Origin of the sequence: Streptomyces verrucosisporus (genome assembly GCF_017114865.1) — a bacterium.
Classification (GTDB): Bacteria; Actinomycetota; Actinomycetes; order Streptomycetales; family Streptomycetaceae; genus Streptomyces; species Streptomyces fenghuangensis.
The window spans coordinates 115,344-171,724 of record NZ_JADEYH010000008.1; the positions used below are offsets into that span (position 1 = coordinate 115,344).

A 56,381-nucleotide genomic window follows, 5' to 3' on the forward strand; every position below is an offset into this window, starting at 1 on the left:
ACGGGGACGACGTTCTCCACACCCAGCCGATTGAAGATGACCTTCGCGATCTCCGGCGCCTCACCGGTCAACTCGCCCTGGTCGTTGATGTACCCGTAGGGGACCTCGCCGGCGATGCCCACCCGTACGGTGTTCTGCGCCCTTATGCGCTCCAGCAGGTTGCCCTCGCCGGCCTTCCCGGCGTCGGGCACCCGGCTGCATCCGGCCACGCCGATCGTGCCCGCCGCGCCCAGCGCGCCCAGGCCCGCCAGCATCGCGCGGCGGCTTATCCCCCGGACGGGTCTCGTCCGGTTACCGAGGCTGTCGCCTGTGCCTGATTTTCCTGTCTCGTTCCCTTGTGGTGGAGCCATGGGCGCGCCACTACCCCGATCAACGAAAAATATGCCCGCCGTTTCCAGCCCTTGATGCGGCCGTTGCGGTGTTGACGGCCGGGACCGGTCGCTGCGTCAGTATTGGGAGGGAAATCGACGGACAGGAGCCGAAATGGCAGACCGTTTCATCGAAGTATCACTCGACAAGCGGGGGGTGAGCTGCACGGCGAAACTGCTCGACGACCGCGCGCCCATCACCTGCGAGGCGGTGTGGAACGCCCTTCCGCTGGGCGGCGACGTCTACCACGCCAAGTACGCGCGCAACGAGATCTACACCCTCCTGCCCACGTTCGCCCCGGCCGAGCCGCCGCTGGAGAACCCCACCATCACGCCCATCCCCGGCGACCTGTGCTACTTCACCTTCACCGACGTCCAGCTCGGCACCTCCTCCTACGGCTACGAGACGGAGGCGGGGCACCGGGGCAGGCCGACCGTGGTGGACCTGGCCCTGTTCTACGAGCGCAACAACCTGCTGATCAACGGTGACGCCGGCTGGGTCCCCGGGATCGTGTGGGGGGCGGTGGTGGACGGACTGGACCGGATGGCCGACGCCTGCCAGGACCTGTGGCGGGCCGGTGCCCTGGGTGAGAGCCTCAGCTTCCGGCGGGCCTAGGCGCCGGGCCGGAAGCGAGCGACGGGGGTGGCGGAACGTCGGCGGCCCCCGCCTCGTACAGCGCGTGCGCGGCGCGCAGCACCAGCGCGTCCGCGTGCCGCGCGCCCACCAACTGCACCCCGATCGGCAGTCCGCCGCCGTCCACCCCGCAGGGCAGGGACGCCGCGGGCTGCTGGGTCATGTTGAACGGGTAGGTGAACGGCGTCCAGCCCGTCCAGCGGGTGTGCGGCGAGCCCGGCGGCACCTCGCCGCCCAGCTCGAAGGCGGTGACCGGCAGCGTCGGGGTGACCAGCAGGTCGTACTCCGTGTGGAAGGCGCCCATCAGCCGGCCCATCGACATCCGCACGTCCACCGCCGCCAGGTACTCCAGCGCACTGCGGGCCGCGCCCTGCTCGCACACCTCCCGCAGGCCCGGGTCCAGCAGCGCGCGCCGCTCGGGGTCCAGATGCTGGGTCACCCGGGCGGCGCCGCTGAACCACAGGGTGTGGAAGGCCTCCAGGCAGTCGGGCAGGCCCGGGTCGCGCTCCTCCACCCGCGCGCCCAGCCCCTCCAGCGCCTCCACCGCCCGCCGCACCGCCGCCGCGACCTCGCGGCCCACCTCCACCCGGCCGCCGAGGCCGGGGGAGTACGCCACCCGCAGGCCGGCGACCCCGCCGTCCAGAGCGTCGCGGAAACTGCCCGGCACCGGCCCGAGCTGCGACCAGTCGCGGGCGTCCGGGCCGGTGATCACGTCCATCAGCAGCGCCGCGTCCCGCGCGTCGCGGGTCATCGGGCCGACGTGCGCGAGCGTCCCGTAGGCGCTGGCCGGGTACAGCGGCACCCGCCCGTACGTCGGCTTCAGCGCGAAGATCCCGCAGAAGGACGCCGGGATGCGCACCGAGCCGCCGCCGTCGGTGCCCAGGCTCAGCGGCCCGGCCCCCAGTGCCACCGCGGCCGCGCTGCCGCCGCTGGAACCGCCCGCGGTGCGCCCCGGGGCGTACGGGTTTCCCGTCGCGCCGTGCCGCGGGCTGTCGGTGACGCCCTTCCAGCCGAACTCCGGTGTCGTCGTCTTGCCCGTGAACACCGCCCCGTGCTCGCGCAACCGCGCCACCGAGGGGGCGTCCTCCTCCCAGGGACCGTCGGCGGAGACCGTCCACGAGCCGCGCAGCGTCGGGCCGCCGCGCAGCAGCAGGATGTCCTTCACCGACACCGGCACCCCGTCCAGCAGACCGGCAGGCTCCCCGCGCCGCCACCGGCCGGCGGACCGCCGCGCCTGCTCCATCGCCGCCTCGGCGTCGATCCGGACGAACGCGTTCACCGCCGGCTGGATGCGTTCGGACCGCTCCAGTACGGCGCGGGCCACCTCCACGGGGGTGAACTCCCCGCGGGCGTAACCCTCCACCAGCCGGGCGGCGGTCAGGTCCGTGAGACCGCTCGGGTCCGTGAGACCGCTCGGGTCCGTGGGGCCGCCCGGGTCCGCGGAGCCGTTCGGGCGGGTCAGGCCGGTGGGGCCGTTCGGGCGGACCGGGCCGGTGTGGCCGGCGGGGCCGGCCGGGTCGGTGGTGCTGGTCATGGCGCGCTCCTGTCCGGGACGTAGCCGAGCTTCTTGTCCACGACGTTGAACAGGGGCTCGCCCGCCGTCCAACGGTCGAAGTTGTCGCAGAACTGCCGGGCGAGGTCGTCGCGCCAGCCGACGGTGTCGCCGCTCATGTGCGGCGAGACCAGCAGGCCGGGGATGCCCCACAGCGGGCTGTCGGAGGGCAGCGGCTCGTCGGCGAAGACGTCCAGCGCCGCCGCCGCGATCCGGTGCGAGAGCAGCGCCTCGACCAGGTCCTCCTGCACCACGTGGGCGCCGCGTCCGATGTTGACGAAACGGGCCGTCGGCTTCATCCGGGCGAAGGCGGCGGCGTCGAACATCTCGGTGGTCGACTCGGTCAGGGGCGCCGCGCACACGACCCAGTCGGCCGAGGGGAGGAGGGCGTCGAGCGTTCCACTGGCGTGAATTCGACCGAATTCCGGATCCGCGGACCGTTCCCTGCGCCCCACGAGTTCCACCTCGACACCCAGTGCCATAAGTGTGCGGCCGATTGCCCGGCCGATTGGGCCCGAACCTACGACAATCGCGTGAGTTCCGGCCAGCCGCATTGTCTCCCGGTGCCGCCAGCGCCGCTGCCGCTGCAATTCCCAACTGCCGTGGAAATCCTTGGCCAAAGCCAGGACGAGGCCTGCCACGTATTCGGCGATGGGCTGGTCGAAGACCCCCCGCGCATTGGTGATCACCGTTTCGGAGCCGACCAGTTCCGGACAGCCCAGCAGCCGGTCGACCCCGGCGCTCGCGGTGTGCACCCAGCCCGGCCGCGGGCCCGGACCGGGCCAGGCACGGCGTACGGCGTCGGAGGTGAAATCCCAGACCAGCAGTGCGTCCACGGTCGGCAGCAGGGCGGCCAGGGAAGCCTCGTCGGCGTACTCCACCCGGGCGCGCCCCGAGATGCGCTCCAGGTTCGGCCGATCGCCGTCGGGGACGCCAAGGACGCCGAGAGTGGGGACGCCGGCCGGAACAGTCGTTTCTGACATGGGCGGAAAACCGTTTCGCAACGAGGGGGCAACGGGGGAGGAGAAGTATTGGGTCCGGCGCGAAGAGATCCGGAGCACCGTACGGACGCACGGATGGACGGAAGGATTGACCACGGTAGGGACCTGTAACTACCTTCGTCAACGAAGGCATCTGTCCCGGCGTCCCGGCTCTCTCGCGCCGGTTTTTCCTCCGTCAACGGCCCTTGGCCGCCCCTACCCTCTTCAAGGGGTGCTCATGGATGTCTCGTTCCTCGGCGGTCCGCATCCGCAGCGCGGAGTCGGTGTCGTCGCCCCCTTCGACTTCGCACTCGACCGCGAACTGTGGCGGTGGATCCCCGACGACGTCTCGCTCCATCTGACCCGCACTCCGTTCGTCCCCGTCGAGGTGAGCCTGGACCTGGCCAGGCTCGTCAGCGAGCACGAGACGCTGCGGGAGGCCGTCCAGGCGCTGTGCGCGGTGGCGCCGGAAGTGGTGGCGTACGCCTGCACCTCCGGCTCCTTCGTGGGCGGCGCGGTCGGGGAGCGGGCCATGTGCGCGGCCATGGAACTCTCCGGAGAGGTCCCCTCCCTGACCACCTCGGGCGCCCTGCTGGAGGCGCTGGAGGAACTCGGCGTGCGGCGGGTCGCCGTCGTCACCCCGTACACCAGGTCGGTGACCGACTCCCTGGAGGCCTTTCTGGGCGAGGCCGGGATCGAGGTCACCGGCCGCAGCTACCTGGGGCTGACGCGGGAGATCTGGCGGGTGCCGTACCGGGACGTGGTGGACATGGCCCGCGAGGCCGTGCTGGACGCGCCCGACGCGCTGTTCATCAGCTGCACCAACCTGCCGACCTACGACGTGATCCCGCAGCTGGAGGCGGAGCTGCGGATGCCGGTGCTCTCCGCCAACCAGGTCACCGTCTGGTCGGCGCTGCGCCGCATCGGCAAGGACGCGGTCGGCCCCTACCAGGCGCTGCTCGACCCCGTGGCCCGGCGCGGCCCGGCGTCCATGTCGTTCCTGCCGCCGGGGACGCCCGTGCACCCGGACGGCGCAACGGAGTTGGGGAGTCCCGCGGGAGTGCCCGGACCGTCGGCCGAGCGTGAGCCGGAGCCCGCGGTGGCCGGGGCCGAGCCGGAGGCGGCCGAAGGCGTGGAGCCGCCGCCCTTTCCGGACGACCCGGGCGGACCGCCGCCCCTGTGACACCGCGCCGCCCCGCCGTCGCCGCGGGGACGGCACCACCGCCGGCGAAGAGGCCGGGCGGGAGACCGAACAGCGGACCGAACAGCGGACCGAGGAAGAGGAGGACCGGATGGACCGGACGGAAGAGACGGCTCGGGCGGAGCGGACGGCTGATGTCGTCGGCTTCCTCTACCCAGGCCACTCCGCCGAGGACGAGTACCCCCGGCTGGAGGCGATCCTCGGCGAGACCGCGGGCTCCGTCCGGCTGCCGCTCGTCCACACCGACATCGGCGAGGACGCGCACCGCGTGGACGCACTGCTGGAGATGGGCTCCACCGCCCGTCTGTCGGCCGAGGTCGGCCGGCTGTGCGAGCACGGCGCGCAGGCGGTGGTGTGGGCGTGCACCAGCGCCAGCTTCGTCTTCGGCTGGGGCGGGGCGCACGAGCAGGTGCGCGAGCTGTCCTCGGCCGCGGCCCTCCCCGCCTCCAGCACCTCCTTCGCCTTCGCCCACGCCGTGCGGGCACTGGGGGCCGAGCGGGTCGCCGTCGCCGCCACCTATCCCAAGGACGTGGCCGAACACTTCAGGGCCTTCCTCAAGGCGGCGGGCGCCGAGGTGGTGTCGGTGAGCGGCGCCGGGATCATCACCGCCGCCGAGGTCGGCACCTGGGGCCGCGAGGAGGTGCTGGCGCTGGCCCGCGCGGGCGACCACCCGGACGCCCAGGCCGTCCTGCTGCCCGACACCGCCCTGCACACCGCCGCCTGGCTCCCCGAACTGGAGGCAGAGCTGGGCAAGCCGGTGCTCACCGCCAACCAGGTCACCGTCTGGGAGGGGCTGCGCCTGCTGGACCGCACGGTCTCCTGCCCGGCGCTGGGGGCGCTGTTCGACGGCCGGGCGCTCGCGGAACCGCTGCTGCTGCGGGAATAACGGGCGGTCCGTACGGGCTGTGCTCCTGCGGCGCGGACGTCCCGCGCCGCACGCACCACGAGGAGGCAGCCCGCGATGGACCCGGTGAAGGACGCGGAGGCGAGGAACGGCGGACAGCCGGGCGGACGGAGCGGCGACCCGGTCAGGGGCGCGGCGCAGGGCACCGCCCCCGTACCGCTGTCCGTGCTCGACCTGGCCACCGTCGGTGCCGGCCGCACCGCCACCGACGCCCTGCGCATCTCCGTGGAGATCGCCAGGCTCGCCGAGAGCCGGGGCTACCACCGGCTGTGGGTCGCCGAGCACCACTCCATGCCCGGGGTGGCCAGCTCCTCGCCCGCCGTCATCCTGGCCCACCTGGCGGCCCACACCGCCTCCATCCGCCTGGGCTCGGGCGGGGTGATGCTGCCCAACCACGCGCCCCTGGTGATCGCCGAGCAGTTCGGCACCCTGGAGGCACTCGCCCCCGGCCGCGTCGACCTGGGCCTGGGCCGCGCCCCCGGCACCGACGGGGCGACGGCCGCCGCGCTGCGCCGCACCGACCGGCCGCACGAGGCGGCCGACGACTTCCCGCGGCAGCTCGCCGAGTTGATCCGCTTCCTCGACGACGACTTCCCCGACGGCCACCCCTACGCCCGCGTCCACGCCGTCCCCGGCCCCGTCCAGGGCCGTGTGCCCGGCGGGGTGCAGGCGGCGAACCGGCCGCCGGTGTGGCTGCTGGGCTCCTCCGGCTTCAGCGCGCAGCTCGCCGGGAGCCTGGGCCTGCCCTTCGCCTTCGCCCACCACTTCTCGGCGGCGAACACCCTTCCCGCCCTGGAGCTGTACCGCTCCTCCTTCCGGCCCTCGGACGTGCTGGACGAGCCGTACGCGCTGATCGGCGTCTCGGCCCTGGCCGCCGACGAGGAGAGGGAGGCGCACCGCCAGGTGATGACCGGCGCGCTGTCGATGCTGCGGCTGCGCACCGGGCGTCCCGGCCTGGTGCCCACGCCCGAGGAGGCCGGGGAGTACGAGCGGGGCATGGGCGAGCTGGAGCGCGACTTCGTGCGCGGCTGGCTGGCCAACGTGGTGTACGGCACGCCGGGGCAGGTGCGCGACGGCCTCGACGCGCTGGCCGAGCGGACCGGGGCCGACGAGTTGATGATCACCTCGCAGTCGCACGGGGCGCGGGCGCGGCTGCGCAGCTACGGGCTGATCGCCGACGCCTACGGGCTGCCGTCCGCCACCAGCAGCTGACTGATGCGGTCGGCCGGCACCGGCTTGGAGTAGTGCCACCCCTGGCCGGTGTCGCAGCCGATCCGCCGCAGCCGGTCGGCCTGGGCCGGGCCCTCGACGCACTCGGCGGTGACCGTCAGGCCGAGGTTGTGGGCGAGCTGCACCAGCGAGGTGACGATCGTCTCGTCGGCCGGGTTGAGGCAGCGGGCGGTGCGGAAGCCGCGGACGAACGTTCCGTCCAGCTTCAGCCCGCGCACCGGGAGCCTGCTGAGGTAGGCGAGGTTGGAGTAGCCGGTGCCGAAGTCGTCGATCGCGATGCGCACACCCATGTCGGACAGCGCCTGTAGTGCCTTGATCGGCCGCCCCGCAGAACCCATCACCGCCGACTCGGTCAGCTCCAGCTGGAGCAGCCCCGGCGGCAGCCCCGTCTCCTCCAGGATCGCCGCGACGTCGGCCACCAGATCCGAGTCCCACACCTGCCGCACGGCGACGTTGACGCTGACGTACAGCGGCCGGCCGGGCTGCTCCAGCTGCCAGCGGCGGGCCTGGCGGCACGACTCGGCCAGGATCCAGCGGCCCAGGGGCACGATGGCGCCGTTCTCCTCGGCCAGCCCGATGAACCGGTTGGGGGCGAGGGTGCCGAGCCGGGGGTGCCGCCAGCGCACCAGCGCCTCCACCCCGGTGAGCGTCTCGTCGTGCAGGGAGACGATCGGCTGGTATTCCAGCGCGAACTCGCCGCGCTCCAGTGCCGGACGCAGTGTGCTGGACAGCGCCTGACGGGTCATGCGGTTGGCGTTGCGCTCGGGGTCGAAGAGCGTCCAGCGGGCCTTGCCGTCGGCCTTCGCCCAGTAGAGCGTGGTGTCCGCGGCCTGCATCAGCTCCGTGGCCGTGGTCCCGGCGGCGGGCCGCTCCACCACCCCGATGCTGGCGGAGACCGCCAGCCGCTGGCCGGCCAGGTCGAACGGCTGCTGGAGGGCGGCGAGCAGCTGCTCGGCCAGCTCGGTCAGCGGCTGGGTGCCGGTGGAGGCCTCGGCGAGCAGGGCGAACTCGTCGCCGCCCAGCCGCGCCACCAGATGCCCGTCCGGCTCCGCGCACCGGCGCAGCCGGTCGGCGACCGCGTTCAGCAGCCGGTCGCCGACCCGGTGGCCGAGGGTGTCATTGACGGCTTTGAAGCCGTCCAGGTCCAGGTAGCACAGCCCGATGCGGCCGGTGGTGGACTCGGCGAGCGCGGTGGACAGCCGGTCGAAGAACAGGGACCGGTTGGGCAGCCCGGTGACCGGGTCGTGCATCTGCAGATGGCGCAGCCGCTCCTGGAGGTCGCACCGCTCGCTGATGTCGGCGACCGACAGCAGGGCGGCACCGCGCCGCCGCCCGGGCCGTGCGGCCGGTCCGCCGGTGGGGACCACGGTGACCCTGGCCCACACCGAGCGGCCGTCGCCGTGCTTGAGGCGGCGGGTGCAGCTCATGAAGTCGCTGCGTCCCTCCAGCACGGCCTGGCACTCGTCGCGGGTCCGGTCGTCGATGCCGAGTCCGGTCAGGGAGGCGACGGGGGTGCCGGACAGTTCGGCGGCGGGAGAGCCCAGCAGCTGCCCGAGCGCGTGGTTGGCGGCCAGGACGCGGCCCTCGCCGTCGATCACCGCCATCGCCAGGCCGGCGGCCTCGAAGGCGGTGCGGTAGTCCGCCGGGTGGAGGGGAGGGCCGGGGGGTGCGGCCGCCCGGGGGCTCGCGGGATCGTCACTCTCGGTCACCGCGGGCGTCGTCGTGCCCGGACCGTCACCCGGTTTCCTGCCCGGTCCGTCGAGTGGTCCATTCACCGATCGCTCCCGCGGGGGACTCGTCTCGTGTAGGTGGTCAGGGCGGCGGGCCGGTGGTCGTCGTGGGGGTGTCCGCCCTGGAAATGTGCCGATCATAGAGGCTTATCGGGCGGCCGAGCCAGTGTCGCGGGGAGTGTTCCGGATCCGTGCGGCGGACTCCTGGGACGCATTTTCGAGCGGCTGATCGTTCCTGCACGGCAACTTCCAGCAGGCGACCGATGATGACCGATTGTTACGCACGGTGATCCTGTGGGGTCTCACCCGTGCGGCGTAGCGGAACGGGGCACGCGGGCACAGGAAGGCACACAGTGGGTGCCGTGCCCCTCCCCGGGGGCACCGTGCCCCGACACCACCGCGGGAGGACGATGTGCGGTTTACGCGCAGGGCCGAGTGGACCGGAGGGGGACGGAGCGAGCCCGTGCCCCGGCCGGGCGGCCCCTGGCCGGGGCCCCGCTCCCGCAGGACCGGGGCGGTGCTCACCGCGTTCTCCGCGCTGGTGGGCACGAGCCTGGTCACCGGGCCGGTCGCCGTCGCGGCGGGCGCCGACTCCTGCGCCCTGGAACGCACCGCACTCCACCACTCCGAGGGCCTGGACACCTGGCACCCGGCCTACCCCCGGCCCCTGGGAGAGCTCGACGCGCTGATGGTCTTCCTGTCCTTCCCCGAGGCCCGGCCCGCCGCCTCCCCCCGCGGGCTCGCCGCCGACTACTTCCCGGAGACCTCGGACTTCTTCGAGCGGGCCTCCTACGGGAAGTTCAGGCTGCGCCCGCACACGACGCCCCGCTGGCTGGAGATGGCCGCCGACTCGCGGGCCTACGGGATACAGCGCGACTGGGAGCCGGACCTGCGCGGCGCCTACCTCCGCGACGCCGTCGCCGCGGCCGACCCGCACGTGGACTTCGGCGACTACGACATCGTCTACCTCGTCGCCGACCCCGACGCGCCGGGCGTGAACTCCGACGCCACCAAGGTCGTCAACCTCGACGAGCCGATCACCGTGGACGGCACCGAGCTGCACCGGGTCGTGACGGTCTTCGAGAAGCAGCCGCCGGACCGCAACGTCCTCGCCCACGAGACCCTGCACATCTTCGACCTGCCCGACCTCTACCACCAGCCCGAGGACGACGACGGCGACTGGGACACCCACGTCGGCGACTGGGACATCATGGGCAGCCAGTTCGGGCTCTCCCCGGATCCCTTCGGCTGGCACAAGTGGAAGCTGGGCTGGCTGGACGGCGGCCGGGTCGACTGCCGGGCCGAGTCCGGCACCAGCCGGCACACCCTGCGGGCGGTCGCCTCCCCGGACGGCGACGGGCCGGCCGGCGGGTCCGACACCCGGCTGATCGCGGTCCGCACGGGCCGCGGCGAGGTGCTGGCGATCGAGGCGAGGGAGCCCGGCGGCAACGACGTCACCTCCTGCACCAGCGGCGTACTGGTCTACCGGGTGCGCAACGACGTCCCCTCGGCGCAGGGCCCCGTCAAGGTGGTCGACGGCCACCCCGGCACCGGGGCGTGCCACCGCCTCTCGGTGTACCCGCCGCTGGCCGACGCGCCGCTGGGCCCGGGAGAGGCCGTGGACGTGGACGTGGACACGGGCACCGTGCGGGTGGAGGTCGTGGACCGCACCGAGCGGGGCTGGCGGGTGGAGGTCACCGTCAGCGGAATGCCGGGCCCGGGCCCGGGGACGGTGTGAGCGGGGCGGCCCCGCCCCGGGCCCGTCCGGCCCGCATACGGGGAAAGCCGGAAGGCCTCCGCTTCCGCGGAGGCCTTCCGGCTGTCTGTACGCCGCCAGGGACTCGAACCCCGGACCCGCTGATTAAGAGTCAGCTGCTCTAACCAACTGAGCTAGCGGCGCCTGTTGACGTGGTAAACCTTAGCACCCTGATCCGAGGGAGCGGAAATCGGTTGATCACGGCCGCCGGCGAGCCCCCGGCCGCCCTCACGGACGGCCCGTACACAGGCCCACAGCAGCGCCTCCGCGCCCGGCAGCCAGGGCTTGCGGACATCCGGGGCGACCAGCCACCGGGTGGTGGGCGGGCAGCCCTCGCCGGGCACCGGCGGAGGGACGGTCACGGCGTCGCCGAGGCCGTAGCACAGAAGCGGAGGGATCGTTTCCGCAGCGCCGGTCGTGCCGGTCGTGCCGCCCGCACCCGCCGGGGCGGACGAGCCCCGCCACTCCCGCCAGCGCAGCAGGGCCGGCAGCCGCTGGGCGGTGCCGGGCTCGGCGAACAGCAGCATCCTGCCCGCGTGGAGCGCCACCGGGCCGGTGCCCGGCCCCGCGGTCCACAGCCGGTCCAGCATCCGGCGGCCGAACAGCGTGCCGGCGCTGACCACGTCGAAGGCGGTGCCGCAGGGCAGGGTGCTCGGGGCACCCGGGCGTCCCGCCCACAGGGCGTGGACGCTGCGCGGGAAGGCGCTCGAGGAGGCGAGCCACTCGGCTCCGGCAGGGGTCACATAGGCGGCGGGATCGCTCATGACCACAACATCTACCGGCAGCCTGTGTACCGTCCCTGGAAATCCGCGAAAACGGGACGCGGCGCGGCGGAGTCCGGTATCTTCCGCACCGCATATGCCGCGGGCGTAGCCGTGACCGCCGCCCCGTGCCGCTGCCCCGGCCGCCGTCACCTCCGCGCCGTCACTCCGGAGTGCGGTCCCGCATCAGCTCGCGGCCGAACTCGATCATCTTGCGGGCGTAGTCGGCCGTCCACTCGGCCCGCTCCGCGATCGCCTCGTCCGGCAGCCGGTCGAAACGCCCGGGGTCGGCGAGCTGCGCCGCCGCCATGGCCTGGAACTCCATGGCCCGGTCCGCCGCCGCGCGGAAGGCCAGGGCCAGCTCGGTGGCGCGGCCCAGCAGCTCACGCGGATCCTCGATGGACTCCAGGTCGAAGAAGTGCTCGGGGTCCGAGGCGGCGTCCGGCGGCTCGAAGAGCAGCGGCGCCGGGCGCCTGTGGCGCGGCTCACCGCCGCGCCGTTCCGGAGCCGGGTTCGGCTCGGGCATGGAGATACCTCCGTCGGTCGTGGGCAGCGTTCCATTGTCCACCCTCGTGCCCGCCCGGCGCGGGGCCGAGCCGGCGGCCCCATCCCGGCCGGCCCCTCCCGGCCGCCCCGTGCGGGGCGCTCACCAGGCCACGGTGTGCTCCGCCAGATGGGCCAGGACCGCGTGATTGGCCTCCCAGCCGTCCGGGAACTTGACCGTGACCCCGAGCTGGACCGGCTCGGCCGAGGGATACTCGTCCAGCAGCTCGGGAACGCCCGCCCGGCACACCACCACACAGGCGTGCCGGTGGCGCGAGGCCAGCACGCACAGCCGCCCCGTCTCCAGGTGGAAGGCCGTGGCGTCCGGGCGGCCCGACAGCGGGTGGAGCACCACCGTCACGTCGAACTCGCGGCCCTGGAGCCGGTTGGCGGTGTCCACCACGACGTCCGTCACGCCCAGGGAGGCCAGCGCCGCGCGGACGGCCGCCGCCTGGTCGCGGTGGGCGGTGCCCACCGCGATCCGCTCCGCCGTCACCGGATCAGGCTCCCCGGAGCGCTCGCCGAACGCCGCGCCGCGGCGGTCCAGCAGCCGCCGCACCACCGCCGCCACGGCCGCGACCGCCTCCGGGTCGGTACGCGGGGTGTGGCGGGCGGGCAGCTCCAGCAGCCCCCACCCGGAGCCGGCCGCCTCGTCCAGCACCCGGTCCACACCGGAGCCGTCGGAGGGCAGCGCGAACTCCAGCCGCCGCTCGCCCGGACCGGTGCCGCTGCGGAACGGGGTGTAGGGGTAGAACGCCCTCGACACCAGCGGCGCGGCCGAGGCGGGCAGCCGCCAGGAGACCGGCAGCCGGTGCACGGGCAGGTCCGGGTTGTGCGCCAGCAGCGTGGTCACGGCGCTGGCCGACGGGTCGTACGACAGCCCCGCCCACTGCTCGGCGCCGACCTGGCTGAACGGGTCGAGCTGACCGGGGTCGCCCACGAACAGCGCCCGCTCGAACAGCCCGGCCACCGACAGCAGCGCGTCGGAGCGCATCTGGTACGCCTCGTCCACGATGGCCTGCTCCCATGGACCGGCGCCCTTGACGTGGGCCCACTTGGCGGCCGTGGAGACCACCACGTCCAGCCCGGCCAGATCCGCGGCCTTCGAGGACTTCACCACCGACGGATGGCGGTCCAGCACCGGGGCGTACGGCTGCGCCTCGCTGCTGTGCAGCCGGCCCACCGGCAGCTCCGGCTCGGCGGTCGCCAGCCGGTCCACCAGATCGTCGACCTGGGCGTTGGTCTGGGCGACGATCATCAGAGGGCGGCCCGCGGCGGCCAGCTCCCGGGCGGCGCGCACCACCAGCGTGGTCTTGCCGGCGCCGGGCGGCGAGTCCACGACCACACCGCGGTGGGCACCGGAGAGAACGTCGCGCAGGATCGCACCGGTCGCCTCGGCGGCGGCCGGGCCCGGGTCGGGCACGGCCGCGTTCGCGGAGTCGGCGGGAGGCACGGAGCCGGTTCCGGGGAGGGAAGCGGAGCCGGCGGGAGCGCCGGCCGGGGTGCCGTTCAAAGCAGGTCCTCCGGCGTCACGGGGTCGGGTGCGTCCAGTGCGTCGGGGTCGGGCGGGCCGCCGTGCGTCCACGGCGTCTCCTCAGGGTCCGGCAGGTCCGGTCCGCCGCGCGGAGCGTGCTCGAACAGCGTCCAGCACACCGTCTCGCCCGCCTCCGGCACCGAACCCGCCTCCGGCTCCCTGCCGCGGCCCATGCCGCCGGTCAGCCGTACCGTCAGCAGCCCCGGCGCGGGGGACTCCGTGAACACCCCCGGCTGCGACTTCCCGCTCTCCAGGGCCCGGTGCAGCCGCTCGCCCCCCTCCAGGTGCGGCCGGTCGCCGGTGCGGACGGTGACCAGCGGGCGCGGCATCGGGCGCTTCCCCGACGAGTACACCATCTCCACCTCGACGACCTCGCCCTCGAACGCCTCCCCGGCCATCCGCCGCTGAGCCATCACCAGCGGGTCGTCCAGCGCCTCCTGGGCGGCCAGTTCCGCCTGGGCCGTCTCCCGGGCGGCGAGCTTGCGGGCCGCCGTCACCGCGTCGTCGCGCCTCGGCTGCGGCGGCTCGCCGCCGCGCACCCGGTCGCGGTGGGCGGTGTAGGACCAGCGGTCCCGCTTCCAGCGGTCGGCGACGTGCGCGCCCGGCGGCAGCGCGCGCAGCAGGTCCAGGCCCTGCCACACCGCGTCCCAGGTGGGACGCAACTGGGAGGCGACCAGCTCGCGGATCTCCGCCTCGGCGCCGGGCAGCCCCGCGTCGTACCGTGCGACGGCCGGGGCCAGGCGGCGGTTGTCGAAGGCCGGATCGGTGGCCGGGCCCGCGGGAGGGGTGAGCAGCAGCCCGTCGCGGTCGCGGGCCAGCTCGGCGCGGAGGGCGGCCTCCGCGCCCGATTCGCCCTCCCCGGCGGTGATCCAGGCCAGCAGGGCGCCCAGGTGCTGGTCCTCCAGACGGCTCTGGCCCGTGGCCCAGTGGCGGCCCAGCACCTCGGTGACGGCCAGCAGCAGCGAGGAGCCGGGCACCCGGGCCCGCTCCCCGTAGTGCGTCAGCCACCTTCCCAGCAGCGGCAGCCGGGGCGGGGCGGGGTGGGCGGCCCGCGGATCCTCCTCGGCGGTGCGGCGGAAGCGCATGGACCGGCCCAGCAGCCGTACGTAGGCGACGCCCGCGGCGCTGGGCACGACCAGCTGCGGCGCGTCCGCGCACAGCTCGACCTCGACCTTCGCCTTCCTCCCCGTCTCCGGGTCGGTCTCGGAGCGCTCGACGAGCTCCACCTCGTCCTGCGCGGCCTCCAGATGGGGCAGTACGGCGTCGGCCAGCTCGGCGAGGAAGGCGGAGCGCAGCGTGCGGTCGCGCGGCTGGGGGACGACCAGCAGGCGGGGCGCGTCCCGGTCCGTCCCCACCATCGCGCCCAGCGGGGCGCCGACCTCGCCGGCGGTGGTCAGCGGCACCAGGACCAGGGGCCGCTCGGCCAGGTGCCGGTGACGCGCCGTCGCCACGGGCCGCGCCCGGCCCGTGGCCGCGGCCTCGATCCGGGCCAGGGTGGTCACCAGCGACATCAGGGCCTCCCGGCGGCCGAGAGGGCCTCGGCCCGCAGCCGGGCCGCGCGGCGCAGCGCGGCGGCGGCCGGGTCCCCGGCGGGTTCCTTCGGGAAGTGGTCCGGCGAGCGCTCCGCGGTGTCGCACGCCTCGCCGCGGGCGGCCGCCAGAACCGCCTCGACGGTGGCCAGTCCGCCCAGTTCTCCGCGGACCTCGCGGCCCAGCGCCTCCACCGCGCCCCCGGACCGGGCGCGGCCGCGGCAGTGGAAGGCCAGTTCGCAGGTGGACAGGCACTGCGGCGCGTAGGCGGCCGGCACCGACTCGACGGAACCGGCCAGTTCGGCGGGCGGGCGGGCCGGGTCGAAGGTGGCGCCCTCGGGGAGCGCGGCGGCGATCTCCTCCAGCCGCGTCAGCCGGGCGAGCTGCCGCCGGGTGGTGGCGATCTGTCTGCGCAGGTCGACCGCCTCGGCGGTGGGCAGGTTGGAGAAGTCCTTCGGGCAGACCAGCAGCGCCCGGTCGTCCACCCGGCCGCCGGGCACCCCGAGCGCCTTCAGCGCCAGGGCGTAGACGGCCGCCTGCCGGGCCGCGGCGCCGACCTTGGCCGGATCGGCCGAACCGTCCAGGACGGGGAAGGACTTGATCTCCACCACCGTCCAGCGCCCGTCCGGGTGGACCGCCACCGCGTCGGGCTCCAGGTGGACGAAGGACCCCGCCACCTCCAGCCGCACCATCGGGTGGTCCAGCAGTGTCCAGCCGCCGTCGGCCGTCGCCCGCTCCAGCGCCTGCCGGGTGCGTTCCGCGCGCCCTTCCGGACCGGGCGCCGACAGATCGGGCACGGACACCTCGCCGGACTCGGGGGCCGGGGCGCCGGCCGCGGCGGTGCGCGAGTGGACCAGGCGCATCAGCTCGGCGCCGCCGTCCCCCTTCGCCCGCGCCTCGAAGGCGTGGCCGCGGACGAACGCGAACTGCGACTGACCGAAGGGCGCGGGGGAGCCCAGCGCCTGCGCCAGCGCGCCCTTGTCCACCCCGGCGCCGTCCAGCAGCGCCCGGCGGCGGCAGCCCGGGTTGGCGGCCAGCGCGGCGAGCGCCCGCGCGTCCATCGGCCGGGGCGCGACGTCGGCGCCGCGCAGCTCGGCGAGCCGCCGGCGCAGGGCTGTCGTCGGTTGGCTGTCGGAGTTGTGGCTCACCCGCGGAAGTGTGACATCCGCCTGTGACACCGATGGAGTTGAGGTCGCCCGAAACCGCCGGCGCGGACCGCTGTCCCAAGGCCGCGGCGCCCGCCGGCCCGTTCGCGGCCCGGTCCGCCGACGCGCCCGGTGTGCGGTGGCCGGCGGTGCTCGTCGCCCCCGGTCGTCGGCGGCGGACGGCCGGTGTGCGGGCTCGGCACGACGGCGCACGGGCCCGGCGCGCGATGATGGCCGTGAGCCCGGCGGTGGCGCCGGGAGTCCCTTACGGAAGGCATGCAATGGCAGCGCGCATCCTGGCGGTCCGGCACGGCCAGACCGCATGGTCCCGGTCCGGGCGGCACACCGGTCGCACCGACGTCCCCCTGCTGGAGGAGGGGCGCGGCATGGCTCGCGCCCTGGGGGAGAGGCTCAGAGGCGCGCCCTGGGACGGGCTGCCGGACGCCGAGGTCCGCACCAGCCCGTTGTCGAGGGCCAGGGAGACCTGCGACCTGGCGGGCTTCGGGGAGCGGGCCGCCGACTGGGACGCGCTGCTGGAGTGGGACTACGGCGCGTACGAGGGGCTGACTCCGGACGGCATCAGGGAGCGGGCGGGGCGGGACTGGCTCATCTGGAGCGACGGCGTGGCCGACGGTGAGCGCCTGGCGCAGGTAGCCGCCCGCGCCGACGAGGTGGTCGCCTGGGCGCGGTCGGCGGAGCGGGACGTGCTCGTCTTCGCGCACGGTCATCTGCTCCGGGTGCTGGGCGCGCGCTGGCTGGGCCTGGAACCGTCCTTCGCCGCACGGCTGCGCCTGGACGCGGGAGCGCTGTCGGTGCTGGGCTGGGCCTACGGGGAGCCGGCCGTCGAGAGCTGGAACGACCGGGGCCACCTGGACCGGCCGGGGCGGTGACGGCAGGGGAGCGGGCCGCCGTCAGGCCGGCCGCGCCTCCTCGGCCAGGCGGTCCAGGAAGTCCGCCACGGCCGGGACGCCCCGGTGGTGGCGCAGCCGCCGGGCGGTGCCGTCGAGCATCCCGCCGACGCGGGAGGAGCGCACCTGCCCGAGCAGGTCCAGCACCCGGCCGGCGGCCCCGGCTGCCTCCTCCACCTCGCCCCCGCCTGCGAGGTCGTCCGCCAGTTCGGCGGTGAACAGGGCGGTGTTGCGCGTGAAGTGCGGATCCTGGAGGGCCACGGCGCGGCGCGCGCGGCGGGCCGCGTGCCCCCAGTCGCCCAGCGCCGCCCGGCACTGCGCCTCCAGACCGTTCAGTTCGGCCTCGCCGTAGAAGGTCATCCACTCCGGGTCGGCGTCGCGGGGGCCGTGCTCGAACAGCGTCCGGGCCCGGCCGAGGGACTCCTCGCAGGCCGTGCGGTCGGCGAGGAGGGCCCAGCCGCCCGCCTCGCGCGCCGCCAGCAGCGACAGCAGCCGCGCCGAGCCCAGGTGGCGGGCGATGTGCTGCCCGGCCTGCGCGGCCCGTACCGCCTCCCGGGGGCGCCCGGCGTCGCGGGCGAGGAAGGAGGTGTTGCAGAAGGCGTGCGCCTCCAGGGCCGAGTCCCCGGCCACCCGGGCGACGGCCAGGGCCTCGGCGTAGTGCGGGCGGGCCTCGGCGAGACGGCCCGAGTCGTGGGCCAGCCAGCCCACGGACAGGGCCAGTTCGCCGGTCCAGACGTGCAGCCGGTCGGCGGCCGGCTGCCGCCGGGCGCCCGCGTCCAGCAGGTCGTACGCGGCCCGCAGGGCTCCGTCGGCCCGGTGGTAGAGGCCGTCGGCGCCGTACCGGTCGTCGAGCAGCCGGATGCCGCGCACCGTCTCCTCGACGGCCGCGGCCTCGCCGGGCCGGCCGCCCCGGGCAGCGCCGGGGGCCTCGGCGGCTGCCGGGCGCGCCAGGGACTCCGGGGACTCCAGGCACACCGCCGCCACTGCGGCCGGGCCACCGGTCATGAACGCGCGACGCAGCACGTCGTTCTCCTCGTCGGTCGGGCGATCGCTCGGGCCGTGGCCCGGATCGCGGGTGGGGCAGGGCGGCTCCGGGAGGGTGGAGCCGGGGCGTATACGGGCGTCCGCGGTCGTGCCCGCGGCGTCGTACGCCCCCCGTCCGCGCGCGGTGCGCCCGCGAACCGCCTGACGGGGCTCGAAGCCCAGATCGGTGAGCGAGTACCCCGGGTACATGTGCAGGAACACGCGCTCGTAGGCGTAGTTGGGGCAGCGGATCTCCCCGGCCTCCACCCGCCCGACGTACCGGGCGTCACAGGAGACGTTCTCGCCTATCTCCCGGGCCGCCCTGCGGACGGCCGCCGCGAACTCCCCGGGCGAGAGCCGCCCGCGCAACCGCCGGAAGGCCAGATTGGGCTGACGGCCCGGACCCGCCGGCGCTGAGGGTGACGGTGACGACGCCATGGCCGGGACCGTACCGGCCGCCCTATGGAAGATACGAGATGTTTTGCAGACAAACGGGATGTCCAACACGTGATCTGCCATCAACTGCCATCCTTTGCGGCGGCATTGCGCCGTAGCGGTTGACAGACCGGTTCGTTGAGCCCCGTGTAGCGAACGTGGAGGACGACCCAGGAGGAGGTTCCCCGTGCTGGACACCGGCTGCGAGACCGGCGGCCCGCCGCCCGCCGGAGTGCCGGACGCGCCGTGCGAACTGGTGACCGTGCCCGCGCGGCACGGTCTGGAGGCCGTCGACATCCTGCGCCTGCGCGAGTGCGTGGGCCCGGTACTGCACGACGGAGCGGGCGGCACCCTCGGCTTCCTGGTTCCGCCCGGCACCGCGGACGGATGGGACCTGCCGGGCAGCGTCTGCGTCCCGGCCCACCGCCGCTCCGGCCGGCCATCCGACCCGCCGGTGGCGGGCACCGGATGGCTGGTGCCCCCGGAGAGCGCGCAGGCGGGCGCCACCGAGCCCGCGCGGCTGCGCGCCGCGCTGAGCGAGGCGGCCCGTACGATCGCCGCCGCCGAAGGCACCTCCTGAGCACCTCCTGAGCACCGGAGAGGTCCCACAGGGCGCGGGTGGGCCGTACGGGTGATACTGGACCATGTGGCGAGGAACGGACGGCGGCGCGAGGGCGGCAGGCGGACCAGGGAGCCGGTGAGCGAGCCGGTCGACGGCGGACTGGCCCAGCTCCTGCCGGACCCGGACCGGCCGCGCGCCTGGACGCTGCTGCTCGACGGCGCACCGCAGTCCCATGTGGACCTCGACGACCCGACGCACCTGGACTTCGAGTACCAGCGCCGGATCGGCCATCTGATCGACCTGGCCGCACCGCCCGGGCGGCCGCTGCGGGCGGTGCACCTCGGCGGCGGTGGGCTCACCCTCGCCCGCTACACCGCCGCCACCCGGCCGCGCTCCACCCAGCAGGTGTTCGAGGCGGACGCCGCGCTGACCGCCCTGGTCCGCCGCGAGCTGCCGCTGGAGGGCGCCTGGCGGATACGGGTGCGCGGCGGCGACGCCCGCGCCGGGCTCGCCCGGCTCCCCGGGAACGGGGCCGACCTGATCGTCGCGGACGTCTTCGGCGGCGCCCGCACCCCCGCCCATCTGACCAGTGCGGAGTTCCTCGCCGAGGTCCGGCGGGTGCTGTGCCCCGGAGGGCTCTACGCCGCCAACCTCGCCGACGGGCCGCCGCTGGCCCACCTGCGCGCGCAGGTCGCCACAGCCGCGGCCGTCTTCCCCGAACTGTGCCTGATCGCCGACCCCGCCGTACTGCGCGGGCGGCGCTTCGGCAACGCCGTCCTGGCCGCCTGTGACCGGGCGCTGCCCGTGGCGGAGATCACCCGGCGCGCGGCGGGCGACCCGCACCCCGGCCGGGTCGAACACGGCCGAGCGCTGGCCGACCTCACCGGGGGCGCCGCCCCCGTCACGGACGCCACCGCCACCCCCTCGCCGCAGCCGCCCGCGCGGGTCTTCCAGCGGCGCTGAGCCCCGCCGCCGGACCTCGCCGCCGCACCCCCGGCGCCGCCCCTCGCAGCCCGGGGACGGGGGACGTCAGCCCCCGTGCTCGTCGACCGTCACCCGCGGCGGGGTGCCGTCCCAGACGCAGAAGACCGACGACGCCTCCCCGCCCCGGGTGAAGGTGACCCGTATCCACCGGCTCCCCTGCCACACCCGCATCTCCCAGCCGGGAGCGGGAGAGGCGGAGACGAGGTCGGCCGAGTCCCGGCCCAGGTCGAAGGCGACCCGGCCGCCGCGCACCTCGCGGCTCTCCACGTTCCCGAACGTCCTGCCGGTGCCCGCGGTGCCCCCGCCCGGCCCGGCGTCCCGTCGGGCCCCGGCGGAGCCGCGCGAGACGGACGGCCCGGACGTCCCCGGCGAACGGGCGGCCGAGGACGCTCTGGGCCGCCGGGTGGAGGCGGTCTCCGGCTCGGGGCTGTCGCGCGAGGCGGACGGCGCCGGCGTGTCCGAGGCGAGCGGCGGCATCCGCGGCAGGTCGTACGCGGCCTGTGACACCACGGTGCGCACACCGAACCAGGACAGGGTCACCGCCGACCCGGTGGCCAGCACCCACGCGCCCGCGTGAACCAGTCCTCGTCGCATCCCGCGCACCCTAGCCTCTTTCCCCGCGCTCCTCGCGCTCGCGGCCGCACGGCTTCGCCGGGAGCCTCCTTGAGGCGCCCGCGCATGCCGTACCGTGCCGCCCATGGCACGTGTACTCGTCGTCGAGGACGACCAGTTCGTACGCTCCGCCCTGATCAGACACCTGACGGAGGCCTCCCACACCGTACGCAGCGTCGGAACGGCCCTGGAGGCGCTGCGGGAGGTCGCGCATCTCGGTTTCGACGTGGTGATCCTCGACCTCGGGCTGCCGGACCTCGACGGGGCCGAGGCGCTGAAGATGCTGCGCGGGATCACCCAGGTGCCCGTGATCATCGCCACCGCGCGGGACGACGAGGCCGAGATCGTCCGGCTGCTCAACGACGGTGCCGACGACTACCTGGTCAAGCCGTTCTCCGTGGAGCACCTGTCCGCCCGGATGGCCGCCGTGCTGCGCCGCGCGGGCACGGGCACGGGCGGCGGCGGTGCGGGCGCGGAGGCGGACCGGGCGATACGGGCCGGCGGGCTGGTCATCGACCCGCTGCGGCGGCAGGCCGAACTCGACGGCCGCGCCCTGGACCTGACCCGCCGGGAGTTCGACCTGCTGGCCTTCCTCGCGCAGCGCCCCGGGGTCGTCGTGCCGCGCAGGGAGCTGCTGGCGGAGGTCTGGCAGCAGAGCTACGGCGACGACCAGACCATCGACGTCCATCTCTCCTGGCTCCGCAGAAAGCTGGGCGAGACCGCGGCCAGCCCCCGCTATCTGCACACACTGCGCGGTGTGGGCGTCAAACTGGAACCTCCGCGCGATTCCCCGCGGGGGTGAGCCCGGCCGCGGGGGGCCGGGCCGGAGGACCGGGCGGCCGGGGAGGCCGGGGCGGTGGTGGGTGGGAGAGGGGAGAGGCCCATGAGGCGGGCGCTGGTCAAGGTGTGCATCGCCGTGACCGCGATGGTCGTGGTGGCCTTCGCCGTGCCCCTGGCGTTGGTGGTCAAGGAGATGGCCCGCGACCGGGCCTTCACGGGTGCCGAGCGGCTGGCCGCCTCCGTCACCCACCTGCTCGCCGCCACCGGCGGCGACCGGGACCCGCTCCAGCGCGGGCTGGCCAGCATGCCGGCGCAGGCCGCCGGGCGGATCGCCGTGTACGCGCCCCCGGGCCGGGCGGACGGGAGCGCCGAGATCGGTGAACGCCGCCTGACCGAGGAGAGGCTGAGGTCCGCGGCCCCTCTGGAGGGGGCGGCCGTCGAGTCGGTCGAGGGCGGCTTCGTGCTGCTCCAGCCGGTCACCACCGAACGGTCGGCCGTCGTCGAGGTGTTCGTGCCCCAGGAGGAGGTCACGGGCGGTGTCACCACCGCCTGGCTCGTCCTGGCCGGCACCGGCCTGGCGCTCGTCGCGGCGTCCGTCGTCATCGCCGACCGGCTCGGCACCCGCATGGTGGGCGCCGCCGAGCGGCTGGCCGGTGCCGCCAGGGAGTTGGGCAGGGGACGGCTGGCGGTGCGGGTCCCGGTGGAAGGGCCCGCCGAACTGCGTCTGGCCGCGGCCGCGTTCAACTCCATGGCCGACCAGGTCGCCCAACTGCTCGCCAACGAGAGGGAGCTGGCGGCCGACCTCTCCCACCGGCTGCGCACCCCCCTGACCGTGCTCCGCCTCAACACCGCCTCGCTCGGCGACGGCGACGCCGCCGAGCAGACGCGCGCGGCCGTCGCGCAGCTGGAGCGGGAGGTGGACCACATCATCCGCACCGCGCGCGAGCAGCGGACCCAGCCGCCGGACGCACCGGGCGGCGCCTACTGCGACGCCTGTGAGGTGATCCGGGAGCGGATGGACTTCTGGTCCGCGCTCGCCGAGGACGAGGGCCGCGAGGCGGAACTGGCCGGGGTCGGGGAGCCGGTGCGCGTCCCCGTGGCCCGCGCCGACCTCGCCGCCGCCCTCGACGCGCTGCTCGGCAACGTCTTCCGCCACACCCCGGAGGGCACCGCCTTCGCCGTGGACGTCCACCGCTCGGCCGCCGGCGACTCGGTGATCGTGCTGGTCTCCGACGCGGGGCCCGGTATCGACGACCCCGACGCGGCGCTGCGCCGCGGCTACGGCGACGGCGGGCCCGGCTCCACGGGCCTGGGCCTGGACATCGTGCGGCGGGTGGCGGAGTCCACCGGCGGCGACGTGCGGATCGGGCGCTCGGTGCTCGGCGGGACGGAGGTACGGCTCCTGCTGTCCTCGGACGGAGGGCCCGCCGGCGGGGCGGGCCGCCGGCGTGGACACAGAGTGCGACGGGGCGTGCGCCGGAAGTGGTGATTCCTCAGCCGTTCCGTAGACCGGCCTTAAGGGAGCCATAAGTTACCGGGCGCCTGCCCGGAACGGGTGTTTCGCCGGAATCCGTCTCGCTAGCGTGCTCCCTGTCCACGTTCCCCCTGGATCGAGGCAGGAGTGCCATGAGAAGCATCGCCGCACAGTGGCGCCGCCCGGGCGGGCGGCGGCAGCCGATCGCCGACGCGGCCGTGGCGGCGATCGTGGCGGCCGGCGGGCTGATTTTGGCCGGTACGGCGACGGCGGAGCCGGGTTCCGCGCCGTCGGCCGCGGCCGCCGCCCCGTCCGCCGCGGCCGACGGGGCGCGGGAGGGCGCCGAGCCGCCTCCCCGCTGAACCTTCCGCCCCGGCCCCGCCGGCCGAGGGGAGCCGGCCCCGTGAACCAGCCACCCCCCACGGCAGGCGGGGCGCAGCGTTCTCCACCCCCCACGCCCGCTGCGCCCCGCCTCAGCCGGTCCGGCTGCTTCAGCCGGACCGGTCGGCGCGTTCCGGTCTGCCCCGGTCGGACCATCCGGTCAGACCGCCCGGCCGCGGGGTGCCTCAGTCGGCCACCGGGTCGCCCACGGCGTCCATCGCGTCCAGCGCCTCGGCCGCGGGGAGTTCGCCGGTCCGGGCGACATCGGCGTACCACCGGGCGCTGGACTTGGGGACGCGCTCCAGGGACTCGAAGTCCACGTACACCGTGCCGAAGCGCTTGCTGTAGCCGTACGCCCACTCGAAGTTGTCCAGCAGGGACCACAGGAAGTAGCCGCGCACGTCGGCGCCGTCGGCGATCGCCCGCCGAACGGTGTCCAGGTGGCTGTGGAGGTAGGCGATGCGGTCGGGGTCGTGGACGGTGCCGTCGGGGGACGGCTTGTCGTCGCAGGCCATGCCGTTCTCGGTGATGTAGAGCGGGATGCCGCCGGTCTCGCGGTGGTAGCGCATCAGCAGGTCGTGCAGACCGGTGGGGTCGATCGTCCAGCCCATGTCGGTGGTCTCGCCCGGGGTCTGGTGGAAGGCGATGTCCTCCGCGGCCGGCCAGGGGGACTGCTCGCCGCCGCCGTGTCCGTCCCGGCGCGGCAGCTTCCGGTCGGCGGAGGCCGAGACCAGGGTGGGGGTGTAGTAGTTGATGCCCAGGGCGTCCAGCGGCTGGTGGATGTCGGCCAGGTCGCCGTCCTTGACGAAGCTCCAGTCCGTCAGGCGCGAGGTGTCCTGGATCAGGTCCTCGTCGTACACCCCGCGCAGCATCGGGCCGTCGAAGATCCGGTTGGCCAGGGCGTCGATGCGCCGCCGGGCGTCCAGGTCGGCGGGGTCGTCGGTGAGGGCCCGGACGGCGGCCGGGTTGACGCTGACGCCGATCTGCGCGCGGCCGGGGAGCGCGGCGCGCAGGGCCTGGGTGCCCAGCCCGTGGGCGAGGTTGAGGTGGTGGGCGGCGCGCAGCACGTCGGCGTGGTCGGTGCGGCCGGGGGCGTGGACGCCCGAGCCGTAGCCGAGGTAGGCCGCGCACCACGGCTCGTTGAGGGTGGTCCAGCGCTCCACGCGGTCGCCGAGCGCGCCGGCGACCAGGGAGGCGTACTCGGCGAACCGCTCGGCGGTGGCGCGCTCCGGCCAGCCGCCGGCGTCCTCCAGCTCCTGCGGCAGGTCCCAGTGGTACAGCGTGATCCAGGGGGTGATGCCCTTGGCCAGCAGCTCGTCCACCAGCGAGCGGTAGAAGTCCAGGCCGCGCTGGACGGCGGGACCGCGGCCGGTGGGCTGGACGCGGGACCAGGAGATGGAGAAGCGGTAGGCGTTGAGGTTGAGGTCCGCCATGAGCTGCACGTCGTCGCGCCAGCGGTGGTAGTGGTCCACGGCCACGTCGCCGGTGTCGCCTCCGAGCACCTTGCCGGGGGTGTGGCAGAAGGTGTCCCAGATGGACGGCGTGCGGCCGTCCTCGGCGGCGGCGCCCTCGATCTGGTAGGCGGAGGTGGCCGAGCCGAACAGGAAGTCGGCGGGGAAGGAGGAATGGCTCATATGGGAGCGCTCCCAACAATGGTTGTACGGAAGGGGATGACGTGGTGGGGGGCTGAGAGACGGGAAGGGCTGCCGGTCAGCCCTTGACCGCCCCCTGCATGATGCCGCCGACGATCTGCTTGCCGAAGACGGTCAGGATCAGCAGCAGCGGCAGGGTGCCCAGCAGCGCGCCGGCCATGATCACCGACTGGTCGGGTATGTAGCCCCGGCCCAGACCGGTCAGGGCCACCTGGACGGTCGGGTTCTGCTGGGTCAGCGCGATGATCGGCCAGAAGAAGTCGTTCCAGGCCATCACGAAGGTCAGCATGCCGAGCACGGCCATCGCGGGCCGGGCGGCGGGGAAGACCACGTGCCACACGATGCGCAGACTGCTCGCGCCGTCCACCCGCGCGGCCTCGATCAGCTCGGTCGGCAGCGCCTCCAGCAGGTACTGCCGCATGAAGAACACGCCGAAGGCGCTGACGAAGGTCGGCAGGATGACGGCCTGGAGCTGGTTGGTCCACTCCAGTTCCGCGATCGCCATGAACAGCGGCACCACGCTGAGCTGCGGCGGCACCATCATGGTGCCGATCGTCAGCATCAGCAGCAGGTTCCGGAAGCGGAACCGCAGTTTGGCGAACGCGAACCCGGCGATCGTCCCGAACAGCACGGTGCCGGCCGCGATGGACCCGGCGACGATGGTGGTGTTGAGCAGCGCCAGACCCATGTTGGCGTCGGTCCAGGCGATCCCCAGGTTCTTGAAGAGGTTGCCGCCGAACCAGAAGGGCGGCGGCATCTCCGCGAGCCGGGTGTTGTTCCGGGAGGCGGCAACGGCCGTCCAGAACAGCGGGAAGAGCGCGATCGCGGTGACGAGGAACAGCACCGCGTACGTCAGCTTGCCGCCGTGCAGCGTGCCGCCGGCGCCGCCGGCCCGGCCCCGCGTACGAGGACGGCCGCGGCCGGTGCGGTGGCCCGCCCCGCCGGGTTCGGGTGCCGTCCGCGCGGGTGTCGCGCGGTCGGAGTCCAGCACGCTCATGAGCGCCTCCTCGCGGTCTTGCGGCCCAGCTCCCGCTTCTGCATGCCGCGCGAGATCAGCCAGTTGACCAGCGCGATCAGCACCAGGATCAGGAACATCATCCAGGCGATGGCCGAGGCCCGGCCCAGGTGCAGGTTGACCCAGCCCTGCTCGTACAGGTACAGGCCCAGGGTCTGGTACTGGTGGGCCGGACCGCCGTTCGCGCCGCCGCCGGGGTTGAACAGCAGGGGCTCGCCGAACAGCTGTGTCGCGCCGATGGTGGAGACGACGACCGTGAACAGGATCGTCGGCCGGAGCGCGGGAATGGTGACGTGGACGAACTGCTGCCAGCGAGAGGCGCCGTCCAGCGCCGCCGACTCGTACAGGTCCTTGGGGACCGCCTGCATGGCGGCGAGGTAGATGAGGGTGTTGTAGCCGGTCCAGCGCCAGATCACGATCGCGGAGATCGCGAAGTGGGAGGTCATGCCCTCGTGCCAGTTGACGGGGTCGAGCCCGACGAACCCCAGGAACCAGTTGATCATGCCGTAGTCACGGCCGAAGAGCACGACGAAGACGAGGGTCGCCGCGGCCACCGAGGTGGCGTAGGGGGCCAGCATGGCCACGCGGTAGAACGTGGCGCCGCGCAGCTTGTAGTTCAGCAGGTGGGCCAGCCCGAGCGCGATCAGCAGCTGGGGCACGGTGGAGATGATCCCGATGCTGAAGGTGTTGCGCAGGGCGTTCCAGAAGAAATCGTCCTCCAGCAGCCGGGTGAAGTTGTGCAGCCCGGCCCACTCCATGTCGGTGGGGGCCGTCAGCGACACCTTGTGCAGCGAGGCCCAGCCCGTGTAGAGCAGCGGGAAGAGGCTGAAGGCGCCGAAGAAGAGGAAGAACGGGGCGACGAAGCCGTACGGGCTCCACCTCACGTCCCGCTGGTACCAGCGGCTGCGGCGTTCCCGCCGCCGGTCCTCGCGGGAGGAGACATGTTTGTGGCGCGGGGCCGCGCCCCCCTGCTTGACGGGGGGCGCGGACACCGGCGAACCGGTATTGGTCACTTGTCGATCACTCGTCCAGGGCGTTGTCGACTGCCTTGGTGGCCTCTTCCCATGCCTTGTCGGAGGACAGACCGCTGCGCTCCATCTGCAGGAGGCCGCTGCGGGTGAGGTTCTCCTGGATGACCTGGTCCTTCGGGCCGATCACCTGGGTCGGGATGCCCTCGGCCGCCTTGGAGAAGATCTCACCGATGGGGGCGTCCGAGAAGTACTCGTGCGTGGCCTCGGCGACCTCGGGGGTCTCGTACGACTTCGGGGCGCTGGGGAAGCTGCCGCGTTCGGCGAAGAGCTTGGCCTGCTGGGTGGGGGCGGTCAGCCAGGCGGCGAGCTTGATCGCCTCCTCCTTGTTCTTGCCGCTCTCGGGCACCCCGAGGAAGGAGCCGCCCCAGTTGCCGGCCTTGGGCGCGGGAGCGACGTCCCACTTGTCCTCGGCCTTCTCGCCACCCTTGTCCTGGATGTAGCCGAGCATCCAGGCGGGGCAGGAGAGCGTGGCGAAGGTGCCGTTGTTCATGGCCTTGTTCCACGAGTCCGTGAACAGCTCGTGCTTGTCGGTCATGTCCTCGGAGGCGGCCTTCGCGGCGACGTCCCAGGCCTCCTTGACGTCGGGGTTGGTCTTGTAGACGACCTCGCCCTGCTCGTCGTAGTAGCGGGTGGCACTGGAGGAGATGGCCGCGTTGTACAGGCCGCTGGCGGAGTCGACCCACTTGACGCCCTTGGGGGCGCTGTCCATGAACTTCTTACCGGTGTCGAGGTACTTCTGCCAGTCGCCCTCCCACAGCTTCCCGACCTCGTCGCGGTCGGTGGGCAGGCCGGCGGCCTCGAAGTGGTCCTTGCGGTAGCAGATGGCCATCGGGCCGATGTCGGTGCCCAGGCCGATGGTCTTGCCGTCGGCCGTGGTGGCCTGGTTCCACTTCCAGTCGAAGTAGTCGTCCTCGGAGACTCCGCCGGCCTTGGACAGGTCGGTGAACTTGTCCGCCTGGGTCTGGACGACCTCGGCGATGTTCGCCACCTCGATGCCCTGGATGTCGGCGAGGCCGCTGTTGCTGGCGAGGCGGGTGAGCAGCTGCGGGTAGTAGTTCTCGTTCCGCTCGACGACGCTCTGCTCGATCTTGACCTTCGGGTTGAGCTTCTCGTACTCCTCGTAGAGCCCGGCCTCCTGGAAGCCGAAGGTACCGAAGAGGCCGACGGTGATGACGGTCTTGCCCTTGCTGTCTGTTCCCCCGGCCTTCTCGCCCGAGTCGTCGTCGCTCGCGCATCCGGCGAGCAGGCTCGTGCCGATCGCCGCGGCGGCCATGACGGCCACGGCCCGGCGGGTGGTGCGGGTCTTGCGCACTGCGTCCTCCTAGCGCCCTGACGTTTCACTCCCGGCCGTGGAAGGGTGTGGGGGACCGCGGTGACGGATGGTGCTGCGGCTCGGGCGGGAACGTGCGGGTTCTGTATGGGTCAAGTCCTTTGGGAGCGCTCCCAGACGTGATGAGTTGAAGAGTCGCGGTTCCCTGGCGCGGGTGTCAAGGGAATGGACACACTGACCCGGCGCAGTTATCCGGCTGTTAGCTTCGGTGGCTGATCGATACTGGTGCAGGGGACCGACCGGTCCTGTGCAGGTGAGCCCGTACACCTTGGGGAGGCGGTCATGACAGTGAGCGGAAGGCGGGGCCAACGGCCCACTCTGGAGCAGGTCGCCGCCTACGCGGGGGTGGGCCGCGGTACCGTCTCCCGGGTGATCAACGGCGCCGCCAACGTCAGCGACCAGACGCGTACCGCCGTCCAGCAGGCGATCGCCGAACTGGGCTATGTGCCCAACCGGGCCGCCCGGGCGCTGGCCGCGGGCAGCACCGACGCGATCGCGCTGGTCATTCCCGAGGCCGAGACCAGGCTGTTCGCCGAGCCCTACTTCTCCGGCATCATCCGCGGCGTCAGCACCGAGCTCGCCGACACCGACATGCAGCTGCTGCTGACCCTGATCCGCAACCCCAAGGAACGCGACCGCTTCGCCCAGTACGTCGCCGCCCACCGGGTGGACGGCGTGCTGCTGGTGTCCGTGCACGCCGACGACCCCCTGCCCGACCTGCTGGAAAGCATCGAGATGCCCGCCGTCCTCAGCGGTCGCCGCAGCGGCGACGAGCTGGTGCCGTACGTGGACTGCGACAACACGGGCGGCGCCCAGACCGCCGTGGAGCACCTGATCGGCCGCGGTCGGCGTGCGGTGGCCACCGTCACCGGACCGCTGGACATGTACGTCGCCCAGTGCCGCCTCCAGGGATACCGCGACGCGCTGCGCACGGCGGGTCTGGAAGAGGACGAGCGGTTGGTGGCCGTAGGCGACTTCACCGAGGAGGGCGGTCGCCGCGCCGTGCGGGAGCTGCTTTCGCGCCGGCCCGACCTGGACGCCGTCTTCTGCGCCTCCGACGTGATGGCCGCGGGCGCCCGCGCCGTGCTGCGCGAGTCCGGCCGCCGGGTGCCCGAGGACGTGGCGCTGGTCGGCTTCGACGACTCGGCCGTCGCCCGCCACATGGACCCGCCACTGACCAGCGTGCGGCAGCCGCTGGAGGAGATGGGCCGGTCGATGGCGCGGGTGCTGCTGGAGCAGATCGAGGACCGCAAGGCGGGCCGGGAGGACCGCTCCAGCCGGGTGCTGCCGACGGAGCTGGTCCGCCGCGCCTCCTCCTGACCCTCCCTGGCGGTCCCCGGCCGGTCACGCGGGAGGCTGCGGCACCGCGGACACGGCGGAGGGGCCGGCCGGCGTACCGACCGGCCCCCTTGTGAGCCGTCCTACCGCTGCTGAGCGATCAGCCGGTGATCAGTCGATCGGCGGGTAGGCGTTGCGCAGCAGCTCCTCGAACTGGTCCTGGAACCAGTGGCCGGAGAGCGGCGCGTCGGGCAGGGCACCCGACATGTGGTTGTTGTTGCGCGGGTTGCCCTCGTAGGAGGGGTTGCACATCTCGTCGGCCTTCTTGCCCTCCTCGTTCGGGATGTCCTCGCTGGCGCCGTCGGACTCCCCCGGGGGCTTGATCCACGCGTAGGCGTCGATACCGGAGGCGGGAGCCGCCTTCGGCCGCTCGCCGAGACCGGCGCCGGCCTGGTTGCACCAGTTGCCGGTGTGGATGCGGCGGTCGACGCGGCTGCCGTCGACGAACGCGTCCAGGCTGGTCTTGGCGGCGGGGGCGCTGGGCCGGTTCGGGCCGCCCCAGCCGTTGCGGGAGGTGTCGATGATCACGCCGACGTCGGAGTTGAAGCCAACCCGGACGGCCTCCTCGCGGAACGCCTGGGCGTAGGACTGCTCGTCCACGTAGAAGTTCCAGTCGACCCACTTGGACTGACGGACCGAGGTGCCGTTCACCGAGTCGTTGATGGTGAAGTGCGGCTCCTTGAGCGCGCCGTAGTTGGCGACGTTGGCGGCGAAGCCGGCGACGTCGTCGACCGTGGCGCCCGCGGTGTTGGCGGCCTCGTGGAGCAGTTCGACGGACGGGGTGAAGTTGCTGTCCCAGCCGAGCCAGCCGTGGTGGCCGATGTCGATGTAGTTGTAGACGTTGTCGAACTGGCCGAGTGTGGCCAGGGCGTAGCCGACGCCCTCGACGTAGTTGCCGTTGGCCAGCATCTCGTCACAGTTGGCGGTGGCGGTGGGCCGGCTGCCGACGTTGGTGATGAGATTCGGCAGTGAGTCGATCTCGACGATGTTCACGATGCGCAGGTCGGCGTACTTCGGGTCGCCGACGATCTCCGCGATCGGGTCGATGAACTCGTCCTTGTACCGGTCGATCTCGTCCGGACCGAGCTCGCCCTGGGAAGCCAGCGCGGCGCAGTCGCGGCCGGGCAGGTTGTAGGTGACCATCTGGAGCACGTCGGCGTCCTGCTCCAGGGCCGCGTCGAGGTGATCGCGCAGACCCATGGTGTTCTCGCCCGCGGAGCCCGACTCGATGGCGGAGATGCGGTCCAGCCACACGGCGGTGGGCTGGTCGGCGATCGCCTCGCCGCCGCTCTCGGCGGCCTGCTCGGACCAGTCGGGGTTCACGTAGACCTTGGCACCCGCGTACGGGTTGTCCACGCGATCACCAGGCGGGTCGGTCGGGTCGCCCGGGTCGTCCGGGTCGTCCGGGTCATCGGGGTCGCCGCCGTCCACGTTGCAGGTGGTGCCGTTCAGCTTGAACTCGGTGGGAGCGGGGTTCGAGCCGGAGTGGGTCCCGTTGAAACCGAAGTTCGCGGAACCACCCGAGAGCAGGGTGGAGTTCCACGAGGGGGCGGTGGCGGTCACGTGCGCACCGCTCTGGGACACGGTGGCGTTCCAGCCCGAGCCGGCTCTCTGGCCACCCGAGTAGTCCCACTCCACCTTCCAGTTGTTCACGGGGGAGGCGGCGTTGTTGGTCACGGTGACCGAGGCGGTGAAGCCGTTGTTCCACTCGTTGGTGACCTCGTAGTCCACCGTGCAGACGGGTGCCGCCATGGCGGTCCCCTGCATCATGCCGCCCGCGCCGAGTGCGCCGGTTATCAGCGCACCGGCGGCGAGCAGCGCCGTCCGGCGCCCGCGCGTCGGCTTTCTGGTGCCTGTCATGCGATCTCTTCCTCTTCCTTCCGGTGTTCTCCGGATGACGACGGAGCCCAGCTCCGCGTTGGGGGGTGCGGTCGTGTCACAGGTGCGTGCCCCGGACAGAAGGGGCCTTCCGCCGTGGTGGGGAACGACCGCCGCTGCGGCACGGAGCGAGGTCCCGCTCCGCTCCCGCCTCCGGGTACGGCCTCCCGGAGCGTGCTCCGGTATCGGTGCCGGGGGAGGTCGGGGGGCGTCGTGAAGGGGTGAGCCGACCGGTGTGGCCGTGAAGGCGCGCCGCGGCGGGCGCCGCGGTGCCGGATAACGCCCGAGGGCGCGGTGGGGGGTGCATGAAGCGGCTCCTGGTCGGTCGAACGCGCCGTCCCTGGCGCACGACTGTGGAAGCGCTCCCACTGGTTGAGGGAGAACGTAGCGCCAACTTCCGGTTATAGCCAGAGTGCGTTCAGTAATTGGCGAATCGAATTCCTTCGACAGGGTCTTCTTGTTCGGAGTCTTGACAGGTGTCATGTCCACCTTGAACCTTGGGAGCGCTCCCACTGGTTTCAGTTCCTCCACACGTCCCCGTCAGGCACAGGCCAGGCACCGTTCTTCCCCACCCGAGCCGCGAGGAGAGAACCCCCCGCATGAGCGCGTTACCAGTCACGGGCGTACCGCCCAGGCCTCCCAGAGGCAGAACCAGGAAGCTGCTGGTGGCAGCGGCCGTCGCGATCTCCCTCCCGCTGGGGCTGACATCGGCCCTGAGCGGGACGGCCCAGGCCGCCGCCCTCCAGTGCAGCGTCGACTACGGCAAGAACGACTGGGGGTCGGGCTTCACCGCCAACATCACCCTCACCAACCGGGGTTCCGAGGCCATCGACGGCTGGACCCTGACCTACGGCTACAGCGGCAACCAGCGGCTCCAGCAGGGCTGGAACGGCCAGTGGTCGCAGTCGGGCCAGAACGTCACCGTCAAGAACGCGTCGTTCAACGCGCGCATCGCCGGCGGTGCCGCGGTCAGCACGGGCGCCAACTTCAGCTACAGCGGCACCAACACCGACCCGACCTCGTTCTCGGTCAACGGCACCCGCTGCGGCGGCAACCTCTCCGCCCCCACCGCCACGCTGACCAGCCCCGGAGCGGGCGCGGTCTTCTCCGCGGGCGCCACCATCGGGCTGACGGCCACCGCGAGTGCCACGGAGTCCGGGGCCACCATCGAGAAGGTCGAGTTCTACAGCGACACCGAGCTGCTGGGCACCGACACCACGGCGCCCTACTCCTTCGACTGGGAGGACGTCCCGGCCGGCAACTACTCGCTCTACGCCGTCGCCCACGACTCCAACGGGATGTCGAGCGAGTCCACCCCCGTTGGTGTCGAGGTGACCGACGGCCCCGCGGTGGTCGTCACCCCGGCCCAGCTCGGCGTGCGCCAGGGGGAGACCGCCCGGTTCGCCGTCAAGCTCTCCGAGCAGCCGTCCGAGACGGTGACGGCGACGGTGGAACGCACCAGCGGGAACACCGGCCTGTCCGTGGCCGACGGTGCCTCGCTCACCTTCACCCCGTCGAACTGGGACACCCCCCAGGAAGTGACCGTCGCCGCCGACGAGACCGGCACCGGAGCGGCGACCTTCACCATCAGCGCCCCCGGCCACGACGCGGCCGAGGTGACGGTCACCCAGCTGTCCGGCTCCGGCGACGGGGGCGAGTACGAGGACCGCTTCCTGGAGCTCTACAACAAGATCTTCGACCCGGCCAACGGGTACTTCTCGCCGGAGGGAATCCCCTACCACTCCGTCGAGACGCTGATGGTCGAGGCCCCCGACCACGGTCACGAGACGACCTCCGAGGCGTACAGCTACCTCATCTGGCTGCAGGCCATGTACGGCAAGGTCACCGAGGACTGGGACCCGTTCAACGAATCGTGGCAGATCATGGAGGACTACATGATCCCCACGAAGGAGGACCAGCCGACCAACAGCTTCTACGACCCCTCCAAGCCCGCCACCTACGCGGCCGAGCACCCGACCCCGGAGGACTACCCGTCGGCCATCGACGGCAACGTCCCCGTAGGCAGGGACCCGATCGCGGCCGAACTGCGCAGCGCCTACGGCACCGACGAGATCTACGGCATGCACTGGCTGCAGGACGTGGACAACGTCTACGGCTACGGCAACGAGCCCGGCAGCGTCTGCCAGGGCGGACCGGAGTCGGACGCGCCGTCGTACATCAACACCTTCCAGCGCGGCTCGCAGGAGTCGGTGTGGGAGACCGTCCCGCAGCCCACCTGCGACGACTTCACCTTCGGCGGTGAGAACGGGTACCTCGACCTGTTCATGGACGACGACAACTACGCCGAGCAGTGGAAGTTCACCAACGCCCCCGACGCCGACGCCCGCGCCATCCAGGCCGCCTACTGGGCCGAGATGTGGGCCGAGGAGCAGGGCAGGAAGTCCGAGATCTCCGCGACCCTGTCCAAGGCCGCGAAGATGGGCGACTACCTGCGCTACGCCTTCTTCGACAAGTACTTCAAGAAGATCGGCAACTGCACCGGTCCCACCTCCTGCCCCGCCGGCACCGGCAAGGACAGCGCGCACTACCTGCTGTCCTGGTACTACGCCTGGGGCGGCGCCACCGACACCAGCGCCGGCTGGGCCTGGCGGATCGGCAGCAGCCACAACCACTTCGGCTACCAGAACCCGATGACGGCCCACGCCCTGACCACCGTCCCGGAGCTGAAGCCCAAGGGCTCCACGGCGGTGTCGGACTGGGAGAAGAGCCTCCAGCGCCAGGTCGAGTTCTACCGCTGGCTGCAGTCCGACGAGGGCGGCATCGCGGGCGGCGCGACCAACAGCTGGGAGGGCGACTACGGCACCCCGCCGGCCGGCACCCCCACCTTCTACGGCATGTTCTACGACGAGAAGCCCGTCTACCACGACCCGCCGTCCAACCAGTGGTTCGGCATGCAGGCCTGGTCGATGGAGCGCGTCGCCGAGCTCTACCACGAGACCGGCAACGCCACGGCCGAGGAGGTCCTGGACAAGTGGGTCCCGTGGGTCCTGTCCGAGGTGACCGTCAACCCCGACGGCAACTACCAGATCCCCTCCACGCTCCAGTGGTCGGGCAAGCCCGACACCTGGAACCCCGACAACCCCGGTGACAACTCGGACCTGCACGTGACGGTCCGCGACTACTCCACCGACGTCGGCGTCACCGCGGCCCTGGCCAAGACCTTGATGTACTACGCCGCCAAGTCCGGCGACGAGGAGGCCAGGACCACCGCCAAGGCGCTGATGGACGCCATGTGGGACCACCACCAGGACGCCATGGGCATCGCGGTGGAGGAGACCCGGACCGACTTCGAGCGGTTCGAGAACCCGGTGTACGTCCCCGAGGGCTGGACCGGCACCATGCCCAACGGCGACAGGATCGACTCCGACTCCACCTTCCTGTCGATCCGCTCCTTCTACGAGGACGATCCGCAGTTCAACAAGGTGGAGAGCTACCTGAACGGCGGCGAGGCGCCGACGTTCACCTACCACCGCTTCTGGGCCCAGGCGGACGCCGCTCTCGCCCTGGCCACCTACGCGGACCTCTTCGGTGACGAGTAGCCGCCGAGGAGGGTGAAGCCGGCCCCCCGGTCCGGTCTGGTCGACGGCGACCGCACCGGGGGGCTTCCAACCCGTACCACCGGCGGCACCGGTACGAGCGGTGCCGCCGGCCGGTGACGGGCCGGAGCGGTGGTCCGTCCGTCCCCGCCTCTCCACCGCCCGGCCGCACCACCCGATGGCCGCGGCCGTCCCGCACCGGCACCCGGGAACGCACCGGGTGCCGCACGCGGGGCGGCCGCGGCCGCTTTCGGTGCTTCCCGCGGCCCTTCGCCGCCCCCTTCGCCGTCCTTCACCGCCTCACGCCCCTCCCGGCCCGGCGGGGCCGGGAGGTGACCGTGTGCCAGACAGGCGGCCGGCGGTGGCGCCTGCCGGGTGGTTTAGTCCATTCACCTGTACGGGGATTGTCGCCCGGCGGACCGCCTGGGACCTCAACCACGCCCGCGGGAAGGCGGGTTCAGATGCCCGGCCCCGGTCGGTGCTACGCCGTTCGGCGGCCTTGGAAGCGGCCGCGAAGATGCGAGAAGGCCCGGGCTGACGTGTCCTCACATCTATGGCACCGCCGAATGGGAGGTCGAAGCGATGGCTGGACAGGGTGGACGTCGGCAGTGGGCACCGGACCGGCGCGGACTGCTGCTGCGCGGCGCGGCGCTGGCGGCACTGGGAGGCGTCCCGTTCCTGGCGGGAAGGACCGCGGGGGCCGGGGGCGGGCGGCCGGGCGGCGACGCCGCCCCGGTGGCCTTCTCGGCCGGGCAGGAGACGGCTCTGGGGCGCTGGTCCCGGCCGGTGGTGGGGGACTACCGGGTCTCGGCCGCCTACGGCATCCCCGGCAACTGGCAGGCGGGCCATCACACGGGCATCGACTTCGCGATGCCCGTCGGCACCCCCGTCTACGCGGTCGGCGCCGGCTCCGTGGTCTTCGCCGGCGAGGCCGGCGCCTACGGGAAGGCGGTGACGGTCAGGATGGACGACGGCTACTACGCCCTCTACGCCCATCTGTCGCGGATCTCGGTGAACGGCGGGGAACGGGTGAAGGCCGGCAGCCCGGTGGGCAGCTCGGGGGCCACGGGCCGGGTCACCGGCCCCCACCTCCACTTCGAGGTGCGCAGCAAACGTGGCTACGGCTCGGACGTCGACCCCGTCGCCTACCTGGCCCGGCGCGGGGTGCAGTTGCTGTGACCCCCGCCACGCCCCCCGGGGTGTGGGCCCTGCCGTGTTCCCATCGTGTTCCCGCCGCCCGGCGGACGACGAAGGCCCGGTCCGCTTCCGCAGGCCGGGCCTTGATCGTTCAGGGTGAGTAACGGGACTCGAACCCGCGACATCCTGGACCACAACCAGGTGCTCTACCAGCTGAGCTATACCCACCATGACCGGCGCTCGTGGTGCTTTCCGCACCGGCCGATAAGAGTGTACAGGGTCGTGGACCCTGCCCGCGCACCCTTATCCCGCGTGGTCCCGCGTGGCCCCGTGGGGAGCGCCGCGGGGCCGGGGCGCCTCAGCCCGCGGCCGGCAGCACGTGCCGGGCCGCGATCCTCCGCGCCGTCTCCGAGTCCGGGCCGGGTCCGGGGACGAAGACCGCCTCGCGGTAGTAGCGCAGTTCCGCGATGGACTCCCTGATGTCCGCCAGCGCCCGGTGGTTGCCGCTCTTCTCCGGGCTGTTGTAGTACGCCTTCGGATACCAGCGCCGGGCCAGCTCCTTGACCGAGGAGACGTCGACGATCCGGTAGTGGAGGTAGTCCTCCAGTGTCGGCATGTCGCGCATCAGGAAGCCGCGGTCGGTTCCGACGGAGTTTCCGCACAGCGGGGCCCGGCCGGGCTCGGGGACGTACTTCCTGACGTACTCCAGGACCCGCTGTTCGGCGTCCTCCAGAGTGGTGCCCCCGGCCAGCTCGTCGAGCAGGCCGGAGGCGGTGTGCATCTCGCGGACGACGTCGGGCATGGTGTCCAGCGCCCCGGCGGGCGGGCGGATCACGATGTCCACCCCGTCACCGAGCACGTTCAGCTCCGAGTCGGTGACCAGCGCGGCCACCTCGATGAGAGCGTCTTCGGACAGCGAGAGCCCGGTCATCTCGCAGTCGATCCACACCATGCGATCGTTCATGCGCCCCAGCCTACGGGGCCCGGCCGGGCGTACGGCCCCGCTGGGAGGGCAGCCGGGGGGTGTAGGTGTCGGATTCCGGTTTGCCGTGCTCGCCCCATGTGCCCCGATCCGTCCGGTCGGTGCGCTCGCCCCGGTTCCCCCGGTCCCCCCTGTCTCCCCGATCTCCTCTGTCCCCCCTGTCTCCTCTCTCCGGGCGCGCGGTGTGGGCCGTGCCGTTCGCGGTGGACTCGGTCCCGGCCTGGTCGGCGCGCGCCTCCGGGGTGCGCTCCCCGCCGCCCTCCGGTCTGCCGGTGCGCGCCCGGTAGGCCGCCCGATACGCCGCCGGCGAGGCGCCCAGCTGCCGCCGGAAGTGACCGCGCAGCGCGACCGGCGAGCGGAAGCCGCAGCGTCCGGCGACCTCGTCGACCGAGTAGTCGGAGGTCTCCAGCAGCCGCTGCGCCTGGAGTACCCGCTGGGTGATCAGCCACTGCAGCGGCGCGCTGCCGGTCAGCGAGCGGAACCGGCGGTCGAACGTCCGCCGGCTCATGTAGGCCCGCGCGGCGAGCGTCTCCACGTCGAACTGCTCATGGAGGTGCTCCAGGGCCCAGGCCACGACCTCGGCGAGCGGGTCGGTGCCGATCTCCTCGGGTAAAGACCTGTCCAGGTAGCGCTCCTGGCCGCCGTTGCCGCGCCGGGGCGGTACGACGAGGCGGCGGGCCAGGGCTCCCGCCGCCTCGGCACCGTGGTCGGTGCGCACCACGTGCAGGCACAGGTCGATACCCGCCGCCGTGCCGGCGGAGGTGAGGATGTCCCCGTCGTCCACGAACAGCTCGCGCGGGTCGACGTGGACCGCCGGGTAACGCTTGGCCAGTGTCGGCGCGTACATCCAGTGCGTCGTCGCCGGGCGGCCGTCGAGCAGCCCCGCCGCGGCGAGCACGAACGCGCCCGTGCACAGGCCTATGATCCGCGCCCCCTCCTCGTGCGCCCGCCGCAGGGCGTCGAGGGCCGCAGAGGGTGGCGGCTGGGTGATGGAACGCCAGGCGGGCACGACGATCGTGCCCGCCCGGGAGAGCGCCTCCAGGCCGTACGGAGCGGTCAACTCCAGGCCTCCCGTGGTGCGCAGGGGTCCCTCTTCGCCCGCGCACACCAGAAGGCGGTAGCGGGGAACGCCGGCGTCCTGCCGGTCGATGCCGAAGACGGACAGCGGGATGGAGCTCTCGAAGATCGGGCCGCCGCCGAAGAGCAGTACGGCGACGATCTCGCGGCGGCGGCGCGCGGCCAGCTTGCGCGTCGTCCCAGGGCCGTGCGTTGGCTCCTGGCTCATGGAACTAAGCCCCCCTCAGTCGTCGCGTCCTTCCGGTCCTGCACGTTTCCCCCGCCGTGGTTAGCCAAGATCGAATCTACTGTGTCTGTCGAGGCTGACGGGACAAGTTCACCACTCACTGCTATGTCGACATGACAACTTGGCGTGAAGCGTTCGATCACGAAGCGTTTCACCCGTCGGCGCCCCTGGGAAGAACGCCTCGCTCCGTGGCCGTTTGTCCGCGGGGTGCACTTGTTCGCCTCGATTCTCCCCGCCCTGGTGGGCGGTGCGGGGTCAGACTCTGGCAAGTTGTGTACCACGGCTGGAAGTTGGCCGAAAAGCGCGGGGGCTCAGAAAGCGGCGACCGGGGCTCTGAGGGCGTGCGCCTCGCATCGGGGGGCGGGCGGGGGCCGGTGTCATCTGCTTCTGTGCGCCCCTGTGCGCCCCTGTGTCGGCGCGGCCGCGGCGGTCCCCGCTCCACCTGGGAGCGGGATCCGTGCGCGGCCCGTCGGGAGGGCCTGTCGGGAGGGCCCGTCGAAAAGAGGGCCGGGGGTCTGCCCCGGACGGTCCCGGCGGACGCCGGGGCGGCGCGGAGACGGGCGCGAAGACGGGCGCGAAGACGGCGCGGGGGCCGCCCCGGCATTGCGCAACGCCTGCCGCTCCGGCATGCTGCACCGGCAGTGACCGCAGCCTCTGGGCAAGGGGGGAGTGCCGTCGTACCCTCAGGGGTATGGGCTGAGGAACATGCTTCCAGGACGTATTCCTAGGCACACGTGACGTAACTGATGGCTGGACACGAGATCCCCGACCCCGCGGACCGCAAGCGGCTCGCCGATCCGGAGGCGACGCCCCGGGCGGCGGACGAGACGCGCCACTCCTGCGATCCGGCGTTCCGGCACGGGGTCGTGGTGGGATTCGACGGCTCGGTCTCCAGCGAGCGGGCCCTGGCCTACGCCATCGGCATGGCGAGGCGCTCCGACTCCGGGCTGATCATCGTCCATGTCGCCAACCGGCTTCCGACGACCGTGTGGGCGGGCTGCGAGCCGCCGGTCTTCGTCGACGTCCCCGACCATCGCACCGAGGTGCTGGGTCTGGAGCTGGCCTGCGCGGACCATCTGTCCGAGGTTCCCTGGATCCTCGTCGAGCGCGGCGGCGACATCTGCCACGAACTGGAGGAGGTCGGCTGCGAGTACGAGGCCGACGCCATCGTCGTGGGCTCCACGCACGGCCTCGTCGGCCGGTTCTTCGGCTCGGTCGCGGGCCGCCTCGCCCGTCGCGCGCGACGCCCGGTCGTCGTCATCCCCTAGTGCCGCGTCAGTTCGGGTCCACCCCGCTCGCCGCCTCCCCCGACTCGCCCCGGAAAAGGGGCAGTCGGTGAATCCACTCCCGCCCGGAGGTGAATTGTGCGCTTGTGACGGGCATACAGACGGCATCATGCCGCCGCGCGGGAAGTGACGGTCCCGTGCCGGCGGCCCGCCGCCGGTGTGATGGGCGACGCCGGCGCAGGGAGGCGGTCCCCTCGTGCGCCTGGTGGCACGCAGGAGGGGACCGCCCGCGCGTTCCACGGCCAAGGGCGCTCCCGGCCCGCTCCACCGCCTGTCCCGCCGCTTACCGCGCCGGCCGCTTTGCCGCCTACTCCACCGTCACGGACTTCGCCAGGTTGCGGGGTTTGTCGATGTCGCGCCCCAGGGCCAGGGCCGTGTGGTAAGCGAGGAGCTGGAGCGGGACGCCCAGCAGGATCGGGTCCAGCTCCAGCTCGTTGCGCGGCACCACGATCGTGTGCTCGGCCTTCTCCTGCCCGGAGTGCGCCACGGCCAGGATGCGGCCGCCGCGGGCCCGGACCTCCTCCAGCGTGGCGCGGTTCTTCTCCAGCAGCTCGTCCTCGGGCAGCACCGCCACGGTCGGCACGGCGGGCTCGATCAGGGCCAGCGGGCCGTGCTTGAGCTCGGAGGCCGGGTAGGCCTCGGCGTGGATGTAGGAGACCTCCTTGAGCTTCAGGGACGCCTCGCGCGCCACCGGGTAGCCGCGCACCCGGCCGACGAACATCATCGACCTCGCGTCCGTGTACTCCCGCGCCAGCTTCGCGATCTCCTCCTCCTTCCCCAGGATCTCGGCGATCTGGCCGGGCAGCCTGCGCAGACCGTCGATGATCCGCCGGCCGTCGGCCACCGACAGGTCGCGGATGCGGCCGAGGTGGAGGGCCAGCAGCGCGAAGGCGACGGCGGTGTTGGTGAAGCACTTGGTGGACACCACGCACACCTCCGGCCCGGCGTGCACGTACACGCCGCCGTCGGTCTCGCGGGCGATGGCCGAGCCGACGACGTTGACCACGCCCAGCACCCGCGCGCCCTTGCGCCGCAGCTCCTGTACGGTGGCCAGGGTGTCGTAGGTCTCCCCGGACTGGCTGACGGCGATGTAGAGGGTGTCGGGGTCCACGACCGGGTTGCGGTAGCGGAACTCGCTGGCGGGCTCGGCGTCGGCGGGCACCCGGGCCAGCTCCTCGATCAGCTGGGCGCCGATCAGGCCGGCGTGGTACGCCGAACCGCAGCCGAGGATCTTCACCCGGCGCACCCCGCGGGCCTCACGGGCGTCGAGGTTGAGGCCGTCGAGGCGGACGGTGGCGAAGCGGTCGTCGATCCGGCCGCGCAGCACCCGGTCCACGGCGTCGGGCTGCTCGGAGATCTCCTTGTGCATATAGGTGTCGTGGCCGCCCATGTCATAGGACTGCGCCTCCCACTCCACCGTCGTGGGGACGGCGGAGGTGCGGCTGCCATCCGTGGTGCAGGTGCGGTAGTCGCCGGCCTTGACGGTGGCCATCTCCCCGTCCTCCAGGGTGACCACCTGGCGGGTGTGGGAGACCAGGGCGGCCACGTCGGAGGCGACGAACATCTCGTGCTCGCCGATGCCGAGCACCACCGGGGAGCCGTTGCGGGCCACGACGATGCGGTCGGGGAAGTCGGCGTGCAGGACGGCGATGCCGTAGGTGCCCTCGATGTGGCGCAGTGCCTCGCGGACCCGCTCCTCCAGCGTCGGGGCCTGCGAGCGGCCGACGAGGTGGGCGAGGACCTCGGTGTCGGTCTCGGAGGCGAACTCCACACCCTCCGCCACCAGCCTCGCGCGCAGCTCCTCGGCGTTGTCGACGATGCCGTTGTGGACGACGGCCACCCGGCCGCCGGCGTCCCGGTGCGGATGGGCGTTCTCGTCGCTGGGGGCGCCGTGGGTGGCCCAGCGGGTGTGGGCGATGCCTGTGGTGCCCGCGAAGCGCTCGGGCAGGCGCGACTCCAGCTCGCGTACGCGGCCCTTGGCCTTGACCGTGCGCAGCCCCGCGGCCCGGCCGGTGCCGCTGCCGTGGACGGCGATGCCGGCGGAGTCGTAGCCCCGGTACTCCAGGCGCTGGAGGCCCTCCAGCAGGAGCGGGGCGGCTTCGCGCCCGCCGATGTATCCCACGATTCCGCACATAAGGGGTCCTCAGGCTTCTCGGATGGTTCGGTTCGGGGGGTCCGGTTCGCGGTCGCCCGGGTCTCCGGGCGGCTTCCGGGCGGCGGCCTGCGCCGCGGGCGGCCGTCAGCCGTAGACGATGCGGCGCAGCTGCCGCAGCGAAAGTCCGGGCGGGGCCACCGCGCGGTGCGGCAGTTCGGCCGCGATCCGCTCGAAGATCTCCTGGTTCGCCAGCCCCCGGGACCGCAGCTCGCGGTGGCGGCGGCGCACGAACTCCTCGACGGTCTCGTCGAAGTACGCCAGGACGTCCAGGACCACCCGGGCCGCCTCGCCGCGCCGCAGCAGTGTGGAGCGCACGAGGTGGTCCACGAGGTCGTCATGGGCCGAGGGGGGTTCGAGCACCCGTAGATACTGAAGCCCGCCCTCGCCCTTGTGCAAGAAATCTGCCCGATATCGGGCAGGGATGAAGCGGAAGAGGGAGGATTCGGGCCTCGAACGGCCCGGCGGCCGCCGTCCCGCCGCCCTCCCGCCGTCAGAAGCGGCGCAGTACGGCCTGCTTGGCGGCGGTGAACTCCTCCTCGGTGAGCACTCCCTCCCGGTGCAGCTCGCCCAGCTCACGCAGCCGCCGCAGCAGGACGTCGTGGTCGGCTCCCTCGGGGGCGGATTCCTTCCCGGACGCGGAGCCGGAGCCGGTCCCGGGCTGCGGGCCGTCCGGGGACGGCAGGGCGGAGGCGGACGCGGGGGCCGACGGATGCGGCAGCCGGGCGGCGACGGCGGCGGCCAGCAGTACCGAGCTGACGTCCTTCGCCTGCCGCACTCCCCACAGCACCAGGCAGTTCGGATCGTGGTCGGGCTTGAGGACGGCGTGCGAGCCCTTGGGGCGGAAGCGCAGGAAGCCGTTCTCCAGTCCGACCGCCGGGGACCACTCCACGCCCGCCAGTTCGTGCAGCGCGAGCGTCCGCGGTCCGGCGGAGGACTTGCTCCCCTCGGCCACCCAGTTCCAGTCGATCCGCACCAGATCCCCGTCGAAGGAGGCCGTGCCGTCGGTGCCCTGCACCGTCAGCGGCACCTGCGGACCGGGCAGCAGATAGCGGTCGCACGGCTCGGCGACGGGGATCTGCTCCAGCAGCAGGGCGTTGCGCAGCTCGTCCGCGAAGTACTCGGCGACCCCGGCGCGGTCCGGCTCCACCTCGAGGCTGTACGGGTCGGCGGCGTCGGGCGTCCGTCCGCCGGCGGCCTGGAGGAGCGGGTCGGCGCCGTGCCGCAGCCGCAGCCGCAGTCGCCCGGCCCTGCGGCCGGGCTCGTACGCGATCCCCGACACCGCCTCCAGCGGCACCGTCACCTCGCCCAGCAGCCTCCGCAGCCTGTGCACGCTCTTGTGGTGCCCCGGCACGATGCGTACCGTGCCGCCGTCGAACGTCCAGTTCCCCGCCCGCTGGAGTATCTCGGTCATGCGGTGATTGTCCCAGCCGCCGGACCGTACCCCCTCCCCCCGGTGCGTGCCGGTGCGTGCCGGGGCCGGGTGTCCGTCAGTCCCAGTAGAGGCCGCGCAGACGTGAGGTGGTGACGGTCACCGGGGCGTCGTCGTCCGGATCCGCGGGGTAGTAGGCGGCCTCGAAGCGCAGCTTCTCGCCGCGCGCGATGCTGCCGGAGTGGTGGAAGTCGGCGAAGGTCTTCCCCGGGGTACCGGTGCGCTCGATGATTCCGGACTCCCAGCGGGTGCCGTCCGTCCGCAGGTGGTAGAAGCGGCCCTGGATCGTGGACCCGGCAGGGAGGGCGGCGGTGAGATGCGCCATCACCTGGTAGCGCGTCGCACCGGTCAGGATGTCGGTGCCCTTGATGTCGAGGGTCTGCCACCGCCGGGGAGCGAGCCGGATGTCGCTGGTCCGGTATTCGCCGATCACCTTGGGCACTTCGTCCTCCTCGCCCCGGTCCCAGCCGGGCCTGTGGCTCAGGCGCTCGCGTACGCGGGCGCGCATCGTGTTCATGGAGAAACCGCGCGGGTCGACCTTGCCGGGCTGCCACTCGAGGTGCCCGATCACGGACTCGGCCTTCCAGCCGTGGTGGCGGCAGAGCGCGGCCGCGGCTCGTTCGATGGCGTCCAGCTGGGCCGCGGGCCAGGGGTCGCGGCCGTCGCCGAGGTTCTCGCACTCGAAGCCGTAGAAGTGGCGGTTGCCGTCGGTGTTCGCCTCGTTGTCCGGGGGGAGGGGTCTCTCGGCGATGACGGCGCGCAGGACGTCGTCGTCGCCCATGCCCGCGTGGTTGGCGCGCCCGTGGCCGACCAGGTGGACCCGCCCGTCCTTGGTGATCACTCCGTGGCACAGCGGGCCCGGGAGCGTCGAGTAGCCCCTGCGGCAGATCTCGACCGTCCGGGCCGACCCGGAGGTCACGGTGTGGTGGACCATCACACCGTGCACCGGCCCCCACGGGCCCTTGTGATCGCGGTTGTGCGTGCGCCAACTGCCGACCTCGATGACCGTGAGCCCCTCTTTCCTGAGCGCGGCCACGAGGGCGCCCGCACCGATGGGAGTAGCCATGCGTGTTCTCCCGACTACTTTTGGTGAGGTGCCTGTTCTCTTTCCTTACCCACTCCGGCGGGTGAGTCCGAAGGAGTGACCAAGATTTTTCGAAATCCTCGCCGCCGCCGGGAGACGCGGCTTCGTCTGTCCGCGTGTGAGGACTGTTCGCCCCTTCGGTTCGAACAGTGTTAAGAATGAGCATGTGATCGGACTTTCCAGCCGATCTCGGGATTCACTGCGCCGAATGCTCGGTGCCCGGCGTCCACCGGCGAAGCGGCACGGGGGCGGGAGAACGAAGGGCGGGGATTCCGGGGAGATGACCAGACGACCCCCGAAGCGGCACCCGGGCTCACTGCTGGGCGTGCGCAGTCTGGCGGGCCAGGTGTTCGTCCTCCAGGCCGTCCTCGTCCTCCTGCTCGTCGTCGCGGCCGTCGCGGCCCTGGTGGTGCAGGCGCGCAACGACAGCACACGGGAGGCCCGCAACCGGTCGGTCGCGGTCGCCGAGGGGTTCGCCGGTGCGCCCGGACTGCCCGCGGCGCTCAGGAGCGAGGACCCCACCGAGAGGCTCCAGCCGCTCGCCGAAGGCGTCAGAGAACGGTCCGGCGTGGACTTCCTCGTGGTGACGGACACCGACGGCATCCGCTACACCCATCCCAAGCCGGACCGGATCGGGAGGAAGTTCGTCGGCACCATCGAACCCGCGCTGCGCGGCGAGGTCGTCACCGAGGAGATCGTCGGCACCATCGGCCCCCTGGTGCAGGCGGTGGTCCCGGTCCGGGACGCGGACGGGGACATCGTGGGCCTGGTCTCCTCGGGCATCACCGTCGAGAACGTCGAGGGCACCGCCGGAGGCCAGTTCCCGCTGCTCTTCGGCGCCTCCGCGGGAGCGCTGCTGCTGTCCATGGCGGGCACGGCGGTGGTCAGCCGGCGGCTGCTGCGCCAGACCCGCGGTCTGGCGCCCGGCGAGATGACCCGCATGTACGAGCACCACGACGCCGTGCTGCACGCCGTCCGCGAGGGCGTGCTGATCGCCGGCGCCGACGGCCGGCTGGTGCTCGCCAACGACGAGGCGCGCCGGCTGCTGGACCTGCCCCCGGACGCCGAGGGCCGCCCCGTCGCCGCTCTCGGCCTCCCACCGCCCCTGGACGGGCTGCTGGCCTCCGGGCGGGTGGCCGTGGACGAGGTTCACATGGCGGGGGAGCGGATGCTGGCCGTAAACCAGCAGCCCGTCGACCGCTACGGAGCCCCCTCGGGCAGCGTGGCGACGTTCCGGGACACCACCGAGATGCGGGTGCTCTCCGAGCGCGCCGAGGTGGCGGGCCGCAGGCTGCGGCTGCTGTACGACGCGGGCACGGGCATCGGCACCACCTTGGACATGATGCGCACCGCCGAGGCGCTGGCGCGGGCCGCCGTGCCCCGGCTGGCCGACTTCGTCACCGTCGACCTGGCCGAGCCGGTGCTGCGGGGCGAGGAGCCCGCAGGCGAGGCGGTGGACATGCGCCGTGTGGCCGCCGACGGGATCCGGGAGGTCCCCTCCTTCTACGCCAGGGGGGACCTCATCAGGTTCGCCCCCTCCACCCCGCAGGCACAGGGCTACGGAACGGGGCGGGCGGTCCTGGAGGCCGACCTGACCGACGCCACCGGCTGGCGGGCGCAGGACCCCGAGCGCAGCCGGGGAATCATGGAAGAGGGTGTCCACTCCCTGATCACGGCCCCACTCCGGGCGCGCGGCATCGTTCTGGGACTGGTCACCTTCTGGCGCTCGGAGAAGCCCGAGCCGTTCGACGGCGACGATCTGTCCCTGGCCGAGGAACTGGTGGCCCGTGCCGCGGTCGCCGTCGACAACGCCCGCCGCTACACGCGCGAGCACACCATGGCCGCCGCGCTCCAGCGCAGCCTGCTGCCGAGGGCCCTGCCCGAGCAGGACGCGCTGGACGTCGCCTACCGCTATCTGCCCGCCCACTCGGGGGTGGGCGGCGACTGGTTCGACGTGATCCCGCTGTCCGGCGCCCGGGCGGCGCTGGTGGTCGGCGACGTGGTCGGCCACGGCCTGCACGCGGCCGCCACCATGGGGCGGCTGCGGACCGCCGTCCACAACTTCTCCGCCCTCGACCTGCCGCCCGACGAGATCATCGGGCACCTCGACGAACTGGTGAGCCGGAACGACCAGGAGGGGGACGACGGGGACGGGACACCGGACGACACCCACGGGATGATGGGCGCCACCTGCCTGTACGCGATCTACGACCCGGCCTCCCGGCGCTGCGTCATGGCCCGGGCCGGGCATCCGCCTCCCGCGGTCGTCCGCCCCGACGGCACGGTGGAGTTCCCCGACACGCCCGTGAGCGCCCCTCTCGGGCTGGGGGCGCCCCCCTACGAGTCGGCCGAGATCGAACTGGCCGAGGGCAGTCGGCTGGTGCTGTACACCGACGGGCTGGTGGAGGACCGGGCGCGTGACATCGACGCCGGACTGGACCTGCTGGCGCGGGCCCTGGCCGGGGCCGACCGCTCCCCGGAGGAGACCTGCGACGCGGTGACCGGGGCGATGCTGGCCGAGCACCCGCGCGACGACATCGCCCTGCTCGTCGCCCGTACCCGGGCCCTGGCCGCCGACCGGACGGCCTCCTGGGGCGTGCCCTCCGACCCCGCCGCGGTCTCCGCCGTACGGGAGGAGGTCGCGCGGCGGCTGGCCGACTGGGGGCTGGAGGAGGCGGCCTTCACCACCGAGCTGATCCTCAGCGAGCTGGTCACCAACGCCATCCGGCACGCCACCGGACCGGTGCGGGTCAGGCTGCTCAGGGCGGAGCGCGGCCTGATCTGCGAGGTCTCCGACACCAGCAGCACCTCGCCGCACCTGCGCCGCGCGGCGACGACGGACGAGGGCGGGCGGGGGCTGTTCCTGGTGGCGCAGCTCTCCGAGCGCTGGGGCACCCGCTACACCGGAACCGGGAAGGTCATCTGGGCCGAGCAGCATCTGCCCCCGGCCTGACCGCCTGCCTGACCGGCCTCACCGGTCCGATGGGACCGGGCGGGGTGGGGGCGCCGGTGACGGCGCCCCCACCGGCCGGCCGGACCACCTCTGTTTGGCCGGCCCGCCCGGCCCCCGCCCGCTCAGGAGCCGGTGACGCCCAGCTCGCGGGCGATCAGCATGCGCTGGACCTCGCTGGTGCCCTCGCCGATCTCCAGGATCTTCGAGTCCCGCCACATACGGGCCACCGGGTACTCGTTCATGAAGCCGTAGCCGCCGTGGATCTGGGTGGCCTCACGGGCGTTGGTGACCGCGATCTCCGAGGAGTACAGCTTGGCGATGGCCGCCTCCTTCTTGAACGGCTCGCCCGCCAGCAGCCGGGAGGCCGCGTCGCGCCAGGCGATACGGGCGGTGTGGGCTCGCATCTCCATGTCGGCCAGCTTGAACTGGATGGCCTGGTTGGCGCCGATGGGGCGGCCGAAGGCGTGGCGCTCCCCGGCGTACCGCACCGACTCGTCCACACAGCCCTGGGCCAGGCCGGTGGCCAGCGCGGAGATGGCGATGCGTCCCTCGTCCAGGATGCGCAGGAACTGGGCGTAGCCGCGGCCCTCCTCGCCCAGCAGGTTGGCGGCCGGGACCCGGACGTCGGAGAAGGACAGCTCGCGGGTGTCCGAGGCGTTCCAGCCGACCTTGGAGTAGGGCGCGGCGACGGTGAAGCCGGGGGTGCCGGAGGGGACGATGATCGAGGAGATCTCCGGGCGGCCGTCGGGCTTGCGGCCGGTGACGGCGGTGACGGTGACCAGGCCGGTGATGTCGGTGCCGGAGTTGGTGATGAAGCACTTGGTGCCGTTGATCACCCACTCGTCGCCGTCGCGCACGGCGGTGGTGCGGGTGCCGCCCGCGTCCGAGCCGCAGTCGGGCTCGGTCAGGCCGAAGGCGCCGAGCATCTCGCCCGAGCACAGCTTCGGCAGCCACTGGCGCTTCTGCTCCTCGGTACCGAAGCGGTACACGGGCATGGCGCCCAGCGAGACGGCGGCCTCCAGGGTGATGGCGACCGAGGAGTCCACCCGGGCCAGCTCCTCCAGGGCCAGGCACAGGGCGAGGTAGTCGCCGCCCATGCCGCCGTATTCCTCGGGGAAGGGCAGGCCGAACAGGCCCATACGGCCCATCTCGCGGATGATCTCGTAGGGGAACTCGTGGTTCTCGTAGAACTCCCCGATCTTCGGCGCGATGACGTCGTGGGCGAACTCCTCGACGGTGCGGCGCAGTTCCTCGTGCTCGGGGGAGAGGCGGTGGTCAAGGGACATGGGTGTCACTGCTCCTTGTGGGAGTCGCGGGAGACCTGGGTGCCGGGGGTGTCCTGGGTGCCGGGGGTGTCCCGGTCTCCCTGGGAGGAGAGGGCGCGGACGGTGCGGGACGGGCTGGGCCGGCCCAGCCGCTCGGCCATCCACACGCTGGTGGCGGTGAGGCGGCCGAGATCGACTCCGGTGTCGATGCCGAGGCCGTGCAGCATCCACACCAGGTCCTCGGTGGCGAGGTTGCCCGTGGCGCTCCTGGCGTACGGGCAGCCGCCGAGCCCGCCGGCGGAGGCGTCCACGGTGGTGACGCCGTGCCGGAGGGCGGCCAGGGTGTTGGACAGGGCCTGGCCGTAGGTGTCGTGGAAGTGGACGGCGAGGCGGCCGGTGGGCACGCCCGCGTCGTTCAGGGCCGTCAGCAGGGCGGTGACGTGGCCGGGGGTGGCCACGCCGATGGTGTCGCCCAGGCTCAGCTCGTCGCAGCCGAGGTCGAGCAGGCGGCGGCAGACGCCGGCCACCTGCGCGATGGGCACCGGGCCCTCCCAGGGGTCGCCGAAGCACATCGACAGATAGCCGCGCACCCCGGCACCCGCCTCCCGGGCGCGGGCGACCACCGGCTCGAACATCGCCAGGGCCTCGTCGACGGTGCGGTTGAGGTTGGCCCTGGCGAAGGACTCGGTGGCGCTGCCGAAGACGGCGATCTCGCGGACGCCGAGGGCCAGCGCCCGCTCCAGGCCGCGCTCGTTGGGCACCAGCACCGGCAGCCGTACGGCGTCGGCGCCCGCCCGCTCCGCGAGATCGGCCACGGCCGGGAACAGCTCCTCGGCGTCGGCCAGCTGGGGCACCCACTTGGGGTGGACGAAGCTGGTCGCCTCGATGGTACGCAGCCCGGCTCCGGCCAGCCGGCGGATGAACTCCGCCTTCACCTCGACGGGCACGGTCGAGGATTCGTTCTGCAGCCCGTCGCGCGCGCCCACCTCGTGGATGCGGACGCGGCCAGGAAGCCCCTCGGCCGGAACGGCCATGGGCAGACCCTCGATCATCGCGCGGCCTCCTTCCCGGAGTTCCCGGAGTCCCCGGACTCCTCCGGCCTCTCCGACGGCGCGGAGTCCTTCGGCTCGACGACGGCGAGCACCTGGTCCATGGCGACCGTGCTGCCCGCGGTGACGTCCAGCTCGGTGACGACCCCGTCATAGGGGGCGGCGATGACGTGCTCCATCTTCATCGCCTCCACCACCAGCAGGCTCTGGCCGGCGGTGACCTCCTCGCCGACGGCAGCCTTGACGACGGTGACCGTGCCGGGCATCGGCGCGGTCAGCGCGTCGGCGCCGTGTGCCCCCGCGCCGCCCCGCAGGGCCGCCTCGACCGGATCGTGGTCGGCCAGGTGCCAGCTCTGCCCGTCGCGGCCGAGCCAGCGGCTGCCGCCGGAGCGGGCGTGGGCGAAGGAGTGGGTCACCCCGTCCCAGGCCAGCAGCGCGCGGCCGGAGCCCTCACCGGAAGCCCCCTCGCCCTGCGACCGCAGCGCGGCGCTCACCGGCCCGGCGTCCCCGATGCGGACCTCGGCGCCGTCGGCGCGCCCGCGCACCCGCACGGCCACCGGCTCGTGGCCCGGTATCCGCAGATGGTGGACCGTCCAGGCGGGCTCGCCCCCCAGCCGCCAGCCGGTCGGCGCGGAGAACGGGTCCGTCCAGCCTGCGGAGCCGCCCGTGGAGACGGGGGCGGCGGGGGAGGCCGCGGAGGGCTCCAGTGCGGCGTGCCGCAGCAGCGCCGCCGCCGCGTACACCTCGTCTGGCACGGCCGAGGGCAGCAGCGAGGCGGCGTCGCGGTCCACCAGGCCGGTGTCCAGCTCTCCGGATACCACCGCCGGATGGGCCAGCAGGGCGCGCAGGAAGGCGGTGTTGGTGTCCACGCCCAGCACGGTCGTCTCCGCCAGAGCCGAGCGCAGCCGCCGCAGGGCGGAGGCCCGGTCCGGGCCGTGGGCGATCACCTTGGCGAGCATCGGGTCGTAGACGGTGCCCACCTCGGTGCCCCGAGCGAGCCCGGAGTCCGTACGGACGCCCTCGCCCGAGGGCTCCGAGAGCAGGTGGACGGTGCCGGCCGAGGGCAGGAAGTCGACCTTCCCGCCGGTGGCGCGGGCCGTCTCCGCGCAGATGCGGGCCTCCACCGCGTGCCCGTCCAGGCGGACGTCCTCCTGGCCGAAGGCCAGCGGCTCGCCGGCCGCCACCCGAAGCTGCCACTCCACCAGGTCCAGGCCGGTGATCAGCTCCGTCACCGGGTGCTCGACCTGGAGGCGGGTGTTCATCTCCATGAAGAAGTGGGCGGCCGGATCGCCGCCGGGGACGATGAACTCCACCGTGCCGGCGCCCCGGTAGCCGCAGGAGCGGGCGGCGCGTACGGCCGCCTCGCCCATCGCGGCGCGGGTGGCCGGATCCAGCAGCGGGCTGGGCGCTTCCTCGATGATCTTCTGGTGGCGGCGCTGGAGGCTGCACTCGCGCTCGCCCAGGTGCACCACGGTGCCGTGGCCGTCGGCCAGGACCTGGATCTCGATGTGCCGGGGCCGGTCGATCCACCGCTCCACCAGCAGGGTGTCGTCGCCGAAGGCGCCGCGGGCCTCGCGCCGCGCGGCGGCGATCTCCTCGGCCAGCAGCGCCTCGTCGCGCACCAGCCGCATGCCCTTGCCGCCGCCTCCGGCCGAGGGCTTGAGCAGCACCGGAGTACCGATCTCCAGCGCCGCGGCGGTCAGTTCGGCGTCGGTCAGACCGCTGCCGCTGCTGCCGGGCACCACCGGTACCCCGGCGGCCCGCACCGTCTCCTTGGCGCGGATCTTGTCGCCCATCAGCTCGATGGCGTCGGCGGGCGGGCCGACGAAGACCATCCCGGCCGTCTCCACCGCGCGGGCGAAGGCGGCGTTCTCGGCGAGGAATCCGTAGCCGGGGTGGACCGCCTGGGCGCCCGTGCGACGGGCGGCCTCCAGCAGCCTCTCGGCCGACAGATAGCTCTCGGAGGCCACCGCCGGGCCGATCCGCACCGCGGTGTCCGCCTCCCGTACGTGCCGGGCGTCGGCGTCCGCGTCGCTGAAGACGGCGACCGAGCGCACGCCCAGCCGCCGCAGCGTGCGGATGACGCGGACGGCGATCTCGCCCCGGTTGGCGACCAGCACCGTGTCGAACATGGAACGCATCCCCCTCACATCCGGAAGACGCCGTAGCCGGGCGCCGCGGGGTCCTTCTCGGGCAGTGGCGCGTTCGCGCACGCGGTGAGCGCGAGGCCGAGCACCGTACGCGTCTCCAGCGGGTCGATCACACCGTCGTCCCACAGCCGCGCGGTGGCGTAGTAGGCGCTGCCCTGGGTCTCGTACTGCTCGCGGACGGGCGCCTTGAAGGCGTCCTCCTCCTCGGCGCTCCACTCCTCGCCGCGCGCCTGAAGCTGGTCGCGCTTGACGGTGGCCAGCACCGAGGCGGCCTGCTCGCCGCCCATCACCGAGATCTTGGCGTTGGGCCACATCCACATGAAGCGCGGCGAGTACGCCCGGCCGCACATCGAGTAGTTGCCCGCGCCGTAGGAGCCGCCGACGACGACCGTCAGCTTGGGCACCCGGGTGCAGGCCACGGCCGTCACCATCTTGGCGCCGTGCTTGGCGATACCGCCGGCCTCGTACTGCCGGCCCACCATGAAGCCGGAGATGTTCTGCAGGAACACCAGAGGTATGCCGCGCTGGTCGCACAGCTCGATGAAGTGCGCGCCCTTCTGGGCGGACTCGGCGAACAGGATGCCGTTGTTGGCGACGATCCCCACCGGGTGGCCGTGGATGCGGGCGAAGCCCGTCACCAGCGTCGTGCCGTACTCGGCCTTGAACTCCGCGAACCGGGAGCCGTCGACGGTACGGGCGATGACCTCGCGCACGTCGTAGGGGGTGCGCGAGTCCACCGGGACCGCGCCGTAGAGCCCGGCCGGGTCGGCCTTCGGCTCCTCCACCGGCTCCACCGGCCACGGCAGCGGGCCGCGCCGGGGGAGGGTGGCCACGATCTGCCGCACGATGCGCAGGGCGTGGGCGTCGTCCTCGGCGAGGTGGTCCGTCACCCCGGAGGTGCGCGAGTGGACCTCGCCGCCGCCCAGTTCCTCGGCCGTGACGACCTCGCCGGTGGCCGCCTTCACCAGCGGAGGACCGCCCAGGAAGATCGTGCCCTGGCCGCGCACGATCACGGCCTCGTCGCTCATCGCCGGCACGTACGCGCCGCCCGCCGTGCAGGAGCCGAGGACGGCGGCGATCTGCGGGACGCCCGCGCCGGACATCCGGGCCTGGTTGTAGAAGATCCGCCCGAAGTGCTCGCGGTCGGGGAAGACCTCGTCCTGCATGGGCAGGAAGGCGCCGCCCGAATCCACCAGGTACAGGCACGGCAGCCGGTTCTCCAGGGCCACCTCCTGCGCGCGCAGGTGCTTCTTGACCGTCATCGGGTAGTACGTGCCGCCCTTGACGGTGGCGTCGTTGGCGACGATCACCACCTCGCGGCCCGACACCCGTCCGATGCCGGCGATCACGCCGGCGGCCGGGGCCTGGCCGTCGTACATCCCGTCCGCCGCGAGCGGGGCCAGCTCCAGGAAGGGCGACCCCGGGTCCAGCAGGGTGTCCACCCGGTCCCGCGGCAGCAGTTTGCCGCGCGCGGTGTGCCGCGCCCGTGCCCGCTCGCCGCCGCCCAGCCGTGCCGCGGCGAGCTTCTCGCGCAGCCGCGCGGCCAGCTCGCGGTGCGCGGCTTCGTTCGCCCTCGCCGCCTCTGACGCCGGATCCACGGCGCTGACCAGCGGAGGTGCCTGCTGCATGCCCTTCGAGCCCCCTTGCTCGGTTAGTGAGCGTTAACCTCGCCATCAGGTTAACGCCCGCTAACCCGGCTGTCTACAATTCCCCTATGAGCACCAGGACCGACGCCCCCACCCGCCGAGAGCAGATCCTCGGCCAGGCCGCCCGCCTGTTCGCCGAGCGCGGGTTCCACGGCGTCGGCGTGGACGAGATAGGCGCGGCGGTCGGCATCAGCGGCCCCGGCCTCTACCGCCACTTCGCGGGCAAGGACGCGATGCTCGCGGAGCTGCTGGTGGGCATCAGCGAGCGGCTGTACTCCGGCGGGCGCAGGTGCATGGCGGAGGCCGGCGAGGCCGGCCTCGCGCCGGGGGCGACGCTGGACGCGCTCATCGGCCGCCACATCGACTTCGCCCTCGACGACCGCGCCCTGATCACCCTCCACGACCGCGAACTGGACCGGCTGCGCGACAGCGACCGCAAGCTGGTGCGCCAGCTCCAGCGCCAGTACGTGGAGCTGTGGGTGGGCGTCGTGCGCCAGGTGCACCCGGAGCTGCCGGAGAAGGAGGCCCGCGCCTCCGTCCACGCCGTCTTCGGCCTGCTGAACTCCACCCCCCACCTGAGCCGTCCCTCCTCCCTGCCGGACCGCGACGCGGCGGCCGCCCTCCTGCACCGGCTGGCCCGCGGCGCCCTCGCCGCCGCGGCGGGCGGCGCCGGGGGCGGTGCGTACGGCGCCGAGGGTGCCCCGGCGGGCGGCGTGTACCGCGTGGACGGCGGTACGGCGGGCGCCGGGCCGCGCGCCGAGGACTGAGTCCCCGGCCCCCAGGGCCCCGCCGTGCCCGCCCCCGGGCGCCCGCCCGCCTCCGCTCCCGCGCCTATGACACCGCCCACAGTGGCGGACAACCGCCGGAACACCTCTGGACAGCCGATTCGGCCCTTCGGTAGCTTGCGTCTGAGCAAGCGCTTAGTTTTTCCGGCTAGTTTTCCGGCCCCAGGAGGCGATGACGTGCGTCGCACGGTGTTCAACGAGGACCACGAGGCGTTCCGCGAGACCATCCGCGACTTCATCGCCGCCGAGGTCGTGCCCCACTACGAGCAGTGGGAGAAGCAGGGCTACGTCCCCCGCGAGCTCTACCTCAAGCTCGGCGGGCTGGGCGTCTTCGGCATCGAGGTGCCCGAGGAGTACGGCGGCGCCGGCGAGACCAGCTTCAAGTACAGCGCCGTCATCTCCGAGGAGACCGCCCGCGCCGGCGTCAGCTTCGGCGGCTCCGGCGTCCACACCGCGCTGTGCCTGCCCTATCTGCTGAAGTACGCCAGCGAGGAGCAGAAGCGGCGCTGGCTGCCGCCCTTCGTCACCGGCGAGATGATGACCGCCATCGCCATGACCGAGCCCGGCGCCGGCTCGGACCTGGCCGGCATGAAGACCACCGCGAAGCTGTCGGAGGACGGCACGCACTACATACTCAACGGCGCCAAGACCTTCATCACCGGCGGCGTCCAGGCCGACCGCGTCCTGGTCTGCTGCCGCACCGCCCCGCCGACCCCCGAGGACCGCCGCGGCGGCATCTCCATCCTGGTGGTGGACACCAGGAGCGAGGGCTACGCCGTCGGCCGCAACCTCGACAAGCTGGGCCTGAAGTCCTCCGACACCGCCGAGCTGTCCTTCACCGATGTCAAGGTCCCCGTGGAGGACCTGCTCGGCGAGGAGGGCAAGGCGTTCTCCTACCTCACCCACAACCTCCCCCAGGAGCGCCTGGGCATCGCGGTCGGCGCCTACGCGCAGTCCGCCGCCGCCGTCCGCTTCGCCCAGGAGTACGTCAGGGACCGCACCGTCTTCGGCAAGCCGGTGGCCTCCTTCCAGAACACCAAGTTCGTGCTCGCCGACTGCCGGGCGGACGTGGACGCCATGCAGGCGGTCGTGGACCGCGCGCTGGACGCCCTGGACGCCGGGGAGCTGACCCCCGCCGACGCCGCCTCCGTCAAGCTGTTCACCACCGAGACCGCCGCCAAGGTCATCGACAAGTGCCTCCAGCTGCACGGCGGTTACGGCTACATGCGGGAGTACCCGATCTCGCGCCTGTACGCCGACACCCGCGTCACCCGCATCTACGGGGGCACCAGCGAGGTCATGCGGTCCATCATCGCCAAGTCGATGGGCCTGTGACCGGCCCCGGCCCAGGTGGCCGGGCACGGAACCGAGTAGAGGAAACACCCCTGCCATGAGCGACAACGGCACGAACGGGGGCGCCGGCCAGGCACCCCCGTCCGCCCTGCTGGATCTGGTCGGCCTGCTGGACCTGGAGCGGATCGACCGCGACATCTTCCGCGGCCAGAGCCGCCAGGCGGTCATCCCCCGGGTCTTCGGCGGGCAGGTGGCCGCGCAGGCGCTCGTCGCGGCCTTCCGCACCGTCCCCGACGACCGGCTCGCGCACTCGCTGCACGCCTACTTCCTGCGCCCCGGCGACCCGGCCGCGCCGATCGTCTACACGGCCGACCGCATCCGCGACGGGCGGTCCTTCACCACCCGCCGGGTCGTCGCCGTCCAGCACGGACAGCCGATCTTCCATCTGTCGGCCTCCTTCCAGACGCACGAGGACGGGTTGGAGCACCAGGAGCCGATGCCGGCCGCCCCGGACCCGGAGACGCTGCCGAACTCCACCGACCTGCTGCCGCGCCACGCCCACCTGTTCGGCGACCCCGGCGTCGCCGACCGCCTCGCCGAGGCGCGGGCCGCCGTCGACCTGCGCTACGTCACCCAGCCGCCGTACGCGACGGCCGGGCAGCCGCGCGAGCCGCGCTCCCAGGTGTGGTTCCGCACGGCCGGCAAGCTCGACGGCGACCTCGACCGGCCGATGCTCCACCTCTGCCTGGCCGCCTACATCTCCGACATGAGCCTGCTGGAGCCCGTCCTGCTCGCCCACGGCCGCGGCGGCTGGACGGTCGGGGACGTGGTGGGCGCGAGCCTGGACCACGCGATGTGGTTCCACCGCCCCTTCAGGGTGGACGAGTGGCTGCTGTACGACCAGTCCAGCCCCACCTCCCAGGCCGGCCGCGGACTGGGCCACGGCCGGATCTTCACCGCCGACGGGCGGCTGGCGATCACGGTGATGCAGGAGGGCGTGGTGCGGGTTCCGCGCGGCTGAGGGCGGCGCGGGACCC

Annotated in this window: 44 protein-coding genes, 2 tRNA genes and 1 pseudogene (1 of these 47 only partly in view); 19 read left to right on the top strand and 28 right to left on the bottom strand. The window is 73.2% G+C overall.

The genetic code is table 11. The features are described 5' to 3' along the window. Positions 1-350 carry the 5' end (the start) of an ectoine/hydroxyectoine ABC transporter substrate-binding protein EhuB gene (gene ehuB / locus IQ279_RS11940; RefSeq protein ID WP_206348382.1) on the bottom strand. Its footprint begins 607 nt before the window's first position, so the window shows 350 of its 957 coding nt (coding positions 1-350); its start codon is at positions 348-350; its stop codon lies off the left edge, out of view. A gap of 133 nt (positions 351-483) precedes the next feature. On the opposite strand from ehuB, the gene IQ279_RS11945 reads away from it, so the two are divergent. Further along, positions 484-984 carry a DUF3830 family protein gene (locus tag IQ279_RS11945; RefSeq protein WP_206348383.1) on the top strand — a complete coding sequence of 167 codons (501 nt, stop codon included), beginning with the start codon at positions 484-486 and terminating at the stop codon, positions 982-984. On the opposite strand, the gene IQ279_RS11950 is transcribed toward IQ279_RS11945, so the two are convergent. Beyond that, positions 965-2,536, bottom strand: coding sequence for an amidase (locus tag IQ279_RS11950; protein WP_206348384.1), 1,572 nt, complete (start codon positions 2,534-2,536; stop codon positions 965-967). The two genes, IQ279_RS11945 and IQ279_RS11950, sit on opposite strands and share 20 nt — an antisense overlap. After that, positions 2,533-3,537 carry a D-2-hydroxyacid dehydrogenase gene (locus IQ279_RS11955; RefSeq protein WP_206348385.1) on the bottom strand — a complete coding sequence of 335 codons (1,005 nt, stop codon included), beginning with the start codon at positions 3,535-3,537 and terminating at the stop codon, positions 2,533-2,535. The genes IQ279_RS11950 and IQ279_RS11955 overlap by 4 nt, the downstream gene beginning before the upstream one ends. Before the next feature lie 235 nt (positions 3,538-3,772). On the opposite strand from IQ279_RS11955, the gene IQ279_RS11960 reads away from it, so the two are divergent. The 3 genes from IQ279_RS11960 (at position 3,773) to IQ279_RS11970 (ending at position 6,851) form a co-directional block, all read left to right on the top strand. Then, positions 3,773-4,717, top strand: coding sequence for a maleate cis-trans isomerase family protein (locus tag IQ279_RS11960; RefSeq protein ID WP_206348386.1), 945 nt, complete (start codon positions 3,773-3,775; stop codon positions 4,715-4,717). Positions 4,718-4,826: 109 nt separating this feature from the next. Beyond that, positions 4,827-5,621: a maleate cis-trans isomerase family protein gene (locus IQ279_RS11965; RefSeq protein WP_206348387.1), complete on the top strand. Its 795-nt coding sequence runs from the start codon at positions 4,827-4,829 to the stop codon at positions 5,619-5,621. Positions 5,622-5,696: 75 nt separating this feature from the next. Further along, positions 5,697-6,851 carry an LLM class flavin-dependent oxidoreductase gene (locus IQ279_RS11970; RefSeq protein ID WP_206348388.1) on the top strand — a complete coding sequence of 385 codons (1,155 nt, stop codon included), beginning with the start codon at positions 5,697-5,699 and terminating at the stop codon, positions 6,849-6,851. Here the strand turns inward: IQ279_RS11970 and IQ279_RS11975 are convergent. Next, on the bottom strand, positions 6,821-8,578 hold the full coding sequence (locus IQ279_RS11975; RefSeq protein WP_372445121.1) for a putative bifunctional diguanylate cyclase/phosphodiesterase: 1,758 nt from the start codon (positions 8,576-8,578) through the stop codon (positions 6,821-6,823). The two genes, IQ279_RS11970 and IQ279_RS11975, sit on opposite strands and share 31 nt — an antisense overlap. Before the next feature lie 538 nt (positions 8,579-9,116). Here IQ279_RS11975 and IQ279_RS11980 point away from each other — a divergent pair. Then, complete coding sequence (locus IQ279_RS11980) at positions 9,117-10,337, top strand: M6 family metalloprotease domain-containing protein (protein ID WP_307792317.1); 1,221 nt, start codon at positions 9,117-9,119, stop codon at positions 10,335-10,337. A gap of 88 nt (positions 10,338-10,425) precedes the next feature. On the opposite strand, the gene IQ279_RS11985 is transcribed toward IQ279_RS11980, so the two are convergent. The 6 genes from IQ279_RS11985 to IQ279_RS12010 form a co-directional block, all read right to left on the bottom strand. After that, a tRNA-Lys gene (locus IQ279_RS11985) sits at positions 10,426-10,499 on the bottom strand. Next, positions 10,490-11,119: a hypothetical protein gene (locus IQ279_RS11990; RefSeq protein ID WP_206348391.1), complete on the bottom strand. Its 630-nt coding sequence runs from the start codon at positions 11,117-11,119 to the stop codon at positions 10,490-10,492. The genes IQ279_RS11985 and IQ279_RS11990 overlap by 10 nt, the downstream gene beginning before the upstream one ends. 160 nt (positions 11,120-11,279) lie before the next feature. After that, positions 11,280-11,642, bottom strand: coding sequence for a DUF8844 domain-containing protein (locus tag IQ279_RS11995; protein WP_206348392.1), 363 nt, complete (start codon positions 11,640-11,642; stop codon positions 11,280-11,282). Positions 11,643-11,762: 120 nt separating this feature from the next. Continuing rightward, positions 11,763-13,112, bottom strand: coding sequence for an AAA domain-containing protein (locus IQ279_RS12000; RefSeq protein ID WP_206348447.1), 1,350 nt, complete (start codon positions 13,110-13,112; stop codon positions 11,763-11,765). A 56-nt stretch (positions 13,113-13,168) separates the two neighbouring features. After that, positions 13,169-14,704, bottom strand: coding sequence for a hypothetical protein (locus IQ279_RS12005; RefSeq protein WP_206348393.1), 1,536 nt, complete (start codon positions 14,702-14,704; stop codon positions 13,169-13,171). Beyond that, entirely contained in the window at positions 14,704-15,870 is a 1,167-nt protein-coding gene (locus tag IQ279_RS12010) for a hypothetical protein (RefSeq protein ID WP_307792318.1), read from the bottom strand. Before IQ279_RS12010 ends, IQ279_RS12005 begins: the two co-directional genes overlap by 1 nt. Positions 15,871-16,148: 278 nt before the next feature. Between IQ279_RS12010 and IQ279_RS12015 the strand changes: the two genes are divergently transcribed. Beyond that, the gene (locus IQ279_RS12015; protein ID WP_206348394.1) at positions 16,149-16,757 is read left to right on the top strand and encodes a histidine phosphatase family protein; all 609 of its coding nucleotides are present in this window, start codon (positions 16,149-16,151) and stop codon (positions 16,755-16,757) included. Between the two features lie 21 nt (positions 16,758-16,778). Here the strand turns inward: IQ279_RS12015 and IQ279_RS12020 are convergent, their stop codons facing one another. After that, a complete protein-coding gene (locus IQ279_RS12020; RefSeq protein WP_206348395.1) occupies positions 16,779-18,236 on the bottom strand; it encodes an NsdA family TPR-like regulatory protein in 1,458 nt (485 codons plus the stop codon). 184 nt (positions 18,237-18,420) lie between these two features. On the opposite strand from IQ279_RS12020, the gene IQ279_RS12025 reads away from it, so the two are divergent. After that, entirely contained in the window at positions 18,421-18,813 is a 393-nt protein-coding gene (locus IQ279_RS12025) for a hypothetical protein (RefSeq protein ID WP_307792319.1), read from the top strand. A 66-nt stretch (positions 18,814-18,879) separates the two neighbouring features. Then, entirely contained in the window at positions 18,880-19,758 is an 879-nt protein-coding gene (locus IQ279_RS12030; RefSeq protein WP_307792320.1) for a spermidine synthase, read from the top strand. Between the two features lie 66 nt (positions 19,759-19,824). On the opposite strand, the gene IQ279_RS12035 is transcribed toward IQ279_RS12030, so the two are convergent. Then, the gene (locus IQ279_RS12035) at positions 19,825-20,373 is read right to left on the bottom strand and encodes a hypothetical protein (protein WP_206348396.1); all 549 of its coding nucleotides are present in this window, start codon (positions 20,371-20,373) and stop codon (positions 19,825-19,827) included. Between the two features lie 103 nt (positions 20,374-20,476). Between IQ279_RS12035 and IQ279_RS12040 the strand changes: the two genes are divergently transcribed. The 3 genes from IQ279_RS12040 to IQ279_RS12050 all read left to right on the top strand — a co-directional run bounded on the left by IQ279_RS12040 (position 20,477) and on the right by IQ279_RS12050 (position 23,007). After that, on the top strand, positions 20,477-21,193 hold the full coding sequence (locus IQ279_RS12040; protein WP_206348397.1) for a response regulator transcription factor: 717 nt from the start codon (positions 20,477-20,479) through the stop codon (positions 21,191-21,193). An 81-nt stretch (positions 21,194-21,274) separates the two neighbouring features. Beyond that, the gene (locus IQ279_RS12045) at positions 21,275-22,660 is read left to right on the top strand and encodes a HAMP domain-containing sensor histidine kinase (protein WP_206348398.1); all 1,386 of its coding nucleotides are present in this window, start codon (positions 21,275-21,277) and stop codon (positions 22,658-22,660) included. A gap of 137 nt (positions 22,661-22,797) precedes the next feature. Next, the gene (locus tag IQ279_RS12050) at positions 22,798-23,007 is read left to right on the top strand and encodes a hypothetical protein (RefSeq protein WP_206348399.1); all 210 of its coding nucleotides are present in this window, start codon (positions 22,798-22,800) and stop codon (positions 23,005-23,007) included. Positions 23,008-23,211: 204 nt separating this feature from the next. On the opposite strand, the gene IQ279_RS12055 is transcribed toward IQ279_RS12050, so the two are convergent. From IQ279_RS12055 to IQ279_RS12070, 4 genes are all read right to left on the bottom strand, one after another. Beyond that, entirely contained in the window at positions 23,212-24,660 is a 1,449-nt protein-coding gene (locus IQ279_RS12055) for a GH1 family beta-glucosidase (protein ID WP_206348400.1), read from the bottom strand. 76 nt (positions 24,661-24,736) lie between these two features. After that, a complete protein-coding gene (locus tag IQ279_RS12060; protein WP_206348401.1) occupies positions 24,737-25,675 on the bottom strand; it encodes a carbohydrate ABC transporter permease in 939 nt (312 codons plus the stop codon). Further along, positions 25,672-26,685, bottom strand: a complete 1,014-nt coding sequence (locus IQ279_RS12065; RefSeq protein ID WP_307792321.1) for a carbohydrate ABC transporter permease — start codon at positions 26,683-26,685, stop codon at positions 25,672-25,674. The genes IQ279_RS12060 and IQ279_RS12065 overlap by 4 nt, the downstream gene beginning before the upstream one ends. A 28-nt stretch (positions 26,686-26,713) precedes the next feature. Next, positions 26,714-27,997, bottom strand: coding sequence for an ABC transporter substrate-binding protein (locus IQ279_RS12070; RefSeq protein WP_206348451.1), 1,284 nt, complete (start codon positions 27,995-27,997; stop codon positions 26,714-26,716). Between the two features lie 339 nt (positions 27,998-28,336). Between IQ279_RS12070 and IQ279_RS12075 the strand changes: the two genes are divergently transcribed. Then, positions 28,337-29,374 (top strand): LacI family DNA-binding transcriptional regulator, encoded by a 1,038-nt coding sequence (locus IQ279_RS12075; RefSeq protein ID WP_206348403.1) that lies wholly within the window; start codon positions 28,337-28,339, stop codon positions 29,372-29,374. Positions 29,375-29,503: 129 nt separating this feature from the next. On the opposite strand, the gene IQ279_RS12080 is transcribed toward IQ279_RS12075, so the two are convergent. Further along, positions 29,504-31,252 carry a glycoside hydrolase family 6 protein gene (locus IQ279_RS12080; protein ID WP_206348404.1) on the bottom strand — a complete coding sequence of 583 codons (1,749 nt, stop codon included), beginning with the start codon at positions 31,250-31,252 and terminating at the stop codon, positions 29,504-29,506. A 617-nt stretch (positions 31,253-31,869) separates the two neighbouring features. On the opposite strand from IQ279_RS12080, the gene IQ279_RS12085 reads away from it, so the two are divergent. Both IQ279_RS12085 and IQ279_RS12090 read left to right on the top strand, forming a co-directional pair. Continuing rightward, positions 31,870-34,830 carry a glycoside hydrolase family 48 protein gene (locus tag IQ279_RS12085; RefSeq protein WP_206348405.1) on the top strand — a complete coding sequence of 987 codons (2,961 nt, stop codon included), beginning with the start codon at positions 31,870-31,872 and terminating at the stop codon, positions 34,828-34,830. Positions 34,831-35,409: 579 nt separating this feature from the next. Then, the gene (locus IQ279_RS12090) at positions 35,410-36,006 is read left to right on the top strand and encodes a M23 family metallopeptidase (protein ID WP_206348406.1); all 597 of its coding nucleotides are present in this window, start codon (positions 35,410-35,412) and stop codon (positions 36,004-36,006) included. A 113-nt stretch (positions 36,007-36,119) separates the two neighbouring features. Here IQ279_RS12090 and IQ279_RS12095 read toward each other — a convergent pair. The 3 genes from IQ279_RS12095 to IQ279_RS12105 all read right to left on the bottom strand — a co-directional run bounded on the left by IQ279_RS12095 (position 36,120) and on the right by IQ279_RS12105 (position 38,231). Next, positions 36,120-36,192, bottom strand: a tRNA-His gene (locus IQ279_RS12095). 130 nt (positions 36,193-36,322) lie between these two features. Then, complete coding sequence (gene orn / locus IQ279_RS12100; protein WP_206348407.1) at positions 36,323-36,928, bottom strand: oligoribonuclease; 606 nt, start codon at positions 36,926-36,928, stop codon at positions 36,323-36,325. A 10-nt stretch (positions 36,929-36,938) separates the two neighbouring features. Further along, the gene (locus IQ279_RS12105; RefSeq protein ID WP_206348408.1) at positions 36,939-38,231 is read right to left on the bottom strand and encodes a helix-turn-helix domain-containing protein; all 1,293 of its coding nucleotides are present in this window, start codon (positions 38,229-38,231) and stop codon (positions 36,939-36,941) included. Positions 38,232-38,995: 764 nt separating this feature from the next. Between IQ279_RS12105 and IQ279_RS12110 the strand changes: the two genes are divergently transcribed. Next, complete coding sequence (locus tag IQ279_RS12110) at positions 38,996-39,517, top strand: universal stress protein (RefSeq protein ID WP_093849957.1); 522 nt, start codon at positions 38,996-38,998, stop codon at positions 39,515-39,517. A 325-nt stretch (positions 39,518-39,842) separates the two neighbouring features. On the opposite strand, the gene glmS is transcribed toward IQ279_RS12110, so the two are convergent. The 4 genes and pseudogenes from glmS to IQ279_RS27965 all read right to left on the bottom strand — a co-directional run. Further along, positions 39,843-41,669, bottom strand: a complete 1,827-nt coding sequence (glmS, locus tag IQ279_RS12115; protein ID WP_206348409.1) for a glutamine--fructose-6-phosphate transaminase (isomerizing) — start codon at positions 41,667-41,669, stop codon at positions 39,843-39,845. A 105-nt stretch (positions 41,670-41,774) separates the two neighbouring features. Further along, complete coding sequence (locus IQ279_RS12120) at positions 41,775-42,050, bottom strand: hypothetical protein (RefSeq protein WP_206348410.1); 276 nt, start codon at positions 42,048-42,050, stop codon at positions 41,775-41,777. A 130-nt stretch (positions 42,051-42,180) separates the two neighbouring features. Continuing rightward, complete coding sequence (locus IQ279_RS12125) at positions 42,181-43,101, bottom strand: DUF4429 domain-containing protein (protein WP_206348411.1); 921 nt, start codon at positions 43,099-43,101, stop codon at positions 42,181-42,183. A 499-nt stretch (positions 43,102-43,600) separates the two neighbouring features. Continuing rightward, positions 43,601-44,185 (bottom strand): annotated as a pseudogene (locus IQ279_RS27965) (N-acetylmuramoyl-L-alanine amidase); the annotation flags it as partial. 298 nt (positions 44,186-44,483) lie between these two features. Here IQ279_RS27965 and IQ279_RS12135 point away from each other — a divergent pair. After that, on the top strand, positions 44,484-47,156 hold the full coding sequence (locus IQ279_RS12135; protein WP_241027984.1) for a SpoIIE family protein phosphatase: 2,673 nt from the start codon (positions 44,484-44,486) through the stop codon (positions 47,154-47,156). Positions 47,157-47,278: 122 nt separating this feature from the next. On the opposite strand, the gene IQ279_RS12140 is transcribed toward IQ279_RS12135, so the two are convergent. The 4 genes from IQ279_RS12140 to IQ279_RS12155 are packed head-to-tail and all read right to left on the bottom strand — an operon-like array spanning position 47,279 to position 53,248. Beyond that, entirely contained in the window at positions 47,279-48,442 is a 1,164-nt protein-coding gene (locus IQ279_RS12140; protein ID WP_206348414.1) for an acyl-CoA dehydrogenase family protein, read from the bottom strand. Positions 48,443-48,447: 5 nt separating this feature from the next. Further along, positions 48,448-49,473 carry a hydroxymethylglutaryl-CoA lyase gene (locus IQ279_RS12145; protein WP_206348415.1) on the bottom strand — a complete coding sequence of 342 codons (1,026 nt, stop codon included), beginning with the start codon at positions 49,471-49,473 and terminating at the stop codon, positions 48,448-48,450. Beyond that, positions 49,470-51,602: an acetyl/propionyl/methylcrotonyl-CoA carboxylase subunit alpha gene (locus IQ279_RS12150; protein WP_206348416.1), complete on the bottom strand. Its 2,133-nt coding sequence runs from the start codon at positions 51,600-51,602 to the stop codon at positions 49,470-49,472. The genes IQ279_RS12145 and IQ279_RS12150 overlap by 4 nt, the downstream gene beginning before the upstream one ends. Before the next feature lie 14 nt (positions 51,603-51,616). Further along, a complete protein-coding gene (locus IQ279_RS12155) occupies positions 51,617-53,248 on the bottom strand; it encodes a carboxyl transferase domain-containing protein (protein ID WP_206348417.1) in 1,632 nt (543 codons plus the stop codon). A gap of 86 nt (positions 53,249-53,334) precedes the next feature. On the opposite strand from IQ279_RS12155, the gene IQ279_RS12160 reads away from it, so the two are divergent. The 3 genes from IQ279_RS12160 to IQ279_RS12170 all read left to right on the top strand — a co-directional run bounded on the left by IQ279_RS12160 (position 53,335) and on the right by IQ279_RS12170 (position 56,365). After that, the gene (locus IQ279_RS12160; RefSeq protein WP_206348418.1) at positions 53,335-54,033 is read left to right on the top strand and encodes an SACE_7040 family transcriptional regulator; all 699 of its coding nucleotides are present in this window, start codon (positions 53,335-53,337) and stop codon (positions 54,031-54,033) included. Between the two features lie 195 nt (positions 54,034-54,228). Beyond that, positions 54,229-55,386 (top strand): acyl-CoA dehydrogenase family protein, encoded by a 1,158-nt coding sequence (locus tag IQ279_RS12165; RefSeq protein ID WP_206348419.1) that lies wholly within the window; start codon positions 54,229-54,231, stop codon positions 55,384-55,386. 55 nt (positions 55,387-55,441) lie between these two features. Continuing rightward, complete coding sequence (locus IQ279_RS12170) at positions 55,442-56,365, top strand: acyl-CoA thioesterase (protein ID WP_206348420.1); 924 nt, start codon at positions 55,442-55,444, stop codon at positions 56,363-56,365. Positions 56,366-56,381: the final 16 nt, after the last annotated feature.

What these genes read in the sequence shown, in the direction of transcription:
- IQ279_RS11945 (WP_206348383.1), top strand. Translation starts at nt 484, where the DNA reads ATGGCAGACCGTTTCATCGAAGTATCACTCGACAAGCGGGGGGTGAGC.
- IQ279_RS11950 (WP_206348384.1), bottom strand. Translation starts at nt 2,536, where the DNA reads ATGACCAGCACCACCGACCCGGCCGGCCCCGCCGGCCACACCGGCCCG.
- IQ279_RS11955 (WP_206348385.1), bottom strand. Translation starts at nt 3,537, where the DNA reads ATGTCAGAAACGACTGTTCCGGCCGGCGTCCCCACTCTCGGCGTCCTT.
- IQ279_RS11960 (WP_206348386.1), top strand. Translation starts at nt 3,773, where the DNA reads ATGGATGTCTCGTTCCTCGGCGGTCCGCATCCGCAGCGCGGAGTCGGT.
- IQ279_RS11965 (WP_206348387.1), top strand. Translation starts at nt 4,827, where the DNA reads ATGGACCGGACGGAAGAGACGGCTCGGGCGGAGCGGACGGCTGATGTC.
- IQ279_RS11970 (WP_206348388.1), top strand. Translation starts at nt 5,697, where the DNA reads ATGGACCCGGTGAAGGACGCGGAGGCGAGGAACGGCGGACAGCCGGGC.
- IQ279_RS11990 (WP_206348391.1), bottom strand. Translation starts at nt 11,119, where the DNA reads ATGAGCGATCCCGCCGCCTATGTGACCCCTGCCGGAGCCGAGTGGCTC.
- IQ279_RS11995 (WP_206348392.1), bottom strand. Translation starts at nt 11,642, where the DNA reads ATGCCCGAGCCGAACCCGGCTCCGGAACGGCGCGGCGGTGAGCCGCGC.
- IQ279_RS12005 (WP_206348393.1), bottom strand. Translation starts at nt 14,704, where the DNA reads ATGTCGCTGGTGACCACCCTGGCCCGGATCGAGGCCGCGGCCACGGGC.
- IQ279_RS12015 (WP_206348394.1), top strand. Translation starts at nt 16,149, where the DNA reads ATGGCAGCGCGCATCCTGGCGGTCCGGCACGGCCAGACCGCATGGTCC.
- IQ279_RS12020 (WP_206348395.1), bottom strand. Translation starts at nt 18,236, where the DNA reads ATGGCGTCGTCACCGTCACCCTCAGCGCCGGCGGGTCCGGGCCGTCAG.
- IQ279_RS12035 (WP_206348396.1), bottom strand. Translation starts at nt 20,373, where the DNA reads ATGCGACGAGGACTGGTTCACGCGGGCGCGTGGGTGCTGGCCACCGGG.
- IQ279_RS12040 (WP_206348397.1), top strand. Translation starts at nt 20,477, where the DNA reads ATGGCACGTGTACTCGTCGTCGAGGACGACCAGTTCGTACGCTCCGCC.
- IQ279_RS12045 (WP_206348398.1), top strand. Translation starts at nt 21,275, where the DNA reads ATGAGGCGGGCGCTGGTCAAGGTGTGCATCGCCGTGACCGCGATGGTC.
- IQ279_RS12050 (WP_206348399.1), top strand. Translation starts at nt 22,798, where the DNA reads ATGAGAAGCATCGCCGCACAGTGGCGCCGCCCGGGCGGGCGGCGGCAG.
- IQ279_RS12055 (WP_206348400.1), bottom strand. Translation starts at nt 24,660, where the DNA reads ATGAGCCATTCCTCCTTCCCCGCCGACTTCCTGTTCGGCTCGGCCACC.
- IQ279_RS12060 (WP_206348401.1), bottom strand. Translation starts at nt 25,675, where the DNA reads ATGAGCGTGCTGGACTCCGACCGCGCGACACCCGCGCGGACGGCACCC.
- IQ279_RS12070 (WP_206348451.1), bottom strand. Translation starts at nt 27,997, where the DNA reads ATGGCCGCCGCGGCGATCGGCACGAGCCTGCTCGCCGGATGCGCGAGC.
- IQ279_RS12075 (WP_206348403.1), top strand. Translation starts at nt 28,337, where the DNA reads ATGACAGTGAGCGGAAGGCGGGGCCAACGGCCCACTCTGGAGCAGGTC.
- IQ279_RS12080 (WP_206348404.1), bottom strand. Translation starts at nt 31,252, where the DNA reads ATGACAGGCACCAGAAAGCCGACGCGCGGGCGCCGGACGGCGCTGCTC.
- IQ279_RS12085 (WP_206348405.1), top strand. Translation starts at nt 31,870, where the DNA reads ATGAGCGCGTTACCAGTCACGGGCGTACCGCCCAGGCCTCCCAGAGGC.
- IQ279_RS12090 (WP_206348406.1), top strand. Translation starts at nt 35,410, where the DNA reads ATGGCTGGACAGGGTGGACGTCGGCAGTGGGCACCGGACCGGCGCGGA.
- orn (WP_206348407.1), bottom strand. Translation starts at nt 36,928, where the DNA reads ATGAACGATCGCATGGTGTGGATCGACTGCGAGATGACCGGGCTCTCG.
- IQ279_RS12105 (WP_206348408.1), bottom strand. Translation starts at nt 38,231, where the DNA reads ATGAGCCAGGAGCCAACGCACGGCCCTGGGACGACGCGCAAGCTGGCC.
- IQ279_RS12110 (WP_093849957.1), top strand. Translation starts at nt 38,996, where the DNA reads ATGGCTGGACACGAGATCCCCGACCCCGCGGACCGCAAGCGGCTCGCC.
- glmS (WP_206348409.1), bottom strand. Translation starts at nt 41,669, where the DNA reads ATGTGCGGAATCGTGGGATACATCGGCGGGCGCGAAGCCGCCCCGCTC.
- IQ279_RS12125 (WP_206348411.1), bottom strand. Translation starts at nt 43,101, where the DNA reads ATGACCGAGATACTCCAGCGGGCGGGGAACTGGACGTTCGACGGCGGC.
- IQ279_RS12135 (WP_241027984.1), top strand. Translation starts at nt 44,484, where the DNA reads ATGACCAGACGACCCCCGAAGCGGCACCCGGGCTCACTGCTGGGCGTG.
- IQ279_RS12140 (WP_206348414.1), bottom strand. Translation starts at nt 48,442, where the DNA reads ATGTCCCTTGACCACCGCCTCTCCCCCGAGCACGAGGAACTGCGCCGC.
- IQ279_RS12145 (WP_206348415.1), bottom strand. Translation starts at nt 49,473, where the DNA reads ATGATCGAGGGTCTGCCCATGGCCGTTCCGGCCGAGGGGCTTCCTGGC.
- IQ279_RS12150 (WP_206348416.1), bottom strand. Translation starts at nt 51,602, where the DNA reads ATGTTCGACACGGTGCTGGTCGCCAACCGGGGCGAGATCGCCGTCCGC.
- IQ279_RS12155 (WP_206348417.1), bottom strand. Translation starts at nt 53,248, where the DNA reads ATGCAGCAGGCACCTCCGCTGGTCAGCGCCGTGGATCCGGCGTCAGAG.
- IQ279_RS12160 (WP_206348418.1), top strand. Translation starts at nt 53,335, where the DNA reads ATGAGCACCAGGACCGACGCCCCCACCCGCCGAGAGCAGATCCTCGGC.
- IQ279_RS12170 (WP_206348420.1), top strand. Translation starts at nt 55,442, where the DNA reads ATGAGCGACAACGGCACGAACGGGGGCGCCGGCCAGGCACCCCCGTCC.